This window comes from Methylobacterium sp. WSM2598 (assembly GCF_000379105.1).
Lineage (GTDB): Bacteria > Pseudomonadota > Alphaproteobacteria > Rhizobiales > Beijerinckiaceae > Methylobacterium.
This window is the reverse complement of the sequence record NZ_KB900609.1, coordinates 6,737,586-6,779,604: the sequence shown is the minus strand read 5'-3', so window position 1 is coordinate 6,779,604 and position 42,019 is coordinate 6,737,586. Positions and strand designations below refer to the sequence as shown.

The following is a 42,019-nucleotide window of genomic DNA, read 5'->3' as shown; positions in this document are numbered from 1 at the left end:
GCCGCGCCCTGAGCCCGCCGGCGGGGCGGCCCCGCCTGCGATACGCCTGGCGCATCGATCCATTCAGTCTTTGGCTTGGACGTGCATCGCCGCGCGGGCCTAAATGGCGCCCGGGACGGTCGCAGACGCCGTCGCTTCGGGAGCACGCCATGGAGACCGCCGCCGGCCCCGCGCAGGGCCTCTCGCGCACGCCGACCATCGCCGCCATGCGGGTCGTCCCGGTGGCCGGCCGCGACAGCATGCTGCTCAACCTGTCGGGCGCGCACGGGCCGTTCTTCACCCGCAACCTCGTGGTGCTGACCGACTCGACCGGCGCCACCGGCCTCGGCGAGGTGCCGGGAGGCGAGCGCATCCGGCAGACCCTGGAGGATGCGCGCGGCCTCGTCCTCGGCCAGCCCCTCGGCGCCTGGAACCGCGTGCTCGCCGCCATGCGGGCGCGCTTCGCCGACCGCGACGCGGGGGGGCGGGGTCTCCAGACCTTCGACCTGCGCGTCGCCATCCACGCGGTCACGGCGGTGGAATCCGCCTTCCTCGACCTGCTCGGCCAGTTCCTCGGCGTGCCGGTGGCGGCCCTCCTCGGCGAGGGCCAGCAGCGCGACGCGGTCGAGATGCTGGGCTACCTGTTCTACGTCGGCGACCGCCGCCGCACGAATCTGGCCTACCGGGAGCCCGAGGCGCGCGACGGCTGGCTGCGGCTGCGCGACGAGGAGGCGCTGACGCCCGATGCCGTGGTGCGGCTCGCCGAGGCCGCGCACGAGCGCTACGGCTTCAACGATTTCAAGCTCAAGGGCGGGGTGCTGGCGGGCGAGCGGGAGATCGAGGCGGTGACCGCCCTCGCCAAGCGCTTCCCGCAGGCCCGCGTCACCCTCGACCCGAACGGGGCGTGGTCGCTCGAGGAGGCGATCCGCCTGTGCAGGGGCCGGGGCGACGTGCTCGCCTACGCGGAGGATCCCTGCGGGGCCGAGAACGGCTTCTCCGGCCGCGAGGTCATGGCCGAGTTCCGCCGCGCCACCGGGCTGCCCACCGCCACCAACATGATCGCGACCGACTGGCGCCAGATGGTGCACGCGCTCCAGCTCGGCGCCGTCGACATTCCCCTGGCCGACCCGCATTTCTGGACGCTGGCCGGGGCGGTGCGCGTCGCCCAGACCTGCCGCGACCACGGCCTCACCTGGGGCTCGCACTCGAACAACCACTTCGACGTGTCGCTGGCCATGTTCACCCACGCCGCCGCGGCCGCGCCCGGCAAGGTCACGGCGATCGACACGCATTGGATCTGGCAGGACGGCCAGCGCCTGACCCGGGAGCCGCCGGAGATCCGCGGCGGCCTGGTGCGGGTGCCGGAGCGGCCGGGCCTCGGCGTCGCGCTCGACTGGGAGGCGGTCGAGGCGGCCCACGCCCTCTACGAGCGCCACGGGCTCGGCGCCCGCGACGACGCCGCGGCGATGCAGTTCCTGATTCCCGGCTGGACCTTCGATCCCAAGACACCCTGCCTCGTGCGCTGACCGCAGCGGGAGACGCGACCCATGGACATCCTCACCAACCGCTTCAAGGCCGGGCTGCGCGCGCGCCGCCAGCAGGTCGGCCTCTGGTGCAGCCTCGCGAGCGCGATCTCGACCGAGATCGTGGCGGGCTCGGGCTTCGACTGGCTGCTCCTCGACATGGAGCACTCGCCCAACGACCTGCGCGACATCTACGGCCAGCTCCAGGCCATGGCGGAGGGCGGCGCCGCCCCGGTGGTGCGCGTGCCGAGCGACGACCCGATCGCCATCAAGCGCGTCCTCGACGCGGGCGCGCAGTCGCTGATGATCCCGAACGTCGACGGTGCCGCGCAGGCCCGCGCGGTGGTGGCCGCGACGCGCTACGCCCCAGAGGGCATCCGAGGCTTCTCGCAGGCGCCCCGCGCCGCCCGCTTCGGGCGCATCCCGGACTACCACGCCCGCAGCAACGGCGAGATCGCCGTCCTGGTGCAGGTCGAGTCGCGCCGCGCCCTCGACAACCTGGAGGAGATTGCCGCGGTGGAGGGCGTCGACGGCCTCTTCGTCGGGCCGGGCGACCTCTCCGCCAGCCTCGGCCATCTCGGCCAGCAGAACCACCCCGAGGTGGTGGCCGAGATCGAGCGCACGATCGGGCGCATCGTCGCGACCGGCAAGGCGGCCGGCATCCTCACGGCGAACGAGGAGCTCGCCGCCCGCTACGCCCGCGCCGGCACCACCTTCACCGCCATCGGCTCGGATCTCGGGCTCCTCGCCCGCGGCTCCGAGGCCCTCGCCGCGCGCTTCCGCGCCGGCCTCTGATCGGGAGCATCCTCGCCATGGACGTCGGATTCATCGGGCTCGGCATCATGGGCGCGCCCATGGCCGGGCACCTCATCGCGGGCGGCCACAGCCTCCACCTGAAGAGCCGCCGTCGCGTGCCCGAGGCCCTGGTGGCCGCCGGCGGGCGGCCCTGCGCCAGCGCCGCCGAGGTGGCCGCGCGCGCCGAGGTCGTCATCCTGATGGTGCCGGACACGCCGGACGTGGAGGCGGTGCTGTTCGGGGCGGGCGGGGTCGCCGAGGGGCTGCGCCCCGGCTGCGTCGTCGTCGACATGAGCTCGATCTCACCGATCGCCACCCGCGACTTCGCAGCCCGCATCGAGGCCGCGGGCGGGCACTACGTCGACGCGCCGGTCTCCGGCGGCGAGGTCGGCGCCAAGAACGCGGCGCTCTCGATCATGGTCGGGGGCAGCGAGGAGGCGGTGGCGCGGGTGGGCCCGCTCCTCGACCTGATGGGCAAGAGCGTCACCCACGTGGGCGGCACCGGCGCCGGCCAGGTCGCCAAGGTGGCGAACCAGATCATCGTGGCGCTCACCATCGAGGCGGTGGCGGAGGGCCTGCTCTTCGCCTCGAAGGCCGGGGCGGACCCGGCCAAGGTGCGCCAGGCGATCACCGGCGGGCTCGCGACCTCGCGCATCCTGGAGCTGCACGGCGAGCGCATGATCACGCGCCGCTTCGACCCGGGTTTCCGGATCGCCCTGCACCAGAAGGACCTCAACCTCGCGCTCGAGGGCGCCCGCAGCCTCGGGCTGAGCCTGCCGGGCACGGCGCTCGCCCAGCAGCTCTTCTCGGCCTGCGCGGCGAACGGGGCGGGGGGGCAGGACCACTCGGCCCTGGTGCGCGCGCTGGAGATCCTCGGCAACCACGAGGTCGCCGGCTGAGGACCGGAGGCGGGGCGGCCCCGGCCGCCCCGCTCCGCGGCCGGACGGCTCAGGCGCTGTCCGGACGATCACGTCCGGCCGGACGATCACGTCCGGACAGCGGATGCCAAGCCCGCGCGGCGCCTGAGCGAGGCCGACATCCGCATGGCGAAGCCATCCGTCGGATGTCGGATCACTCCTCGACGAGGAAGCCCGGATAGGCCTGGCCGCGGGGCACCACCGCGAAGGGGGCGCGCTCGCGGGGATAGATCGCGTCGTAGCCGGCGCGATCGCCCTCGGTGAGGCCGTAGCGGCGCTCGATCCCGGCACGCGGGCCGCCCGCCTGGGAGCCGGACGCGTTGTAGGGCGAGCCGCCCTGCGCGAAGGCCGGGGCGGCGGCGACGAGCAGGGCGCCGGCGGCGAGGAAGGGCTTGAGTTTCATCGGTGTCTCCGTGGTTCGGGCCGCTCTCGGGCGGCCTTCACCGGGACGACGTTCGCAGCCGCGAAAGGTTCGGGCCGCCATGTGCGGCAGCGCACGCGCTGCCGCAGGGATGGAGAGCGGCAGCGCGCGCTGCCGCAGGGATCAGGCGAAGCCCGGCAGCAGCCGGGGCAGGGCGCGGGCGAGGGAGGCCGGATCGAACGGCTTCTCCCAGTGCGCACGTCCCGGTAGGCCGCCGGCACCGCGACGCGGTCGTAGCCCGTGGCGAACACGAAGGGCACCGACCGGGAACACCGTCTCACCCCGCAGATTGATGTCGAGCACGGCCGCGTCGATCCGCGCACCCCCGTCGATCAGAGCCATGGCGGCGTCCCGGCTCGGGGCCGGTCCCACGACCACGGCGCCGAGCCGGCCGAGGGCCTGAGCCATGTCGTCCGCGATGAAATACTCGTCCTCCACCACCAGGACCCGACGTTGCGCGAGCGGACCGGCCGGGAACGATGCTGCCATGCGCGGCTCCACTCCGGATCATGCGTCGGAAAACCATTGATGCATGATGCATAACGTGGCTCCCTGACGAATAACATGGAGTGAGCCCGGTCCGCTCCAATCGTTGTAACGGACGAGGGACGGGAGCCTGCGATGCCGACCTATCTGATCCGCAAGCTCGAGCAGTTCACCCGCCTGTCGAGCGACGACAAGCAGGCGCTCGAACGCGCGGCGTCGGGGAAGCTGCGCCGGTTCAGCTCGCGCGAGGACATTATCCGGGAGGGCGAGGCGCCGCGGCGGGTCAACCTCATCCTCGACGGCTGGGCCTGCCGCTACAAGGTGCTGGAGGACGGGCGGCGCCAGATCGCCGCCTTCCTGCTCCCGGGCGACCTCTGCGACATCCGCATGTTCATCCTCAAGCACATGGACCACTCGGTGGGCACCCTCTCGCCCGCGACCGTGGTGGAGATCCCGCGCGAGACGATCCTCGATCTGACCGACAATTTCCCCCGGCTCAGCCGCGCCCTGTGGTGGTACTCCCTGGTCGAGGAAGCGACCCAGCGCGAGTGGACCACCAATCTCGGCCAGCGCGACGCGCTGGAGCGGATGGCGCACCTGCTCTGCGAGGTGTTCATCCGGCTGCGCGGCATCGGGCTCACGGACGGGACGAGCTGCGAATTGCCGGTGACGCAGGCCGAACTCGCCGACGCCACCGGGCTCTCCACAGTCCACGTCAACCGCACGCTGCAGGATCTGCGCGCCCGCGGCCTCGTCATCCTGCGCGGCAAGACCCTGACGGTCCCCGACCTGGAGGCCCTGCAGGACGCCGCCCTGTTCAGCCCCAACTACCTCCACCTCGACTGCGAAGGCCAGGAGCTCGACGCCAACGACAGCTGACCGCGACCCGCAGCCAGGAGCGCCCGTGACCAATCGCGACATCATCGTCATCGGGGGCTCGGCCGGCGCCACCGTCCCGCTCAAGGCCCTGCTGCGGGCGCTGCCGGCCGACCTGCCGGCGGCCGTCCTGGTGGTGCTGCACATCCCGGCGCGCAGCCTCGGCCTCCTGGCCACCGTCACCTCCGCGGCGAGCCGCCTGCCGGTCGAGACGGCGCAGGACGGCATGGCGATCCGCCCCGGCCACATCTATCTCGGCGTCCCGGACCGGCACCTGCTCCTCGTCGACGGGGTGATCCGCCTCGGCCGGGGCCCGCGCGAGAACATGGTGCGGCCGGCCATCGACCCGCTCTTCCGCTCCGCGGCGATCGCCTACGGGCCGCGGGTGATCGGCGTCGTGCTGAGCGGGCTCCTGAACGACGGCGCCGCGGGGCTCGACGCGATCAAGGCCTGCGGCGGCCTCGCCCTGGTCCAGGACCCGGCCGACGCGGTCGCCGACGAGATGCCGCTCGCCGCCCTCGCGGCGGCGGCGGTCGACCTCGCGGTGCCGGGCGCGCGGCTCGGCGACGTGCTGTCGGATCTCGCCCGGGAGACGCCCGGCCCGCGCCTGCCGGTGCCGCCGGAGATCCGCATCGAGGTCGACATCGCGGCGGGCGAGCGGGTGGGCAGCGGCGTGCTGCGCCAGATCGCCGACCCGGCCCCCCTGACCTGCCCGCATTGCTGCGGCGTGCTGTCGGAGGTGCGCGGCAGCAAGCCCGTGCGCTTCCGCTGCCAGGTCGGCCACGCGCTCACCGCCGAGGCCCTCGCCAAGGAGCAGGAGGCGGCGGTCGACGAGGCGATGCGGGTGGCCCTGCGCATCGTCGAGGAGCGGGCCGACCTCGTGGCCCGGATGGCCGAGGACGGACGCCGGTCCGGCCGTCGCGCCGTGGCCGAGATGTACGAGGCGCGCGCCGCGGAGTATCGCGGCTACGGGGAGACGATCCGGCGGGCGATTCTGAGCGCGATGCCGCAGCCCGGCGCCGCCGATCCCGGAGACGGGAACGGCGAGGCGGGCTAATCTCCCGCCCGGCCGGCGGAAGCGCGTTTCGCACCAGGGACGGCAGCGGCGCGCCGGGCCGGCGGCGCGCCACGGGAGGCAGCGGGAGAGATCATGGAGGCTGACACGATCGCTTCCGGGGCCGACGATCCGGTCGGTGTCGTCCTGGCGGTCAGCGCCTCCGCGGCGAGCCCGGCCTCCCTCGAACGGCTCCTCGCCGGCCCGCTGCCGAGCGCGCAGGTGGCGACGATCCTCATCCTGCAGCATCGCGAGATCCTGGACGAGGCGCGGCTGCGCCTCGCCCTCGGCCTGTCCGGGCGCGGCCTGACGGCGGTCGAGGACGGGCTCCCCCTGGCGGGGGGCCGCCTCTACCTCCCGGCCCCGGGCGCGATCGCCACGATCGAGCGCGGTCGCTTCCGGACCCGCCCGGCCGAGCAGGCGCCCGGGGAGCGCGGCGTGATCGACAGCCTGCTCGTGTCCCTCGCCCGCGAGGAGAACCGGCGCGCCGTGGTGGTGGCGCTCGCCGGGACGGACGGCGACGGCACGCTCGGCGTCAAGATGATCAAGGAAGCGGGCGGCCTCGCCCTGGCCGAGGAGACCGCCGAGGCGCGGGCCGACGACCTTGCGGCCAGCAACAGCCCGGCCGCGCTCGCGGACGCGATCCTGCCCCTCGACGACCTCGCCGACCGCCTCAGGGCCTACGCGGCGCAGCTCCTGCGCGAGGACGAGGCGATGCCCGAGGGCGCGCCCCCCGGGGAGGAGATCGCGGGCGCGCTCACCGCGGTCGCCACCATCCTGCGCAACAAGACCGGGCACGACTTCCACGGCTACAAGCCCGGCACCTTCCTGCGCCGGGTGCAGCGGCGCATGCAGGTCATGCAGGCCGACAGCCTCGCCGCCTACGTGGAGATCCTGCGCGCCAAGCCGGACGAGGCGCAGGGCCTGTTCAACGACCTGCTGATCGGGGTGACGCAGTTCTTCCGCGACCCGGGCGAGTTCGACCTGCTGGAGCGCGAGGTCGTCCCGGCCCTGTTCTCGGGCAAGCGCCGCAGCGACCAGCTGCGGGTCTGGGTGATCGGCTGCTCGACCGGCGAGGAGGCCTACTCGATCGCGATCCTGCTGCGCGAGCAGCTGGCCGACCGGGACGAGGTGCCGCAGATCCAGATCTTCGCCACCGACCTCGACGGACGGGCGCTGGCCGCCGCGCGGGCGGGCCGCTACGCCGACGACATCGCCGCCGAGATGTCGCCCGAGCGCCTCGCCCGCTGGTTCGTCAGGGAGGGCGACACCTACTGCGTCGTTAAGGAAGTGCGGGAGATGTGCATCTTCTCCCAGCACAGCATCATCAAGGACGCGCCCTTCTCGCGCCTCGACCTCATCTCCTGCCGCAACCTGCTGATCTACCTCGACGCGGAGCTGCAGAGCCGGGTCGTCCCGCTGTTCCACTTCGCCCTGCGGCCGGGCGGTTTCCTGTTCCTGGGCAATTCCGAGAACGTCTCGCGGCACACGGGGCTGTTCGCCCCGATCGAGGGCCGCTCGCGGATCTTCCGGCGGCTGGAGACCGGCACGCGCACGCTGCCGGACTTCCCCTTCGCGGCGGTCGACCGCCGCGTGACGGCGTCCGCCGTGCCCCCCGAGCGGCCCCGCGCGGCCGAGGCGACGCTGACGCGCCGGGCCGAGCGCTTCGCCGAGCGCTTCGCCCCCGCCTACGTCATCGTGGACGAGAGCTACACGGTCCTGCACTTCTCCGGGCGGACCGGCCGCTACATCGACCCGGCCGGGGGCGCGGCGAGCCTCAACCTGCTGCAGCTCGTGCACCCGGACCTGCGCCTCGACCTGCGCGCCGCCCTGACCCGGGCGGCCGAGCACGGCGCGACCGTGCAGCTCGACGGGCTGCGCATCGGGCTGAACGGGCACCGGCTGGTGGTCGACCTCGTGGTCGAGCCGGTCCAGGAGGCGCCGGGCGCGGGCCTCAGCTTCGTCGTGCTGTTCAAGGACGGGGCGATGCTGGCGAGCGACGAGGACGGCGCCCCCGCTCCCTCCGCCCAGACCGAGCACGCCCAGCGCCTCGAGGCGGAGCTGCGCACCACCAAGGACCGGCTCCAGGCCACGATCGAGGAGCTCGAGAGCACGAACGAGGAGCTGAAATCCTCCAACGAGGAGTACCAATCCCTCAACGAGGAGCTTCAGAGCGCCAACGAGGAGCTCGAGACCTCCAAGGAGGAGCTCCAGTCGGTCAACGAGGAGCTCACCACCGTCAACGGCGAGCTCGGCCATCGCGTCAACGAGCTGACGCGGGCGACCAGCGACCTCAAGAACTTCCTGGAGAGCACGCAGATCGCCACGGTCTTCCTCGACAACGACCTGCGGGTGACGAACTCGACACCGGCCGTGTCGGAGGTGTTCCACCTCGTCGAGTCGGATGTCGGCCGGCCGATCGCCCACATCAAGCCGCGGGTCGCCTACGACGAGCTGCAGGAGGATGCGCGGCGGGTGCTGCGCACGCTCGGCACCGTCGAGCGGGAGATCGTCAACCCGGCCACGGGCGCGCGCTACATGGTGCGGGTGCTGCCCTACCGCAGCGTCGACAACTTCATCGCCGGGGTCGTCGTCACCTTCGTGGACATCACGGCCCGCCTGCGGGCCGAGGAGGCCCTGCGCGCCAGCGAGGGGCAGGCCAAGCTCCTGCTCGCCGAATTGCAGCACCGGGTGCGCAACACGCTGGCGGTGATGCGCTCGGTCGTCCGGCGCACAGCCCTGTCGAGCGACACCGTGGAGGATTACGCCGCCCACCTGGAGGGGCGCATCGACGCCTTCGCGCGCGTCCAGTCCGCGGTCACCCGCGACCCGGCCGCGGGCATCGACCTGGAGCAGCTCGTCAGCCACGAACTCCTGGCCCACGCGGCGCACGAGGGCGAGCAGGTGCGCCGGATCGAGGGCCCGCCGGTGCGCCTGCGCCCCAAGGCCGCCGAGACCCTGGCCCTCGCCATCCACGAACTCGCCACCAACGCGGTCAAGCACGGGGCGCTGACGGCCCCGAGCGGGCGGGTGACGGTGACGTGGCGGATCGAGGACCGGTCCGCGCCCGAGCCCCTGCTGACGCTCGCCTGGATCGAGACCGGGGTGACGCTCTCGGGGGATCCGCCGTCGCGGCGCGGCTTCGGCACCGAGCTGATCGAGCGCACCCTGTCCTACGAGCTCGGCGGCAGCGCCGCCCTGAGCTTCCGGCCCGAGGGGATGCAGTGCCACATCGTGCTCCCCGCCAACGACCGGATCCTGGTCCAGCGCGAGCGGGAGTGATGCGCTGTCCGGACGATCACGTCCGGGTATGACGAGCCCGCGCGGCGCCTGAGCGAGGCCGAGATCCGCATGGCCGAAATGGGAGATGGCGACGCAATCCGCCGGATGTCGGATTGATCCTGCGCGTCCTCGCCGGCCGGCGCCTCGGCATCCTGCGGCGGTCGCACGGTCCGACGAAGCGGATGCCGGTTCGGCCGCAAGATGACGCGGGGACGAGAGTTCAAGACCGACGATCATGTCCGATGATCGGTGGTTCCGTTCGCGATGCCGCGTCACGCCATCGGCGTGTGTCGACATGCCGAGAGGATCCGCGGCCCGACGCGTCGGCAGCCTGGGCCGTCCGCATGAGCGGCCTCGCAGCGGGCGGTTCGGCTCAGGCCACCGGCGGGTCCGGGTGGCGCACGGCGTGGTCGACCTGGGCGAGCACGTCGAGGGCGCGCCAGGGCTTGGGCATGTAGACGGCGCCCTGCGGCAGGCCGGCGATCCGCGCATCCGCGAAGCCCGACGTGACGACGACCCGCACGCCCGGCCAGAGCTGGCTCACCGCACGGGCGAGGGCGATCCCGTCCATCCCGCCCGGCAGCCGCACGTCCGTGAACACCATGGCGACCTCGGTGCCGCGCTGCTTGAGGAGGGCCACCGCCTCCTCGCCGCTGCCGCAGGCGGCGACGTCGAGCACCGTGTCCCGCAGCAGCGTCACCGCGAGGTCGCGCACGGCCGGGTCGTCCTCCACCACCAGGACGAGCTGCGTCGGCTCGCCGGCCGGCCCGCGCCGTCCCTCCTCGCGCCGGCCGACCGCGTCGCGGGCGACCAGCAGCGCCACGAGGTCGCGCAGGCGCTCCGGCAGCGCCTCCTGCATGGGCGCCCCGAACAGGTCCTGCAGGCCGCGCCCGACGCCGTGCGCCACGGCCGCCTCCGAACTGGTTTGGGCAGGTTGGAACACCGTGTCCGCACGACGCATGTCAAACCCTCTTGCGGGGGCCGCACCGGCCTCCCGAACCGCCGCTATCGCAGGTTATGAGCCCCACGAAAGGGCAATGAGGCCGGGCGAGGTTGGTTTCAGCGTGGCGCTACGCGATCGTGAAAGGTGCACAAATCAGTCGAGCGCTCGGGATATGCCTGCGGCGGGGGTCGGACGCGGCCTCCGCCGCCGCCGATGATGGCCGAGACCTTGCCGGCCGGGCGTTCCGCCGCCGCGCCGCCGCACGGCCCGGCGGCACCCGGGAATTCCCAGTCGCTCCGGGAACAACCCGAGAACCGATGTGTTGGCAACAGGCAGTGTGTGGCGTCTTGGCTCCTCTGCGGATCTCCTCCGAATACTGGGCCGTGCCGGTGAGGCGCGGCCCTTTTTTTCGATCCTGATTCATGTAAATGCGGGGAGGTTGCTGCACTAACCTATGTGGAGGTGAGGCCGGCGCGACCACCCTATGATCCCGCGTCGCGCCGCCGGCTCCCCGCCGCGCGGTGCGAAGCCGGCGGCCCGGGGGTGCCCGTCTCCTCCTCGATCCCTGCCCCCGGGCCGCCGGCGCCTCCGCCCCGGTCCCGACTCGCGGTTCCCAGAGGCATCGCTTAGATGTTCTGCTCCGAGAGCAGGATGTGAGGGCCGATGCGCTTTTCCGGAACCGATACCTACGTCGCCTCGCCGGATCTCGCGGTCGCGGTGAACGCCGCCGTGACGCTGGAGCGCCCGCTCCTGATCAAGGGCGAGCCGGGCACCGGCAAGACGGTGCTGGCCGAGGAGGTGGCCCGCGCGCTCTCCGCGCCGCTTCTGACCTGGCACGTCAAGTCGACCACCAAGGCCCAGCAGGGCCTCTACGAGTACGACGCGGTCTCGCGCCTGCGCGACTCGCAGCTCGGCGACCCGCGCGTCTCGGACATCCGCCACTACATCCGCCGCGGCAAGCTCTGGGAGGCCTTCACGGCACCGGAGCGGCCGGTGCTGCTGATCGACGAGATCGACAAGGCCGACATCGAGTTCCCGAACGACCTCCTGCTCGAACTCGACCGCATGGAGTTCCACGTCTACGAGACGGGCGAGACCGTGCGGGCGGCGCGGCGCCCGATCGTCATCATCACCTCGAACAACGAGAAGGAATTGCCCGACGCCTTCCTGCGTCGCTGCTTCTTCCACTACATCAAGTTCCCGGATCCCGAGACGCTGCAGGCGATCGTCGCGGTGCATTATCCGGGCCTCAAGCAGCGCCTGGTGGAGGAGGCCCTGCGCATCTTCTTCGAGGTGCGCGAGGCGCCGGGGCTCAAGAAGAAGCCGTCGACCTCCGAACTGCTCGACTGGCTCAAGCTGTTGATGGCGGAGGATATCGGCCCCGAGAGCCTGCGGGAGCGCGACCCGCGCAAGTTGATCCCGCCGCTGCACGGGGCGCTCCTGAAGAACGAGCAGGATGTCGCCCTGTTCGAGAAGCTCGCGTTCCTGAGCCGCCGCGACGGCCGCTGACGGAGGCAAAGCCATGCGCCGCCTGATCCTGCTGCGCCACGCCAAGTCGGACTGGCCCGACGGCGTCCCCGACAGCGACCGGCCGCTCAGCCGCCGGGGGCGCGAGGCGGCGCCGCGCATGGCCGCCTACCTCGCCGAGGAGGGCCTGCGGCCCGACCACGCCCTGGTCTCGCCCGCGCGGCGCACGCAGGAGACCTGGAGCCTGGTGGCGCCGGCCCTGCCGGGCGCCGCGCAGGAGACCGTGCCGGCCCTCTACGAGGCCTCGGCCAAGCGCCTGCTCGACGTGGTGCGGGGCGCCGACGACGCGGTCGCGACGCTGCTCCTCCTCGGGCACAATCCCGGCCTGCAGGAATTCGGCCAGCTGCTGCTCGCGGACGAGGACCGCGACGGGTTGCGGGCGCTGTCGCGGAAATTCCCGACCGCCGCCGTGGCGGTGATCGACCTCGCGGTCGGGGCCTGGGCGGAGGTGGCGCCGCACAGCGGCACGCTGGAGCGCTTCATCACCCCCAAGGCGCTCGGCGCGGGCGAGGACGACTGAACCGAAGCCCGGCTCGGCCGTTTCCGAGCGGCGGGTTCGGGCGCGCCGGAACGCACGCGCGGGAGGCCGTCTCCCGCGCGAGCGCGGCGCCGCCCGAGCCCCGACCGGTGACCTTAAGCGGAATGGCACGGCGCAATTCTGCTTGGACTGTTGGTTTCGCATCATTTTGCCGCCAAGCCGGTGGCCGCTTCGGCGAATGATGCAGAGGGAAGGGAGGCCCGCCCGATGACGCCAGCCGCCGCGGCGACCGAGCCGTCCTGAGCGCGCCGTGATCCTCCTGCCGCTGCTCGCCCTCGCGACTGCGCTGGGCCCCGGCGCGGACCGGGCCGCCGCGCTCGCCCGCGAGGGGCTGGCGGCGGCGGACGCCGCCGGCCGGCTCGCGCTCGCCCGCACCGCCCTGGCCGTGCCCGAGGCGGGGCCGGCCCTCTACCGGCCCGAGGCCCGCGCGGTGTCGAACTGGCGCGAGGAGGCCCGCTTCTCGCTGCGCCCGCTCTCCCTCGCCCTGGTGGCCTTCGCGGCGCCGGCCGATCCCGCCTTCGTGGCGCGCTGCGTCAAGCTCAACAATTACTGGTGCATCAAGCGCGCCGGCTGGGACGGCGAAATCGGCGCCGACGCGGAGGGCCACACGGGCTTCGCCTCGGCCGAGCAGGGGGCCGACGCCGCGGTCGCGCTGCTGAGGCGCTACTACACGGTGCTCGGCCGCCGCTCGGCCCTGGCGATCGTGCGGCGCTGGGCCCCGGCCGAGTGCGCCGCGCCCGCGGCCGCGCTCGCCCGGCCTCCCGGCCCGGCCGGAGGCGGGGCCGCGCGGCGCCCCGCGGCGGTCCAGGCGGCGGCCATCCCGGCCTCGCCCGCGCTGACGGCCCTGGCGCCGCGGGGGATCGGCCGCACGCTGCGGGCGCGGTTCCTCGCCCGCCACGGCCGCGGCGGCCTCGCGCGCCCGGCGCCGCGCGCGGCGCCCCGCGCCGTCGCGCGCGCCGTCGCGCGGGCCGCGCCGGGTCTGCCGCCCGGCGCCGTCGCGCGGGCCGCGCCGGGCGGCCCGGCCCTGCGGATCCAGCCCTGGTCGGCGCTCGCCCGGCTCGGGGGCCGGACGCGCCCTCCCGTCCGGCCGAACCCGCCCCGGCCGGCCGCCTCGGTGCCGACGATCGCCACCGGCATCGGCGCGGCCCCGGAGCCCGCCGCCCCGGTGACGCCCGCCCGCCTCCTCGACGGGGACCGGCTCCTCGCCGAGGCGGCCGCTCTGCCCTCCCTGACCTCGCTCTCCTCGGTCGCCGCCCTGCCTCCGGCGCTGCGCCCGCCCGCCCCCCTGTGCGGCTCCGACGAGGCGCGCATCCAGGCCTACGCGCGCCGGATCGCCGAGAGCGTCGGGCTCGGGGCCGGCGACGATCTCGGCCTGTTCGACGCGCAGGGGAGCGCGACTGCCCGCCTCGCGCCGGTGCTCCTCGCCATGTCGGCGGTCGAACTCGGCAGTCTGCGGGCGAATCCGGCCCTCGTCGCCGAGGCGATCGCCCGGGCCGAATCCTCCCGGGCGCGGCTCTCCGCGCAGGCGCAATCCGCCGCGCAGGCGCAATCCGCCGCGCAGGCGCAGCCCGCCGCGCCGGTGCGGCCCGCCGCGCGGGCGGAGGCGGAGGGGCTGGCGAGGCCGCATCAGCCGTGAGCGGCCCGGCTTCGTGAGCGCCCCCGCTCGCCGACCGCTCCCGGTCGCGGCGCGCCCTTGCGGAACGGCGAAGCCCGCGCCACCTCCCCGTCACCCATCGAGCGAGAGCGAAGTCCGTCCGTGCCGCCCCTCCTGAGCTTCGTCGAGCGGGCCGGCTCCGCCGCCCGCGCCCTCGCCGAGGCCTCCAGCGACCTCCTCGTCCAGCCGACCCTGCGGCTCGGCGTCACCGGGCTCGCCCGCTCGGGCAAGACCGTGTTCACGGCCGCCCTGGTGCATCAGCTCTCCGGCCTCAACCCGCTGCCGGCCCTCAGGGCCTCGCAGGAGGGCCGCCTGCGCCGCGCACGGCTGGTGCCCCAGCCCGACGACGACGTGCCGCGCTTCCCCTACGAGGAGCACCTCGCGGCGCTGACCGAGGAGCGGCGCTGGCCGCGCTCCACCGACCGGATCAGCCAGCTGCGCCTCGCCATCGCGTACGAGCGGGCGGCCGGCTGGCGGCCCGGCCCCGCGAGCCTGATGGTCGACATCGTCGATTATCCGGGCGAGTGGCTGCTCGACCTCGCCCTGATCGAGCAGACCTACGAGGGCTGGTCGCGGGAGACGATCGCGGCCGCCCAGCGCCCCGGCCGCGCCGCGCTGGCGGCGCCCTGGCTCGACCTCCTGCGCGGCCTCGACCCGAATCAGCCCCTCGACGAGGTCGTGGCCGAGCGGGCGAGCGACGCCTTCAAGGCCTATCTGGCGGCGGTGCGGGCGGGGCCCGAGGCGGTCGCCACCACGCCGCCCGGGCGCTTCCTGATGCCGGGCGACCTCGCGGGCTCGCCGGCCCTGACCTTCGCGCCCCTCCTCCTCACCGGCCCGACCGGCCCGGACAGCCTCGGCGGCCTGATGGAGCGCCGCTTCGAGGCCTACAAGGGCCGGGTGGTGACGCCCTTCTTCCGCGAGCATTTCCAGCGCATCGACCGGCAGATCGTGCTGGTCGACGTGCTCGCCGCGGTGGATGCCGGGGCGGCGGCCCTGGCCGAGTTGGAGGACGCCCTCGACCGGGTGCTGATGAGCCTGCGGATCGGGCGCAACAGCGTGCTGTCGCGGCTGTTCGCGCCGCGGGCCGACCGGATCCTGTTCGCGGCGACGAAGGCCGACCACCTCCACCATTCCAGCCACGACCGGCTCGACGCGCTGCTGCGCCTCCTGGTGGCCCGCTCCCTGCGGCGCACGGAGGCGGCGGGGGCGCGGGTCGGCACGGTGGCGCTCGCCTCGGTGCGGGCGACCCGCGAGACCCTGGTGCACGAGGGCCCCCACACGCTGCAGGCGGTGGCGGGCACGCCGGAGGCCGGCGAGGCGATCGGCGACGACGTCTTCGACGGCGAGACCGAGGCGGCGATCTTCCCCGGCGAGTTGCCCGAGCGGCCCGAGGCGGTGCTGGAGGGGGCGGTGGAGCCCGGCTCCCTGCGCTTCCCGCGCTTCCGCCCGCCGCGCGTGCCGGCGGACGCGCTCGGCCGGCCGGGCCGGCTGCCGCAGATCCGCCTCGACCGCGCCCTGCAATTCCTGATCGGCGACCGCCTCGCATGAGCCTGCCCCCGAAGCCCCGGGCCTTCCGCCTGCCGCCCGAGCCGGGCCCGCCCGGCACCGAGACCCCGCTGGCCGAGGGCGTGCGGGTGGTGGAGCAGCCCTTCGAGATCGTGGACGCCGCCGACGGCGTGCCGGTGCCGGTCGCGCCCCGCGCGGGTCCGCCCTGGGCGACGCTCCTCCTCTCGGCGCTCGGCGGCCTCGCGAGCCTGGGGATCGGGCTCGCGGTCGAGCGGCTGATCGCCGACCTCTTCGCCGCCGCCCCCTGGCTCGGGGCGGTGGCGCTGGCGCTCCTCGCGCTGGCGGCGGTGGCGCTGCTGGCGCTGGTCTGGCGGGAGCTCGCCGGCGTGCTGCGCGAGCGGCGCATCGAGGCGATCCGCGAGGCGGCGCTGGCGGCGCTGGCGAGCCGCGACCACACCGCCGCCAAGGCGGTGGTGCGGGAGGTCGGCACCCTCTACGCCGAACGGCCGGGCCTCGCGGCGGCGCGCGGGCGCCTCGACGCGGTGGCCGACGCGATCCTCGACGTGGAGGACCGCCTGGGCATCGCCGAGCACGAATTGCTCGGCCCCCTCGACCGGCTGGCCAAGGCCGCGGTGGCGGACGCGGCCAAGCAGGTCTCGGCCGTGACGGCGCTCAGCCCGCGGGCGATCGTGGACGTGGCCTTCGTGGTCTTCGCGGCGGTGCGGCTGCTGCGCCGGGTCGCGACGATCTATGGCGGGCGGCCGGGCCTGTTCGGGTTCCTGCGGCTCGCCCGGGCGGCCTTCGCGCATCTCGCGGTGACGGGCGGCGTCGCGGTCGGCGACAGCCTCGTGCAGCAGGTGCTGGGCCTGGGGCTCGCGGCGCGGGTCTCGGCGAAGCTCGGGGAGGGGGTGCTCAACGGCCTGATGACGGCCCGCTTCGGCCTCGCGGCCCTGGCGGTCTGCCGGCCGCTGCCCTTCCTGCGCGAGCCGGCGCCGCGGATCGGGGACGTGGCGGGCGAACTGATCCGCACCGGCGAGGCGGAGGGCTGAGGGGGGATCGTCAGGTGGGAGCCGCCTCGCGCGGGCGGATCGTCTCGTAATCGTGCGTCGCCGCCGCCTTCGAGAGATCGTGCGCGGTCTGGAGGTTGACCCAGAACTGGGCCGTGGTGCCGAAGTAGCGGCCGAGCCGGAGGGCCGTGTCGGCCGTGATGCTCCGGCGCTCGCGCAGGATGTCGCCGATGCGGTTGTGCGGCACCCTGATCGCCTCCGCGAGTTGGCGGGCGCTCAGGCCGAACGGTTTCATGAAGTCCTCAAGGAGGACTTCGCCAGGATGGGTGCGGATGCGCGGCATACGATCTCGGTACCTCAATGATAATCGACGATCGCGACCTCCTCGGGACCGAGGTCTGTCCAGCGAAAGCAGATGCGCCATTGGTCGTTGATGCGAATGCTGTGCTGGCCCGCGCGGTCGCCCTGGAGAGGTTCCAAACGATTGCCTGGCGGGCTGCGCAGGTCGTCGAGGTCGACCGCGGCGTCGAGCGCATCGAGCTTGCGCAGGGCGATACGTTCGAACGCCCGCCACCGCGGATGACAGATGCCACCCTCATGCAGGGCGCGCGCGTGCTTGTCAGCGAAGCTCTGGATCATCTCCGGCCGGCATGCGGTACGATTCCCGTACCACAAACCGTCGGCAGCTTCAACGAAGGTGCCAGAGGCGATCACGCCGTTGCGCACGCCCGAAGCGTCGGGGGAAGGGGACATCGGCGAGATCGGTTCGCTCGCCAGGGATCTCCCCTGGCAGGGACGTCTCCGCCGCGATGGCGGATCGTCCCGTCGGACCGCTTCCTCGCCCGACGGACGCCACGGCCGGGCCGGCTCCCTCAGCCCATCGGCAGCCCGACGTAATTCTCCGCGAGCACCGTCTGGGCGGCGACCGAGCCGCGGATATAGGCGAGTTCCGCGACCTGCATGCGGCGCGCGAAGGGATCCATGTCGGGGAAGCGGTGGGTCAGGCCGGTGAACCACCAGCTGAACCGCTCCGCCTTCCACACCCGCGCCAGCGCCCGCGCCGAGTAGCCGTCGAGCCCGGAGGCATCGCCCTCGCGGTAATGGGCCACCAGCGCCTCGCCCAGCATCGCCACGTCCGAGACGGCGAGGTTCATGCCCTTGGCCCCGGTCGGCGGCACGATGTGCGCGGCGTCGCCCGCCAGGAAGAGCCGCCCGTGGCGCATCGGCTCGGCCACGACGCTGCGCAGGGGCGCGATGCTCTTCTCGAAGGAGGGGCCCCGCACGAGGCCGGAGGCCGCCTCCGGCCCGAGCCGCAGCGCCAGCTCGTCCCAGAACCGCGCGTCCGGCCAATCCTCGATCCGCTCGTCGAGCCCGACCTGCACGTAGTAGCGACTGCGCGTCGGCGAGCGCATGCTGGCCAGCGCGAAGCCGTTGCGGTGGTTGGCGTAGATCAGCTCGTGGTTGACCGGCGGCAGCTCCGCCAGGATGCCGAGCCAGCCGAACGGGTAGACCCGCTCGAAGACCCGCAGCACGTCCGGCGGGATCGCCGCGCGGCCGACCCCGTGGAAGCCGTCGCAGCCGGCGATGAAGTCGCACGAGAGGCTGTGCGCCGCGCCGCCGCAACGGTACTCCACGCAGGGACGCTCGCCCGCGACGTCGCGGAGCGCCACGTCCTCGGCCTCGAACACGATGCGCAGGCCCCGCGCCTCGGCGGCGTCGAAGAGGTCGCGCATCACCTCCTGCTGGCCGTAGACCGTGACGGCGCCGCCGCCGGTCAGCGCGGCCATGTCGATGCGGAAGATCTCGCCGTCATAGGCGAGGTTGGTGCCGGTATGGACGAGGCCCTCGGCCTTCAGCCGCCCGTCGAGGCCGAGTGCCTCCAGCACCGCGACGGTGCCCTGCTCCAGGACGCCGGCCCGCACCCGGCCCTCGACGTAGTCGCGGGTGCGGCGCTCCAGCACCACGGCGTCGATCCCCGCCCGGGCGAGGAGGTGGGCGAGGAACATTCCGGCCGGACCGGCCCCGATGATCGCGACCTGGCAGCGCATCCGCGTCTCCTCCGTGTGGCGTGTTCGCGGCGCCCGGCCGCGTCGAGGCGGGGGCGCATCCGGGGACAGGATGCGCGCGGCGCGCGCCCCTGGCGATGGACGCCGCGGCGAATAAATTGGATTTTCCGCCGCCGAGGCCGCCGCGCCGGAGACGCCGCCCCGATGCCCTCACTGCCAGCACAAGCACCTGCGGTGCCGCACTTCTTCCTGTACGGCGAGGCGCCGCGCGACGCCGACGACCGCTTCCTGCACTTGGAGGCCCTGGACGACCGCAGCCGGCCCAACCGCTGGCGCATCCGGCCGCACGTCCATGCCGGGCTGCACCAGATCCTGCACCTGCCGCGGGGCGGGGGCGTGATGCGGGCGGAGGCCGAGAGGATCGCCTTCGCGGGGCCCTGCTTCCTCCTGGTGCCGGCGGGCACCGCCCACGGCTTCCGCTTCGCGCACGAGACGGTCGGCACGGTGCTGACCCTGTCGGACCGCTACCTGCGCGACCTCGCCCGGCGCGAGCCCGACCTCGCCGGGCTGTTCCGGGCGCCCGCCGCGCTCGCCGAGACGGCGCCGAGCGGGGCCGGCGAGTGCCTCGCGGAGCTCGCCCGCGAACTGACCTGGGCGGCGCCCGGGCGGCGGGCGGCCCTCGAAGGGCACCTGCTCGTCCTCCTGGTCGCGGTGCTGCGCCACGCGCGCGCCGCGCAGGGGCCGCCGGCCCCGCCGGGACCGCAGGCGGTGCTGGTGGCGCGCTTCCGGGAGGCGGTCGAGGCGCGCCACCGGGAGGAGCGGCCCCTCGACGCCTACGCGCGCGACCTCGGCGTGACCCCGGCGCGGCTGCGCGCCGCCTGCCGGGCGGTGACCGGCGAGAGCCCCGGGCGGATCGTCCGCGACCGCCGCCTGCTGGAGGCCAAGCGCACGCTGCTCTACTCGGACCTCAGCGTCGCCGAGGTGGCCTACAGCCTCGGCTTCTCGGACCCGGCCTACTTCTCGCGCTTCTTCGCCCAGGGCACCGGGGAGCCCCCGCGCGCGTTTCGCGCGCGGCGCGGCGCGACGGGGTGAGGGCGATGCGGGGCCAGGACCTGACGAGGCGGGGGATCCTTCGCGGCACGGCCGGCGCCGTCCTGGCCGGGAGCGGGCCGGTTCGGGCGCAGGTGAGCGGCGTGGCGCGGCGGAGCATCCCGTCGAGCGGCGAGGCCCTGCCGGTGATCGGGCTCGGCACCTGGATCGGCTTCGACGTCGGCGAGGAGGAGGCCGGGCGGGCCCGGCTCGGCGCGGTGCTGCGCACCCTCCTCGACGGCGGCGGCCGGGTGATCGATTCCTCGCCGATGTACGGGCGGGCCGAGGCCGTGGTCGGCGACCTCCTCGCCGAGGCGGGGACGCGGCCCCGGGCCTTCCTCGCCACCAAGGTCTGGACCCGCGGGCGGGAGGCCGGGCTCGCGCAGATGCGCCAATCCCTCGCGCGCCTGCGCACCGACCGCGTCGACCTGATGCAGGTGCACAACCTCCTCGACTGGCGCGTGCACCTGCCCGTTCTTCGGGCCTGGAAGGAGGAGGGCCGGATCCGCCATCTCGGCCTCTCGCACTACACCGAGAGCGCCTTCGACGAGGTCGAGGCCGCGCTGCGGGCCGAGCCCGTGGACGTCCTCCAGATCAACTACGCCCTCGACGACCGGGCCGCCGAGGCGCGCCTCCTGCCGCTCGCGGCCGAGCGGGGCGTCGCCGTGCTGGTCAACCGGCCCTTCGGCGGGGGCGGCCTGCTGGCCCGCCTCAAGGACCGCCCGCTGCCCGGCTACGCGGCGGAGCTGGGCTGCGCGAGCTGGGCCGAGATCCTGCTGAAATTCGTGATCGGCCACCCGGCCGTGACCTGCGCCATCCCGGGGACGGGCAGCCCCGCGCACATGGCGGCCAACCTGCGGGCCGGCACCGGGCCGCTCCCGGACGCCGCCCTGCGCCGCCGGATGGCCGAACTCTGAATGCCGGTTCAGGTTGAACGAAGTTCAGACCGGCCCGCGCCGCGGATCAGTCAAGCTCTCGACGGCCTGAGGCGCGGCAAAATGCTCTGTTTTTCGTGTACGGCCAAGATGGAACTGGGCCGCATTGCCCCATTTCTGCCCCCTCCGCCGCTATAACCCAGCTCATCCACGCCATCGCCGCGGCGAGCGCGACGGGACCCGACGGTTCCGGGCGCGCCTGATCGGATCGCGCCCGGCTCTTCGTCTTCGAGGGGGAAGCATGCTCATCAAGTCTGCCGTCATTGCGCTCGCGCTCGGTGCAGGTCTGGTCTCGGCAGGTCTGGTCTCGGCGCTGCCGGCGGTCTCGGGCGAGGCGCGCGGCTACAACGGCACCTGGGCCGTGCAGCTCGTCACCGAATCCGGCATGTGCGACGCGCGCACGAGCGTGTCGCTGGCGGTGCGCGACGGCGACGTCCGGCTCGCCTCGGCGAGCGAGGGCGCCTCGGTGAGCGGCCGCATCGGCGAGGACGGCAGCGTCGGCCTCACGGTCCGCAAGGGCCCGGCGAGCGGCGCGGCCTCGGGCCGGCTCCAGGCCACCTCGGGCTCCGGCACCTGGACCGTGTCCTCGCTCTGCACGGGCCGCTGGACCGCCCGCCGCACGACCCGCGTCGCGCAGGCGGAGTGAGCGGGGCGGCCCGATCGGCTCCGGCGCGCCGCCTCACGGTCCCGTCGCGCCCCCCGGTGCGGCGCTCCCGGGGAAGCCGCCGGTCTGGCGCAGTGCCTCGCCGAGGATCATCGCGGCGGCGACCGCGACGTTGAGGGAGCGCAGGCCCGGCCGCAGCGGGATCACCACCCGGGCCTCCGCGGCGGCGTGGACGGAATCGGGCACGCCGGCCGATTCGCGCCCCACCAGCAGGCAATCGTCCGGGCGGTAGGCGAGCGCCGTGTAGGGCAGGGCGCCCGCGGTGGTGGCGAGCACGAGGCGCAGCGACGCCCGCCGCCGCCACGCCTCGAACTCCGCGAAGGAGCGGTGCCGCGTGATCGCCACGTGGTCGAGATAGTCGAGGCCCGAGCGGCGCAGGTGCCGGTCCGAGACGTCGAAGCCCGCCGGCTCGATGATCTCCACCGCCGCCCCGAGGCAGGCGGCGAGCCGCAGCATCGTGCCGGTATTCTGGGGTATGTCGGGCTGGTAGAGGGCGAGGCGCAGCATCGGGCGACGGGCTCGAAGGGGGGCGTGCGGCATCGCCCCCCGGTTGGCAGGCCGTCAAGGCGGAATACCTGAGGGGGCGCGCAATCCCGCGAAAGGCCCCTCATGTTCCTCGACTGGCTCGAGCGCCGCATCGACCCGTTCGCGCCCTTCGACGAGGGGCGCCAGCCCCCCGGCACGGTCACGGGCTTCGCCGGCACCTACCTGCGCCCGGTGCGCGGCGCCCTGGTGGTGCTGTTCTTCGCCGGCCTCGCGGCCGGGATCGTCGAGGCGTCGCTCTACCTGCTGATGGGCTGGTTCGTCGACATCCTGGCGACGTCGCGCCCCGACACCCTCTGGGCCGAGCACGGCACCGGGCTCATGCTCGCCGGGTTCCTGGTGCTGGTAGTGCGGCCCGCCCTGTCCTGGCTGCACGAGGCGCTCTCGAACCAGCTGGTCGTGCCCCAGACCACCAACATGGTCCGCTGGCGCACGCACCTCTACACGCTCGGCCACTCGCTCTCCTACTTCCAGGCGGATTTCGCCGGGCGCCTCGCCAACCGGGTCACGCAGGTCGGCCCGGCGGTGCGCGAACTCGCGGTCGTGTTCATCGACACGCTGCTCTACGTGGCGATCTTCGCCGCGACGGCGGTCGGATTGTTCTCCTCGATCAGCCCCTGGCTGGTCCTGCCCGTCCTGGTCTGGATCGCCGCCTATGCGGGGCTGACGCGCTTCTTCGTCCCCCGCGCCCGCGCCCGCTCGCTCAAGGTCGCCGACACCCGCTCGGCGCTGATCGGGCGCATCGTCGACAGCTACACCAACATCCTCACCGTCAAGCTCTTCGCCCGCGACCGCGAGGAGCGCTCGGCGGTGCGCGAGGCGACCACCGCCCACACCGACGCCTACCTGCACTCGTTCCGGCTGATCACCGCCACGACCTCGACCCTCTCGCTCCTGAACTCGGTCCTGATCTGCAGCACGGCGGGCGCCGTGCTCCTGCTGTGGTCGCAGGGCCGGATGACCACCGGCGAGGGGGCGGCCGGCCTCGCGCTGGTGCTGCGCCTCATCGCCATGTCGGGCTGGGTGATGCAGACCGTGCGCGGCCTGTTCGAGAATATCGGGGTGATCCAGGAGAGCATGCAGACCATCGCCCGGCCGCACGCCATCGTCGACCGGCCGGGCGCCTCCGACCTCGTCGTCGGCGAGGGGCGGATCGACTTCGAGCGCGTCAGCTTCCATTACGGGCGCGAGGACCGGGGCGTGATCGAGGAGCTGAGCCTGACCATCCGGCCGGGCGAGAAGGTCGGCCTCGTCGGCACCAGCGGGGCCGGCAAGACCACGATCACCTCGCTGCTCCTGCGCCTGCACGACCTCGAGGGCGGGCGCATCCTGATCGACGGACAGGACATCGCGGGGGTGACCCAGGCCTCGCTGCGCCGGCAGATCGCAGTGGTGACCCAGGACACCTCGCTCCTGCACCGCTCGATCCGCGACAACATCGCGTATGGCCGGGTCGAGGCGGGCGAGGCGGAGATCGTGGCGGCGGCCAAGCTCGCCCACGCCCACGACTTCATCCAGGACCTGGAGGACCACAGGGGCCGGCGGGGCTACGACGCGCAGGTGGGCGAGCGGGGCGTGAAGCTCTCCGGCGGCCAGCGCCAGCGCATCGCCATCGCGCGGGTGATCCTGAAAGACGCGCCGATCCTGATCCTCGACGAGGCGACCTCCGCCCTCGATTCCGAGGTCGAGGCGGCCATCCAGGGCTCCCTCGACACGCTGATGCGGGGCAAGACGGTGCTGGCGATCGCGCACCGGCTCTCGACCATCGCGGCCCTCGACCGGCTGATCGTGCTCGATCGCGGCCGGATCGTGGAGGAGGGCCGCCACGCCGAGCTGATCCGCCGCGGCGGGCTCTACGCCCGCCTGTGGCAGCGCCAGTCGGGCGGGTTCCTCGGGCTGGGCGAGGGGGAGGGATTCGATCAGGCGGCGGAGTGATCCGGGATCCGGTCGATCGAAGCGGATCCCGCGCCCGCGCGGCGCCTGAGCGAAGCCCAGATCCGCCATCCCGAAGGGATCAGGCGGATCCCGAGCCCGCGCGGCGCCTGAGCGAAGCCCACATCCGCCATCCCGAAGGGATCAAGCGGATGTGGGATGAGGCGCCCGACCGGGGCGGGGCCGGGGGGCTCCCGGCCGCCCCGTCACTGCGCGTTGCGGAACGGCTCGTACTTGGTCAGGCCGCGCAGGAGCTGGCCCAGGAAGGCCTGCTCGCCGCCGCTCGTCGGCGTCGTGCGGGAGATGAAGTCGAACACCCGCCCGTCCTGCTCGCCGTAGAGCGCCACGCGCTCGACCTTGAAGCCCTGGTTGAAATAGACCGCCAGCACCCGCTGGCTCTCGGCCCGCTCGCCCAGGAACATCACCGTCCGCTTGGTGTTCTGGCTGATATAGTACCAGGACTTGTTGCCCACGGTGGAGACCGTGGTGGGCGTGCCGAGGAGCTGGAGCACCTGTTCGGCGCTGGTGCCCGGCTTCACCTGGGCGACCGCCGCCTCGTCGATCAGGTAGCCGTGGCGGAACTCTTCGCCGATCACGCAGCCGGCCACCGACAGGCCGAGCAGACCCGCCGCGGCAAGGCGGGTGAGTGACGGGATGAAGCGACGCGGCATCGCGACCCTCTGGAACACGCGAAGGGACGGCGCCCTTGCGCCGGAACGGAGCGCTGCCGTACCCCGGGGTTGTGGCGTTGGCAAGGCACGGCCAAGGTTGGACGGGCGCCGCGCGGGGCTGCGGCGGGGCGCTGATCCGCTTGGCCGCGCAAGGGCTTGGGAGACGAATCGGCGATGATCCGCAACCTGTTCCGGCGCGAGGACGGGCGCCGTCGCGCCATCGAGGCGTTGCACATCCGCATCAACGCGGCCGCCCGGGTGCCCGCCCTCTACCTCGCGCTCGGGGTGCCCGACACCGTCGAGGGCCGCTTCGAGACCCTCTGCCTCACCGTCATCCTGGTGCTGCGCCGCCTGCGCCAGCTGCCCGCCCCGGCCGAGGACGTCGCCCAGGACCTGGTCGATTCCGTCTTCGCGCAGCTCGACTCGTCGCTGCGCGAGCTCGGGGTGGGGGATCTCGGCGTGGCCAAGCGCATGAAGAAGCTGGCCCAGGCCTTCTACGGCCGGGCCCGGGCCTACGACGCCGCCCTCGACGCGGGCGACGCGGCGGCGCTCGCCGCGGCGCTGGCCCGCAACGTGCTCGGCCGCGACGCGCCCGAGGCCGCCGCGCCCCTCGCCGCCTACGTGGTGGCCGCCGACGCCGCCCTCGGGCAGCACGACCTCGACCGGCTGATGGCGGAGGGGCCGGTCCTGCCCGACCCGGCGCCCTTCGGCCCCGCGGCCTGAGCCGCGGCCCCGGCGTGCCGGAAACCGGCCCGTCGCGGCCCCTGTTGAGACACCGCGCGCCCGGTGCCCGGACGGTCCCGGGCCGGCGCGTCCCGCCAGAGGAGTTGCCCCATGACCCCCGATCCCGTCGGCCCGCTCTCCCGCCCGGTCCTGGTCGAGCGCGCGCTCAAGGCCGGCGGGGAGATCGTGGTCGAGGCCGACGCCGAGGAGCGCGAGGCGCTCGCCCGCGATTTCGGCCTGCCGGCGATCCACGCCCTGACCGGGCGCTTCCGCCTCCAGGGCTCGCTGCACCGCCTGCGGGTGACCGGGACCGTCGAGGCCGCCATCGCCCAGACCTGCGTGGTGACCCTCGACCCCTTCGAATCCACCGTGCGGGAGGAGGTCGAGGTCGATTTCGCCGCCCCGGACGCCTTCGCGGGCACGCCCGCCGAGGATGCCGACATCCCCGACCCGATCGTCAACGGCCGCGTCGATCTCGGCAGCCTGACCGCCGAGTTCCTGGCGCTGGGCCTCGACCCCTATCCGAGGAAGCCCGGCGTCGCCTTCGAGCCCCCCGAGGCGGGGGCCGAGGAGACGCCCTTCGCCGGCCTGCGCAGCCTCAAGGGCGAGTGAGGCGGGGCAGAATTCGTTTGCGGCCCGGCGCCGGGCCGCTATTTTCCGCCCCGCCGCGGCACACCCTGTCCGCCCGCCGCCGGAACGAGGCTCGTCGATCCCCCCATGTCCCAGAGAGTGCGCATCTCGCTCGACGCGATGGGCGGCGATCACGGTCCCACGACGGTCGTGCCGGGCGCGGCGATCGCCCGGGAGCGCCACCCCGAGACGACCTTCCTGATGTTCGGCGACGAGGCCGTCCTGCGGCCGATGGTCGAGGCGGAGCCGCGCCTCGCCGGCGCCGTCGAGATCCGCCACGCCAGCCTCGCCATCGGCATGGACGAGAAGCCGAGCCAAGCGGTCCGCGCCGGGCGCGGCAAGTCCTCGATGTGGAAGGCGATCCAGGCCGTGCGCGACGGCGAGGCGGAGGCGGCGGTCTCGGCCGGCAACACCGGCGCCCTGATGGCGATGTCGAAGATCTGCCTCAAGACCATGGCGCAGATCGAGCGGCCGGCCATCGCCTGCCTGTGGCCGACCGTGCGGGGCGAGAGCGTCGTGCTCGACGTCGGGGCGACGATCGGCACCGATGCCGAGCACCTCGTCGAGATGGCGCTGATGGGCGCCGCCATGGCCCGCATCGTCTTCGACCTCGACCGGCCGACCGTGGGCCTGCTCAACGTCGGCACCGAGGAGATGAAGGGCAACGAGGCCGTCAAGGAGGCCGCCCGCCTCCTGCGCGAGGCCGACCTGCCGACCCTGCGCTACCACGGCTTCGTCGAGGGGACGGATCTCGGCCGCGGCACCACCGACGTGGTGGTGACCGAGGGCTTCACCGGCAACATCGCGCTCAAGACCGCCGAGGGCACCGCCAAGCAGATCGGGCAGTACCTCAGGAGCGCGATGAGCCGGACGCTGATGGCGAAGATCGGCTACCTGTTCGCCCGCGGCGCCTTCGAGGCCCTGCGCGAGAAGATGAACCCGAGCCGGGCCAATGGCGGCGTCTTCCTCGGCCTCGAAGGCATCGTCGTCAAGAGCCACGGCTCGGAGGACGCGCAGGGCTTCGCGGCCGCCATCGACCTTGCCACCGACATGGCCCGACACGACCTGATGCGGACGATCCGCGAGATGCTCGAGGCGACGCCGGCCGCCGCCTCGGCCTGAGGGAGGAGACCCGGACCCCATGACCCGCCTTCGCTCGGTGGTGCGGGGCTGCGGCTCCTACCTGCCGCGGACCGTCGTCACCAACGACGACCTCGCCGCCCGCGTCGACACCTCGGACGAGTGGATCGTCCAGCGCACCGGGATCCGCCAGCGCCACATCGCCGGCCCGGACGAGACCACCTCGGTGCTCGGCATCAGGGCGGCCCGCGCGGCGCTCGCCGAGGCCGACATCGACCCGGCGAGCATCGACCTCATCATCTGCGCCACGTCGACGCCCGACCACACCTTCCCGTCGACGGCGACCCAGATCCAGGACGGCCTCGGCATCCACGGCGGGGCGGCCTTCGACCTGCAGGCGGTCTGCGCGGGCTTCGTCTACGGCGTCGCCACGGCCGACAAGTTCCTGACCACCGGCGCCGCCCGCCGCGCCCTGGTGATCGGCGCCGAGACCTTCTCGCGCCTCCTCGACTGGGAGGACCGCACCACCTGCGTGCTGTTCGGCGACGGGGCCGGCGCGATCGTGCTGGAGGCGCAGCCGGGCGAGGGCCATTCGGGCGACCGCGGCGTGCTCACCAGCCACCTGCGCTCGGACGGGCGCTACCGCGAGAAGCTCTACGTCGATGGCGGGCCCGGCTCGACCGGCACCACCGGCAAGCTCAGGATGGTCGGCAAGGAGGTCTTCCGCTTCGCGGTCGGGTCGGTGACGGACGTGATCAACGACGCCTTCGCGGCCACCGGCACCCGCGCGGAGGATCTCGACTGGTTCGTGCCCCACCAGGCCAACCGCCGCATCATCGAGGCCTCCGCCGACAAGCTCGGCATCGCCCGCGAGAAGGTCGTCCTCACCGTCGACCGGCACGGCAACACCTCGGCGGCCTCGATCCCGCTCGCCCTCGACGCGGCCTGCCGGGACGGGCGCATCGCGCGCGGCGACCTCGTGATGATCGAGGCCATCGGCGGCGGCTTCGCCTGGGGCAGCGCGCTCATTCGCTGGTGATCGCGCTGGTGATCGCGCTGGTGATCGCGCGGGCGATCGGGCGCGGGTGATCGCGCGAAAAGGAGCCGGGCGCCCCGTTGACCCAGCGGGCGCGCCAGATTAGCGTGCGCGATCATAGACATATGTCGGTTTCTTGAGAACGCGCCGGGGAGCATCAGGATGGCAGGCAAGACGGTCACGCGGGCCGACCTGACCGAGGCCGTCTACCAGCGGGTCGGCCTGTCGCGGACCGAGTCGGCTGCCCTGGTGGAGACGGTGCTGTCGGAGATCTGCACCTGCCTCGCCTCGGGCGAGACCGTGAAGCTGTCCTCCTTCGGCTCCTTCGTGGTGCGCGACAAGGGCAAGCGGGTCGGGCGCAACCCCAAGACCGGGGTCGAGGTGGCAATCGAGCCGCGCCGCGTCATGGTGTTCAAGCCCTCGAACGTGCTCAAGGCGCGCATCAACGGCGGTGCGGCCGAACCGGACGACGAGTGACGCGAGCGGGCGCTTGAGCGGAGCCGGCCTTCCGCGCGCCCGGCGCGGGCGGCGGGGCTTCGCGTGAGCGGGCCCGCGGCAGGAGGTCCCGCGCATGACGATGCTCGTGGCCGCCGGGGAGCCGGGCGGCGAGAAGGCCCCGGAGGCGTTCCGCACCATCAGCGAGGTGGCGGACGACCTCGACCTGCCCCAGCACGTGCTGCGGTTCTGGGAAACCCGCTTCACCCAGATCCGGCCGCTCAAGCGCGGCGGCAACCGGCGCTACTACCGGCCGGAGGACATCGACCTCCTGCGCGGGGTGCGCCAGCTCCTCTACGGGCAGGGCTACACGATCCGCGGGGTGCAGCGCATCCTGCGCGAGCGGGGCATGCGCTTCGTCCAGGCGGTGGGGCGGGGCGAGCAGGTGGCGCCCGCGGCCTATCCGGAGGCCGAACCCCCCCGCGAGGCGCCGGCCGGGCCGCCCCTGGCGCCGGAGGACCGGGCGGCGCTGAGCCGCCTCCTCGACGACCTGCGCGCCTGCCGGGAGCGGCTCGCGGCCTTGCGGGATCGCCGCGCACGCGAAATAGTGTCGTGCGACGAGAACCTTGCGGAATGACCGGCGTTCCCCGCTCATGGCCGACCAGCCCCGCCACGCTTCGCCCGCCACCGCGCTGATCGCCCGGCTGATGCGCATCGTGCGCACCTGCCCGGAGGCGACGGCGGACGTGCTCGAACTCGTGCTGCTGGTGAGCCAGATCGAGGCCCTGACCGCGGTCGACCGGGACTACCGGGACGCCAAGCGGGTGATCGCCCGGCTGCGCCACCCGCTCTGGGACATGGCGCCCGACCAGCGCGCCGTGCTGCGCCGGGCCGCCGACACGATCCGGGAGGTCTGCGGCCTCGCCGAGGCCGACATCCCGCCCGACCCGATCGCCGATGCGGGCGAGCGGGAGCGGGTCGAGGCCCAACTCGCCGCGGCGCTGGCGGCCGAGTTCACGCCGGCCCAGATCGCCAAGGTCACCGGGGCGGTGATGGCGGTGCTGCAGGCCTCCGGCAGCGGGCGCGCCGCCGAGCACGGGAGCGGCTGATGTTCGGGGATTATCCGGTCGAGGGGCGGGGCTACTGGCTCTGGCTCGGCGGCATCGCGCTGCTCGGGCTGTTCAACCTGCTCGTGATGCTCACGCTGCACTGATGCCGACGGGCCGCGAGGCCGACGCACCGGGCCGTCGCCCGTCTCGAAGGGACGACACAGGCCGACGGCGTGACGCGGCATCGAGGACGGAACCGAGGGTCGTGAGACGTGACCGTCGAGACGGGGCGCCCGCGCGGCGCTTTCGGACCCGCGGCCCCTCGACGGCCCCCGGGCGGCTCCCCACATGCGGGCCGCAGAGCTTCCCCGGAGAAAGCCCTCATGATCCGCCCCATCGTCGCGCTCGCCGCCAGCGCCCTCCTGGTCGGTCCGCTCCTGGCCAGTCCGCTCCTGGCCGGCCCGGCCCTGGCCCAGGCGGCCAAGACCATCGAGCGCAGCGTCGCGCCGGGCAAGCAGATCCTCCTGCTCACCGTGCCCAACCTCAAGAAGGATTGCTCCCTCGGTCCCCAGCCCGAGCTGAAAGTGACGGCGCCGCCCAAGAACGGCGCCCTGATCCAGCGCGCCGGCCGCCGCAAGACGCCCGCCACCTATCGCTGCCCGAACGTCGAGGCCAACGTCCAGGCCATGTTCTACGAGAGCAAGGCCGGCTTTACCGGTACCGACGAGCTCACGGTCGAGGTGAAGGGCGCGGACGGCACCATCTCGGTGCGCGTCATCAAGATCAAGGTCGGCGGCGGCGAGACCAAGAGCGACACTACCGACCTGTGAGGAACGCCCGGCCCGGCGCGGCGTTTCCTCCTGACGGCGGCCGCGCGGCCATCCGGGCGGGGGCCGCGCCGCGGCGGCGCGAAGGCCGCGGCGGCGTCGCAAGAACGGCGGCGGGCGTGTCCTTTGCGACACAGGCGGCCGGGCCGGATGGCTTTCGCCTTGGTGGGCCTGCGACTTTCCGAAAGGGCACGGGGCCCGCACCGCGCCCGCACGCTGCTGTCGGGCCCCGACGACGAGGCCTGCGCAGTTTCCCGCCCTCGCCGCACTGCGACAAACATGAGGATATCGATTGCATCGGAGCCGGGACAGGATGAAGCTGGCGATGTCGTGAGGGTTCGGAATGCCAATGCCGTCAGCGAGCGATCTGTTTCAGACCTTTGCCCGCAGCTACGAGGCCCGGCGTGACGCGGAACTGTCGCTCTCGGAGTACCTCGAAGCCTGCCGCGACAACCCCTTGATGTATGCGAGCGCGCCCGAGCGCATCCTGGAGGCGATCGGCCAGCCGGAGCTCGTCGACACCGCGCGGGATTCCCGCCTCGGCCGGATCTTCATGAACCGGACGATCCGGACCTACCCGGCCTTCTCGGAATTCTACGGCATGGAGGAGACGATCGAGCGGATCGTCTCCTTCTTCCGGCACGCCGCCCAGGGCCTGGAGGAGCGCAAGCAGATCCTCTACCTGCTCGGCCCGGTCGGCGGCGGCAAGTCGTCGCTCGCCGAGCGCCTGAAGTCCCTCATGGAGGTGCACCCGATCTACGTGCTGAAGGCCGGCAACGATCTGAGCCCGGTCTTCGAGAGCCCGCTCGTCCTGTTCGACCCCGAGACGATGGGCCCGGCCATCGAGGAGCGCTACGGCATCCCGCGCCGCCGCCTCACCGGTCTGATGAGCCCCTGGTGCCTGAAGCGCCTCGACGAGTTCGGCGGCGACATCACCCAGTTCAAGGTCGTGAAGGTCCGCCCCTCGCGCCTGCGCCAGATCGCCGTCGCCAAGACCGAGCCGGGCGACGAGAACAACCAGGACATCTCCTCGCTGGTCGGCAAGGTCGACATCCGCAAGCTTGAGACTCTGAGCCAGGCCGATCCGGACGCCTATTCCTACTCGGGCGGCCTCAACCGGGCGAACCAGGGCATCCTCGAATTCGTCGAGATGTTCAAGGCGCCGATCAAGATGCTGCACCCGCTGCTGACCGCCACGCAGGAGGGCAACTACGTCGGCACCGAGAACATCGGGGCGATCCCCTTCACCGGCATCATCCTGGCCCACTCGAACGAGGCCGAGTGGCAGAGTTTCAAGACCAACAAGAACAATGAAGCCTTCATCGACCGCATCTACGTCATCAAGGTTCCGTACTGCCTGCGCGTCACCGAGGAGCAGCGGATCTACGAGAAGCTGATCTCCGGCTCGGAACTCGCCGAGGCGCCCTGCGCCCCCGGCACGCTGGAGATGCTGGCGCGCTTCTCGGTGCTCTCGCGCCTGCGCGAGCATCCGAACTCCAACGTGTTCTCGAAGATGCGGGTCTATGACGGCGAGTCCCTGCGCGAGGTCGATCCCCGCGCCCGCTCGCTCCAGGAGTACAAGGACTCGGCCGGCGTCGACGAGGGCATGGACGGGATCTCGACCCGCTTCGCCTTCAAGGTCATGGCCGCGACCTTCAACCACGACACCACCGAGGTCTCGGCCGACCCGGTCCACCTGATGTACGTGCTGGAGCAGGCGCTGCGCCGCGAGCAGCTCCCGCCCGAGACCGAGAAGCGCTACCTGGAATTCATCAAGGGCGAGCTCGCGCCCCGCTACGCCGAGTTCATCGGCCACGAGATCCAGAAGGCCTACCTCGAATCTTACCACGATTACGGTCAGAACCTGTTCGACCGTTACATCGACTACGCGGATGCCTGGATCGAGGATCAGGACTTCAAGGATCCGGAGACCGGGCAGCTGCTCAACCGGGAACTCCTGAACCAGGAACTCACCAAGATCGAGAAGCCGGCGGGGATCGCCAACCCGAAGGACTTCCGCAACGAGGTGGTCAAGTTCGCCCTGCGCTCGCGGGCCCAGCACGGCGGGCGCAACCCGTCCTGGACCTCCTACGAGAAGATCCGCGAGGTGATCGAGCGGCGCATGTTCAGCCAGGTGGAGGAGCTGCTGCCGGTGATCTCCTTCGGCTCGAAGAAGGACAGCGAGACCGAGAAGAAGCACGGCGAGTTCGTCGAGCGGATGCGGGCGCGCGGCTACACCGAGCGGCAGGTGCGGCGCCTCGTCGAGTGGTACATGCGCGTCAAGCAGGCGGGCTGACGGGCCGGCGGGCCCGAAGCCCGCCGCGCCCCGCGCGGTTGCGGATGCCGGAATCCGTCCGGTAGGGTAAGATGGCGTGATCGGAAGTTCGGCCTGATGCACATTATCGATCGGCGCCTCAATCCGGGCGGCAAGTCCCTGGCGAACCGGCAGCGCTTCCTGCGCCGGGTGCGCGACGTCGCGCAGCGCGCGGTGCGCGAGGCCGCGCGCGACCGCGACATCCGCAACATCGACAAGGAGGCGAGCGTCACCGTCCCGGTGGACGGGGTGCGCGAGCCCCGCTTCAGCCGGGCGCCCGGCACCGGCGTGCAGGACCACATCCTGCCCGGCAACAAGACCTACATCGAGGGCGACACGATCGAGCGCCCGCCCCGCGGCCAGGGCGGCGGCGGGGGCGGCCAGGCCGGGGAGGGCGGCCAGGATTCGGAGGATTCCTTCCAGTTCATGCTGACCCGGGAGGAGTTCCTGGAACTCTTCCTGGAGGACCTGGAACTGCCCGACCTCGCCAAGAGGCGCCTCGCCGTGGTCGAGACCCCGGCCCTGCGCCGGGCGGGCTACATGGTCTCGGGCTCGCCCGCGAACCTCGCCCTCACCCGGACCCTGCGCAACTCGCTGTCGCGGCGCATCGCCCTCAAGCGACCCAAGCACGAGGATCTCGCGGCGCTCGAGGCCGACCTCGCCGAGGCCGAGGCCCGCGCCCCCGACGCGCCCGAGACCGTCGCCCTGCGCGAGGAGGTCGCGCGCCTGCGCATCCGCAGCCAGCGCATTCCCTACATCGACCCGATCGACCTGCGCTACCGCCGCTTCGAGCCCTATCCGCGCCCGGTCGCCCAGGCGGTGATGTTCTGCCTGATGGACGTCTCGGGCTCGATGACCGAGCACATGAAGGACCTCGCCAAGCGGTTCTACATCCTGCTGCACATCTTCCTGGTGCGCCGCTACAAGCACGTCGAGATCGTCTTCATCCGCCACACCGACCACGCCAAGGAGGTCGACGAGGAGACCTTCTTCGGCTCGCGGGAGACCGGCGGCACCCTGGTCTCCTCGGCGCTGGTCGAGATGAAGCGCATCGTCGCCGAGCGCTACAACCCCGAGGACTGGAACATCTACGCCGCCCAGGCCTCGGACGGCGACAACGTGTCGAGCGACTCGACTACCTCGCAGGAACTCCTGCGCGGCGCGATCCTCCCGGCCTGCCAGCACTTCGCCTACCTGGAGGTCGGCGACGAGACCGGCCCGCGGGCCGGCTTCGTGGAGCACCGCACCACCCTGTGGCGCACCTACGAGCCCGTCGCCAAGGCCAACCCCGTGCTCGCCATGCGCAAGGTCAACCACCGCCGCGACATCTACCCGGTCTTCCGCGAACTCTTCGCCCGCAAGGCCGGGCAGGAGCAGGCCCCGGCCTGAGCGCCGCGACACTGCCACGATGCGGATGAACCCTGTGCCGCCGACGCCGTGAAGAGAGGTTCGAGGTCCGATGAATGCACCGACCACCGGGGTGATGCCGCGGCCGGCCCTGGTCCGGGCGGGGGAGCCCCTGTTCACCGGGAATGACTGGGACTTCGACACGATCCGGCGCATCCACGACGCCTGCGAGGCCATCGCCGGCCCGGAACTCGGCCTGTCCTGGTACCCGAACCAGATCGAGATCATCACGGCCGAGCAGATGCTCGACGCCTACGCGTCGATCGGCATGCCGCTCTTCTACAAGCACTGGTCCTTCGGCAAGCACTTCGCCCAGCACGAGGCCGGCTACCGCCGCGGCCTGATGGGCCTCGCCTACGAGATCGTGATCAACTCGAACCCGTGCATCTCCTACATCATGGAGGAGAACACGGCGACGATGCAGACGCTGGTGATCGCCCACGCCGCCTTCGGGCACAACCACTTCTTCAAGAACAACTACCTGTTCCGGCAGTGGACCGACGCCGAGGGCATCCTCGACTACCTCGACTTCGCCAAGGGCTTCATCTCGCGCTGCGAGGAGCGCTACGGTCACGCCGCCGTCGAGGCGGTGCTCGACGCCGCCCACGCGCTGATGAACCAGGGCGTGCACCGCTACCCCCGCAAGAAGCGGCCCGACCTGTCCTCCGAGCAGCGCCGCGAGCGCGAGCGCCAGGAGCACCAGGAGCGGATGTACAACGACCTCTGGCGCACGCTGCCGGCGCGGGCCAAGACCGACAAGCCGAACCTCTCGGTCGAGCGCCGCCGCGCCCTGCTCGAATTGCCGCAGGAGAACATCCTCTACTTCCTGGAGAAGGTGGCGCCCCGCCTGCAGCCCTGGCAGCGCGAGATCCTGCGCATCGTCCGCCACGTGGCGCAGTACTTCTACCCGCAGCGCCAGACCAAGGTGATGAACGAAGGCTGCGCCACCTACACGCACTACCAGATCATGACCCGCCTCTCGGAGACGGGCCGGATCACCGAGGCGGCCTACCTGGAGTTCCTGCAGTCGCACACGAACGTCATCCGGCAGCCGACCTTCGACGACCGGCATTACGGCGGGCACAATCCGTACGCCATCGGCTTCGCCATGATGACGGACATCGCCCGGATCGCCAGCGAGCCGACCGAGGAGGACCGGGCGTGGTTCCCGGACATCGCCGGCTGCCGCGACCCGATGGGCGTGCTGCGCGACGTCTGGGAGAATTACCGCGACGAGAGCTTCATCGCGCAGTTCCTGTCGCCCCGCCTGATGCGCCAGCTGCGCCTGTTCCACGTCGTCGACGATCCCGACCGGCCCGAACTGCGGGTCGAGGCGATCCACGACGAGCGCGGCTACCGGCGCCTGCGCCGGGCCTTCGCGCGCCAGTACGACGTGGCGTGGCTCGATCCGGACATCGAGGTGGTGGATGTCGACCTGGAGGGCGACCGCCGCCTGATCCTGCACCACAAGGTGCTGAACCGGGTCCTGCTGCAGAAGGAGGACGCGCACCGGGTGCTCCAGCACCTCGCGGATCTCTGGGGCTACGACGTGGTGCTGAAGGAGGTCGATCCCGCCTCCGGCACCGTGCTCAAGGAGCACAATGCGAGCGCGCGGCCGACCTTCTTCTGAGTGTTTCGAGGGGGGTCCGAACGGATCGTTCGGATGCGGGGTCATCCCGACGGCCACGTCCCGTGACCCTTGGTTCGGGTCTCGGATTCTCGTCGGGCCATCGGCGTGATCTCGGCCATCCGAGACGGTCGACGGCCGGCCGCGTCGGCAGCCCGGGCCGTTGCCGTCACACCGCCCGGTCCTCCTCCCGCACCGCCCGCGCCGCCTCGGCCTGGGCGCGCGCGAACAGGTCCGGCACCTCGGCCGCGGCCGCGTCGAGGCCGCGCTCGCCCAATTCGCCGCGCAGCCGCTCCTTCAGCGCCGCGTCGGTGAGCGGGGAGGCGATGGTCTCCACCAGCCGGCGCGTATAGGCCTCGCCCTCCGCCTCCGACAGGCCGAGCCGCGCGCTCATCCAGGTGCCGATGATGCGGTTGCGCCGCACCAGGGCGCGAAAGCGCATCTCCTCCTCGTGCGCGAACAGGGCCTCGGCGGCGCGCTCGCGCTCCTCGAACGGGGTCGTCATGGGCTCCTCCCTCCTTCTCTCGGCCAGGATGCTACCCTGATCGCGGGCGGATGCCAGGGCCCCCGATCCGGCCGTCCCCTCGATCTGCGGGCCGCTCCCGCCGGTCGCGGCCTGGGCGAGGCGGCCCGCCGCACCGGCCCCGGCCGAGACCGCGGGGGCGGTGCTGATGCTCGGCGGCGTGGTCGCGGCGATCCGCGCCTTCGCGGGGCGGCGGGCGCCCCGCTCACCTGTGCGAAGGCCGCCGCCCGAGCGGGCCCCTATCGCCGCGGCTTCGGGTTCTCCAGGAAGAAGCGCCACATCTCCCGGGAGGCGTCCGGGCCGCTTGGGTCGGTGTAGCTCGCGGCGGCGTCGCCCCCCGACCACGCGTGGCCGCTGCCCTGCACGACCCAGTGCTCGAAGCGCGGGCGGCCGCTCTCGTCCGCCAGGACGCTGCGCCGCCATGCCCGCCCGTTCGGCGCCACGCCGGCCTCCTCGCGCAGCAGGGTGCCGCCCGTCGCCGCGATGATCGCCGCGCCGTTGCGCGGATGCACGGTCGTGTCCTGGTCGCCGTGGAACACGATGGTGGGCAGCACCCGCTCCGGCCGGGACGACGCCTCCGCGCCCTCCCGCATCGCCCGCATGGCCGCCGGCAGGCCGCTCGCCGCCCCGGCGCAGAGCCCCGAATGGATGCCCACCGCCGCGAACAGGTCCGGATAGGCCGCCGCCAGGTTCGCCGCCGCGGCGCCGCCCGCCGACAGGCCCGCCACGTAGACCCGCCGGGGATCGACCGCGTAATCCTCCATCACCGCCCGGGCGATCCCGGCGATCAGCGAGGCCTCGCCGTGGTCGCGGCGCTGGTCGGCGCTGTTGAACCAGTTCCAGCAGCGGGCGTGGTTGGCCGCGGCGGTCTGGGCCGGGTAGGCGACCAGGAAGGTCTCGGCATCGGCGATCCGGTTCATGCCGGTGCCGGCCGCGAAATCGTCGGGCGACTGGGTGCAGCCGTGCAGCATCACCACGAGCGGCACCGCCCCGCCCCTGTAGGCGCCCGGCACGTAGAGCTTGTAGGCGCGCTGGCCCGCCGCGTTGGCGTAGTGGCGCGACAGGAACTCCCCGGGTCCCGCCTCGCCGGCCACCTCCGCGTCCGGGGCCGGCTCGACCAGCCCGTCGAGGAGCGGGGCGACCTTGCGGCCGATCTCCCGGGCGATCTCGCGCAGCCCTGCGGGAGAGGGCGCAGCCCCTCCGCGAGGGGCCGGTGCCCCTCCGGGTGGGGCATGGGGATCATGCGGGGTTCCGGCGCGGCCGGGCGCGGCGCCGCGCCCGCCGTCCAGGCCGGGGCGGCCGGCCGGAGTCCGGCGCGCCCGACCGCCTCGACCGGCGTCACTGCCGGGGACGGCTTTGCCGCCGGGGACGGCTTTGCCGCCAGGGAGGGCTTGACCGCTTGGGAGGGTTGGGCCGACGCGGCGGTCTCGGCCGGGGCGGCGCGCGCCGCGCCGCCCGGCAGGGCGCGCAGGGGCGTCGGGTTGACCTTCGCGGCCGGCGCGGCGGGGGCCGGTTCGGCCGGAGCGGGGCGCTCGCCGCGGACCACCCGCTGGATCACGGACAGCGCTTCGCCGAGGCGCCCGGCCCGCGTGAGGCGCGTCGCCTCGGCCATGCCGGGGAGGATCTTCTTGCGCATGGGAGCCTCGTCCTTGAGGACGCGAGAGGAGCCGGCGCCGGGCGGTCGGGCCCGGCGCGCGGAGGGGCGGCGGACCGCCGTCAGCGGATGCGGTCGGCCAGGGCCGCCTTGACGGCGGGGCTGGCATGGAGGGCGCCGAGCACCTCCACGGAAGCGATGGCCGCGCGGGCGAGGTCGGGCGTCACGTCGGAGGCGATGGTCGCGAGCCCCAGCACCCGGATGGCGAGCGGGGTCCCCGCGTCGCGGGCCGCCTCCAGATCCTCCCGGGCGAAGTGCCGCAGGCCGAGTTCGACGCGCTTGCGCGCCATCGCCTGCCGGGTCGCCTCGCCGTGCCGGTCGATCTGGTTGCGGATCGCCGTGCGGATGAAGTCGGTGCGGTTGGCGTAGAACCCGTCGCGGACCAGCAGGTCCACGTGCCCGAGATCGACGTAGCCGAGATTGATCGTGATCTTCTCGCTGTCGCCGGCCCGGGGCCGCAGCTCCTGCACGCTTCCGCTCATCGGCGCCATCCTGTCGCCATCCGACCGGATGGAACATGCCCCGTCTTCGCGGGTGCAGCAAGTGCGGTGCAGCAAAAATCTCGCCGGGCGCCCCCTCCGAAGGGCGTAAGGCCGCACCGGGCCGGGAGCGTTGAGACGTTTGCAACCCTCTGTTAAGCGCGCGCCAAGGCACAACAGGAGGATGCGCCATGTGGAACCAGGTCTACGACCCGTTCGGGAATGCCTGGCTGTCGACGATCGCGGCGGCGGTTCCGGTCGTGGCCCTGCTCGCGCTGATCGCCAGCGGCAAGGTGAAGGCCCACATCGCCGCCGTCATCTCGCTGGTCATCGCCTTCGTGGTGGCGACGGCCTTGTTCGGCATGCCGGTGGGCCTCGCGACCCGCGCCACCCTCCTGGGCGTCGTGACCGGCATGTTCCCGATCGGCTGGATCATCCTCAACGTGATCTTCCTCTACCGGCTCACGGTGGAGAAGGGCTGGTTCGCCACCCTGCAGCAATCGGTGGCCGGAATCACGGCGGACCGGCGGCTGCAGCTCCTCCTCGTCGCCTTCGCGTTCGGGGCCTTCTTCGAGGGGGCGGGGGGCTTCGGCACCCCGGTCGCCGTGACGGGGGCGATCCTGATCGGGCTCGGCTTCTCGCCGCTCGCCGCCTCGGGCCTCTCGCTCATCGCCAACACGGCGCCGGTGGCCTACGGGGCGCTCGGCGCGCCGATCCAGGGCCTCGCCTCGGTGACCGGCTACGACCCCTACCTCCTCGGGGCGATGATCGGCCGGCAGCTCCCCTTCTTCTCGCTGCTGGTGCCGTTCTGGCTGATCGTGGTCTTCGCCGGCTTCCGCGGCATGACCCAGATCTGGCCGGCGGTCCTGGTCTGCGGCGCCTCCTTCGCGGCGGCCCAATTCGTGATCTCGAACTACGTGAATCCCTGGATCGTCGATATCGGCGCCTCGCTCGTGTCGATGGGGGCGCTCGTCGCCTTCCTGAAGGTCTGGCACCCGTCCGAGATCTGGACCTCGACGGCGCTGCGCACCCACGACGATTCCCTGGCCTACGCGCCCGCCCGCCCCGCCTCCCTGGGGGCCGCCGCGACCCCGCCCGCCGCGAGCCGGCGCGAGATCATGATGGCCTGGGTGCCCTGGATCATCCTCTCGGTGATCGTGGCGATCTGGGGCACGGGCTGGTTCAAGAGCCTCGTCAACCCGCTCTTCACCTGGCGCTACGAGGTCGAGGGCCTGCACAACATGGTGATGAAGGTGCCGCCGGTGGTCGCCAAGGCGCACCCGGAAGCGGCCGTCTTCCTCTTCACCTACATGTCCTTCACGGGCACGGGCGTGCTGTTCGCGGCGATCATCTCGGGCCTGATCATGGGGTTCGGCCCGATCCGGCTGGTCCGCGCCTACCTGGAGACGATCTGGGTGCTGCGCACCTCGCTGATCACCATCGCGGCGATGCTGGCGCTCGGCGTGCTCACCCGCTACGCGGGGGTGGACGCCACGCTGGGCCTCGCCTTCGCGGGCACCGGGATGCTCTACCCGTTCTTCGGCACCCTGCTGGGCTGGCTCGGCGTCGCGCTCACCGGGTCGGACACGGCCTCGAACGTGCTGTTCGGCGGCCTGCAGCGCATCACCTCCGAGCAGCTCGGCCTCTCGGGCATCCTGATGGCGGCGGCGAATTCCTCCGGCGGCGTCATGGGCAAGATGATCGACGCGCAGTCGATCGTCGTGGCCTCCACCGCCACCGGCTATTACGGCCAGGAGAGCCGGATCCTGCGCTTCGTGTTCTGGCACTCGATCGCGCTCGCCTGCCTGGTCGGCGGCCTCGTCATGCTGCAGGCCTACGTGCCGCCCTTCACCGCCCTGGTGCTGCACTGAGGGCGGCGATGGACCCGACGCTCTACGAACTGGCGGGTGCCGATCCGGACCGGCGCTTCTCGCCCTTCTGCTGGCGCATCCGCCTCGCCCTGGAGCACAAGGACCTGTCCTTCGCGGGCCGGCCCTGGCGCTTCACCGAGAAGGAGGCGATCGCCTTCGCGGGCAGCGAGACGGTGCCGGTGCTGGTCGACGGCGGGCGCGCCCTGGCCGGGTCCCAGGCCATCGCCGCCCACCTGGAGGAGGCCCATCCGGACCGCCCGAGCCTGTTCGGCGGCCCGGCCGGGCAGGCGCTCACCCGGGTGATCGTCCACTGGACGGACGGGGTGCTGCACCCGGCGCTGGCGCCGCTCCTCCTCACGGAGATCCTGGCGGTGCTCGACCCGCGCGACCGGGACTACTTCCGCCGCACCCGCGAGGCCCTGTTCCGCAAGCCGCTGGAGGCGGTCTGCCCCGACCCGGAGGCGCAGCTGAAGCTGCTGCGGCGCACGCTCTCGCCCGTGCGGGCGAGCCTGCGCGAGCAGCCCTATCTGGGCGGCGAGGCGCCGCTCTACGCGGATTTCGCCGTGATGGGCGCCTTCCTGTGGGCGCGGGGCGTGAGCGCGCGGCCGCTCCTGGACCCCGACGATCCGGTCGAGGACTGGCGCCGGCGCATGCTGGCGCGGCTCGGGCCCGACTCGCGGGCGCTCACCGCGGCCTGACACCAACGGTCATGTCTCGGGACCGTCGGTTCCGTTCACGGGACAGGACTGCGACTGCCCCGGATCGGTGATGCTCGCCGCCTGATCCAGGCAAAGTGAGCAGGACCCACCGACGCGGGGCATTCCCGGATGCCGCCCGCGATCCGTCGCGGTCTCGCTCACAGGCGCGGCCCTCCGAGCGTGAAGCCGCCATCGACCAGGATATCCTGACCCGTGACGAACCGGGCATCGTCGGAGAGGAGCCACGCGACGGTGCCCGCAACGTCGTCGGGTGTCCCGTTTCGTCCCAGCGGTGCATGGGCGGCCAGCTTGGCTGAGAAGGCCGGATCCAGAACCGCGTCGGCCATCGGCGTCAGGATGATGCCGGGGCTGATGCTGTTGACGCGGACGTCGCGCGGCCCCTGCTCCAGGGCGAGCGTGTGCATCATGGCGATCAACGCGCCCTTGGTTGCCGCGTAGGCGCCAGCGCCGGGCATGACGCTGTTGACGGTCCACGAGGCGTTGATCACAACGGCGCCGCCTCGAAGATGCGGCAGGGAGTGCTTGATCGAGAGGAAGGTTCCCAAGAGGTTCGTGCCGACAAGCTCTTCGAAGTCGGTCGCGTCCGTCTCGGCGAGCGGCTTGAATGCGCCCAGAACGCCGGCATTCGCGAAAAGGCCGTCGATGCGGCCGTTGGCGCGCGTCGCTTGCCGGACCATGGCCTCGACCTCGGCCGGGTTGCCGATGTCGCAGGCGACGGGCAAGGCCGAGCCGCCTTCCGCGGCGATCTCGGCAGCGACCGCTTCGAGGGGTTCCGGACGCCGCCCGACGAGAACGCTGCGCGCGCCCTCCCTGGCGAGGCGGATCGCGGCCGCGCGCCCCATGCCGGTTCCCGCACCCGTGACGACGATCGTTTGTCCCGCAAACCGCGTGAGCATCACATCCAACTCCTTCGAGGACGGCTTTCGAGGAGTCGTAATTGATGCCGGCTTGAACGATAATTAGGCAAATCATCGGGTTATTATGAAGGAATATCATTGAATGGACATCGTGCGCTGCATGCGGGCGTTCGTTGCGACGGTGCGGGCCGGTTCGATGAGCGCCGCTGCGGCGGAGCTGGGGCAATCTCCGGCAATGGTCGGACAGCAGATCGCGGCGCTGGAGGAACGCCTCGGCACGCGTCTTCTGAACCGCACGACGCGGCGTCAAAGCCTGACGGATTTCGGGGCGAGCTATGTCGAGCAGTGCCGCGACATTCTGGAGCGCATCGCGCTTGCCCAAGAGGCCGCGGAGCTTCAGCAGACGCGGGTACAGGGTCGATTGCGGATCACGGCGCCCA

Annotated in this window: 42 protein-coding genes (2 of these 42 only partly in view); 30 read left to right on the top strand and 12 right to left on the bottom strand. The window is 72.8% G+C overall.

What is annotated here, in order from left to right; translation table 11 throughout:
- The 4 genes from MET2598_RS0131515 to MET2598_RS0131500 all read left to right on the top strand — a co-directional run.
- Nucleotides 1–12 carry the 3' portion of a LysR family transcriptional regulator gene (locus MET2598_RS0131515; protein ID WP_012335849.1) on the top strand. It extends 885 nt beyond the left edge of the window, so 12 of the gene's 897 nt are visible here — the last part of the coding sequence; its start codon lies off the left edge, out of view; it ends in the stop codon at nt 10–12.
- A gap of 137 nt (nt 13–149) precedes the next feature.
- Nucleotides 150–1,505, top strand: a complete 1,356-nt coding sequence (gudD, locus tag MET2598_RS0131510; protein ID WP_012335850.1) for a glucarate dehydratase — start codon at nt 150–152, stop codon at nt 1,503–1,505.
- A gap of 21 nt (nt 1,506–1,526) precedes the next feature.
- Entirely contained in the window at nt 1,527–2,297 is a 771-nt protein-coding gene (locus MET2598_RS0131505) for an HpcH/HpaI aldolase family protein (protein WP_012335851.1), read from the top strand.
- 17 nt (nt 2,298–2,314) lie between these two features.
- Nucleotides 2,315–3,196: a 2-hydroxy-3-oxopropionate reductase gene (locus tag MET2598_RS0131500; protein WP_018263554.1), complete on the top strand. Its 882-nt coding sequence runs from the start codon at nt 2,315–2,317 to the stop codon at nt 3,194–3,196.
- A gap of 172 nt (nt 3,197–3,368) precedes the next feature.
- On the opposite strand, the gene MET2598_RS0131495 is transcribed toward MET2598_RS0131500, so the two are convergent.
- Together MET2598_RS0131495 and MET2598_RS37745 are read right to left on the bottom strand one after the other, a co-directional pair.
- Nucleotides 3,369–3,617 carry a hypothetical protein gene (locus MET2598_RS0131495; RefSeq protein WP_012335853.1) on the bottom strand — a complete coding sequence of 83 codons (249 nt, stop codon included), beginning with the start codon at nt 3,615–3,617 and terminating at the stop codon, nt 3,369–3,371.
- A 141-nt stretch (nt 3,618–3,758) separates the two neighbouring features.
- On the bottom strand, nt 3,759–4,124 hold the full coding sequence (locus MET2598_RS37745) for a response regulator (RefSeq protein ID WP_330218360.1): 366 nt from the start codon (nt 4,122–4,124) through the stop codon (nt 3,759–3,761).
- 132 nt (nt 4,125–4,256) lie between these two features.
- Here MET2598_RS37745 and MET2598_RS0131485 point away from each other — a divergent pair, with 132 nt between their 5' ends.
- The 3 genes from MET2598_RS0131485 (at nt 4,257) to MET2598_RS0131475 (ending at nt 9,333) form a co-directional block, all read left to right on the top strand.
- The gene (locus MET2598_RS0131485; RefSeq protein ID WP_012335854.1) at nt 4,257–5,000 is read left to right on the top strand and encodes a Crp/Fnr family transcriptional regulator; all 744 of its coding nucleotides are present in this window, start codon (nt 4,257–4,259) and stop codon (nt 4,998–5,000) included.
- A gap of 25 nt (nt 5,001–5,025) precedes the next feature.
- Nucleotides 5,026–6,054: a chemotaxis protein CheB gene (locus MET2598_RS0131480; protein WP_012335855.1), complete on the top strand. Its 1,029-nt coding sequence runs from the start codon at nt 5,026–5,028 to the stop codon at nt 6,052–6,054.
- A 93-nt stretch (nt 6,055–6,147) separates the two neighbouring features.
- Nucleotides 6,148–9,333 (top strand): CheR family methyltransferase, encoded by a 3,186-nt coding sequence (locus MET2598_RS0131475; RefSeq protein WP_018263553.1) that lies wholly within the window; start codon nt 6,148–6,150, stop codon nt 9,331–9,333.
- 373 nt (nt 9,334–9,706) lie between these two features.
- Here MET2598_RS0131475 and MET2598_RS0131470 read toward each other — a convergent pair whose 3' ends face one another.
- The gene (locus tag MET2598_RS0131470; protein ID WP_236728847.1) at nt 9,707–10,294 is read right to left on the bottom strand and encodes a response regulator; all 588 of its coding nucleotides are present in this window, start codon (nt 10,292–10,294) and stop codon (nt 9,707–9,709) included.
- Between the two features lie 645 nt (nt 10,295–10,939).
- Here MET2598_RS0131470 and MET2598_RS0131465 point away from each other — a divergent pair.
- The 5 genes from MET2598_RS0131465 to MET2598_RS0131445 all read left to right on the top strand — a co-directional run bounded on the left by MET2598_RS0131465 (nt 10,940) and on the right by MET2598_RS0131445 (nt 16,550).
- Nucleotides 10,940–11,785, top strand: a complete 846-nt coding sequence (locus MET2598_RS0131465) for an AAA family ATPase (RefSeq protein ID WP_012335858.1) — start codon at nt 10,940–10,942, stop codon at nt 11,783–11,785.
- A gap of 13 nt (nt 11,786–11,798) precedes the next feature.
- Nucleotides 11,799–12,323, top strand: a complete 525-nt coding sequence (locus MET2598_RS0131460) for a SixA phosphatase family protein (RefSeq protein WP_012335859.1) — start codon at nt 11,799–11,801, stop codon at nt 12,321–12,323.
- A 268-nt stretch (nt 12,324–12,591) separates the two neighbouring features.
- On the top strand, nt 12,592–13,977 hold the full coding sequence (locus tag MET2598_RS0131455; protein WP_018263551.1) for a hypothetical protein: 1,386 nt from the start codon (nt 12,592–12,594) through the stop codon (nt 13,975–13,977).
- Between the two features lie 120 nt (nt 13,978–14,097).
- Entirely contained in the window at nt 14,098–15,543 is a 1,446-nt protein-coding gene (locus tag MET2598_RS0131450; RefSeq protein ID WP_012335861.1) for a YcjX family protein, read from the top strand.
- Entirely contained in the window at nt 15,540–16,550 is a 1,011-nt protein-coding gene (locus MET2598_RS0131445) for a YcjF family protein (protein ID WP_012335862.1), read from the top strand. The genes MET2598_RS0131450 and MET2598_RS0131445 overlap by 4 nt, the downstream gene beginning before the upstream one ends.
- 10 nt (nt 16,551–16,560) lie before the next feature.
- On the opposite strand, the gene MET2598_RS0131440 is transcribed toward MET2598_RS0131445, so the two are convergent.
- The 3 genes from MET2598_RS0131440 to pobA all read right to left on the bottom strand — a co-directional run bounded on the left by MET2598_RS0131440 (nt 16,561) and on the right by pobA (nt 18,556).
- Nucleotides 16,561–16,851 (bottom strand): HigA family addiction module antitoxin, encoded by a 291-nt coding sequence (locus MET2598_RS0131440; RefSeq protein WP_018263550.1) that lies wholly within the window; start codon nt 16,849–16,851, stop codon nt 16,561–16,563.
- A gap of 14 nt (nt 16,852–16,865) precedes the next feature.
- Complete coding sequence (locus tag MET2598_RS0131435) at nt 16,866–17,147, bottom strand: type II toxin-antitoxin system RelE/ParE family toxin (protein ID WP_018263549.1); 282 nt, start codon at nt 17,145–17,147, stop codon at nt 16,866–16,868.
- A 233-nt stretch (nt 17,148–17,380) separates the two neighbouring features.
- A complete protein-coding gene (gene pobA, locus MET2598_RS0131430; RefSeq protein WP_018263548.1) occupies nt 17,381–18,556 on the bottom strand; it encodes a 4-hydroxybenzoate 3-monooxygenase in 1,176 nt (391 codons plus the stop codon).
- Nucleotides 18,557–18,718: 162 nt separating this feature from the next.
- On the opposite strand from pobA, the gene MET2598_RS0131425 reads away from it, so the two are divergent.
- From MET2598_RS0131425 to MET2598_RS0131415, 3 genes are all read left to right on the top strand, one after another.
- A complete protein-coding gene (locus MET2598_RS0131425) occupies nt 18,719–19,606 on the top strand; it encodes a helix-turn-helix domain-containing protein (RefSeq protein WP_012335866.1) in 888 nt (295 codons plus the stop codon).
- A 5-nt stretch (nt 19,607–19,611) separates the two neighbouring features.
- Nucleotides 19,612–20,520, top strand: a complete 909-nt coding sequence (locus MET2598_RS0131420; protein ID WP_018263546.1) for an aldo/keto reductase — start codon at nt 19,612–19,614, stop codon at nt 20,518–20,520.
- A gap of 259 nt (nt 20,521–20,779) precedes the next feature.
- A complete protein-coding gene (locus tag MET2598_RS0131415) occupies nt 20,780–21,184 on the top strand; it encodes a hypothetical protein (RefSeq protein ID WP_012335868.1) in 405 nt (134 codons plus the stop codon).
- 33 nt (nt 21,185–21,217) lie between these two features.
- Here MET2598_RS0131415 and MET2598_RS0131410 read toward each other — a convergent pair whose 3' ends face one another.
- On the bottom strand, nt 21,218–21,709 hold the full coding sequence (locus MET2598_RS0131410; protein WP_018263545.1) for a tRNA (cytidine(34)-2'-O)-methyltransferase: 492 nt from the start codon (nt 21,707–21,709) through the stop codon (nt 21,218–21,220).
- A gap of 102 nt (nt 21,710–21,811) precedes the next feature.
- Between MET2598_RS0131410 and MET2598_RS0131405 the strand changes: the two genes are divergently transcribed.
- Nucleotides 21,812–23,680, top strand: coding sequence for an ABC transporter ATP-binding protein (locus MET2598_RS0131405; protein WP_018263544.1), 1,869 nt, complete (start codon nt 21,812–21,814; stop codon nt 23,678–23,680).
- Nucleotides 23,681–23,883: 203 nt separating this feature from the next.
- Here MET2598_RS0131405 and MET2598_RS0131395 read toward each other — a convergent pair whose 3' ends face one another.
- A complete protein-coding gene (locus tag MET2598_RS0131395; RefSeq protein WP_012335871.1) occupies nt 23,884–24,348 on the bottom strand; it encodes an outer membrane protein assembly factor BamE in 465 nt (154 codons plus the stop codon).
- A 174-nt stretch (nt 24,349–24,522) separates the two neighbouring features.
- Here MET2598_RS0131395 and MET2598_RS0131390 point away from each other — a divergent pair, with 174 nt between their 5' ends.
- The 11 genes from MET2598_RS0131390 to MET2598_RS0131335 all read left to right on the top strand — a co-directional run bounded on the left by MET2598_RS0131390 (nt 24,523) and on the right by MET2598_RS0131335 (nt 35,479).
- The gene (locus tag MET2598_RS0131390; protein ID WP_012335872.1) at nt 24,523–25,071 is read left to right on the top strand and encodes a ubiquinol-cytochrome C chaperone family protein; all 549 of its coding nucleotides are present in this window, start codon (nt 24,523–24,525) and stop codon (nt 25,069–25,071) included.
- A 111-nt stretch (nt 25,072–25,182) separates the two neighbouring features.
- A complete protein-coding gene (locus MET2598_RS0131385) occupies nt 25,183–25,683 on the top strand; it encodes a YceD family protein (protein ID WP_018263542.1) in 501 nt (166 codons plus the stop codon).
- A gap of 105 nt (nt 25,684–25,788) precedes the next feature.
- The gene (gene plsX, locus MET2598_RS0131380; protein ID WP_012335874.1) at nt 25,789–26,823 is read left to right on the top strand and encodes a phosphate acyltransferase PlsX; all 1,035 of its coding nucleotides are present in this window, start codon (nt 25,789–25,791) and stop codon (nt 26,821–26,823) included.
- Nucleotides 26,824–26,842: 19 nt separating this feature from the next.
- Nucleotides 26,843–27,820 carry a beta-ketoacyl-ACP synthase III gene (locus MET2598_RS0131375; RefSeq protein WP_012335875.1) on the top strand — a complete coding sequence of 326 codons (978 nt, stop codon included), beginning with the start codon at nt 26,843–26,845 and terminating at the stop codon, nt 27,818–27,820.
- 159 nt (nt 27,821–27,979) lie between these two features.
- Nucleotides 27,980–28,294 (top strand): integration host factor subunit alpha, encoded by a 315-nt coding sequence (locus tag MET2598_RS0131370; protein ID WP_012335876.1) that lies wholly within the window; start codon nt 27,980–27,982, stop codon nt 28,292–28,294.
- 94 nt (nt 28,295–28,388) lie between these two features.
- A complete protein-coding gene (locus MET2598_RS0131365) occupies nt 28,389–28,889 on the top strand; it encodes a MerR family transcriptional regulator (protein WP_012335877.1) in 501 nt (166 codons plus the stop codon).
- A 16-nt stretch (nt 28,890–28,905) separates the two neighbouring features.
- A complete protein-coding gene (locus MET2598_RS0131360; RefSeq protein ID WP_012335878.1) occupies nt 28,906–29,361 on the top strand; it encodes a hypothetical protein in 456 nt (151 codons plus the stop codon).
- Between the two features lie 323 nt (nt 29,362–29,684).
- Nucleotides 29,685–30,131 carry a hypothetical protein gene (locus MET2598_RS0131350; RefSeq protein WP_012335880.1) on the top strand — a complete coding sequence of 149 codons (447 nt, stop codon included), beginning with the start codon at nt 29,685–29,687 and terminating at the stop codon, nt 30,129–30,131.
- A gap of 340 nt (nt 30,132–30,471) precedes the next feature.
- Nucleotides 30,472–32,424 carry a PrkA family serine protein kinase gene (locus tag MET2598_RS0131345; RefSeq protein ID WP_026191036.1) on the top strand — a complete coding sequence of 651 codons (1,953 nt, stop codon included), beginning with the start codon at nt 30,472–30,474 and terminating at the stop codon, nt 32,422–32,424.
- Between the two features lie 96 nt (nt 32,425–32,520).
- Entirely contained in the window at nt 32,521–33,831 is a 1,311-nt protein-coding gene (locus tag MET2598_RS0131340; RefSeq protein WP_012335882.1) for a YeaH/YhbH family protein, read from the top strand.
- 70 nt (nt 33,832–33,901) lie between these two features.
- A complete protein-coding gene (locus MET2598_RS0131335; RefSeq protein WP_012335883.1) occupies nt 33,902–35,479 on the top strand; it encodes a SpoVR family protein in 1,578 nt (525 codons plus the stop codon).
- A 166-nt stretch (nt 35,480–35,645) separates the two neighbouring features.
- Here MET2598_RS0131335 and MET2598_RS0131330 read toward each other — a convergent pair whose 3' ends face one another.
- From MET2598_RS0131330 to MET2598_RS0131320, 3 genes are all read right to left on the bottom strand, one after another.
- A complete protein-coding gene (locus tag MET2598_RS0131330; protein WP_012335884.1) occupies nt 35,646–35,981 on the bottom strand; it encodes a DUF1476 domain-containing protein in 336 nt (111 codons plus the stop codon).
- A gap of 257 nt (nt 35,982–36,238) precedes the next feature.
- Nucleotides 36,239–37,093: an extracellular catalytic domain type 1 short-chain-length polyhydroxyalkanoate depolymerase gene (locus MET2598_RS37740; protein ID WP_018263540.1), complete on the bottom strand. Its 855-nt coding sequence runs from the start codon at nt 37,091–37,093 to the stop codon at nt 36,239–36,241.
- Between the two features lie 622 nt (nt 37,094–37,715).
- Entirely contained in the window at nt 37,716–38,135 is a 420-nt protein-coding gene (locus tag MET2598_RS0131320; RefSeq protein WP_026191034.1) for a hypothetical protein, read from the bottom strand.
- 188 nt (nt 38,136–38,323) lie between these two features.
- Between MET2598_RS0131320 and MET2598_RS0131315 the strand changes: the two genes are divergently transcribed.
- Together MET2598_RS0131315 and MET2598_RS0131310 are read left to right on the top strand one after the other, a co-directional pair.
- On the top strand, nt 38,324–40,003 hold the full coding sequence (locus MET2598_RS0131315) for an L-lactate permease (protein ID WP_012335887.1): 1,680 nt from the start codon (nt 38,324–38,326) through the stop codon (nt 40,001–40,003).
- An 8-nt stretch (nt 40,004–40,011) separates the two neighbouring features.
- Nucleotides 40,012–40,701, top strand: coding sequence for a glutathione S-transferase N-terminal domain-containing protein (locus MET2598_RS0131310; protein ID WP_018263538.1), 690 nt, complete (start codon nt 40,012–40,014; stop codon nt 40,699–40,701).
- Between the two features lie 158 nt (nt 40,702–40,859).
- Here the strand turns inward: MET2598_RS0131310 and MET2598_RS0131305 are convergent, their stop codons facing one another.
- Nucleotides 40,860–41,618, bottom strand: a complete 759-nt coding sequence (locus MET2598_RS0131305; protein ID WP_026191033.1) for an SDR family NAD(P)-dependent oxidoreductase — start codon at nt 41,616–41,618, stop codon at nt 40,860–40,862.
- A 103-nt stretch (nt 41,619–41,721) separates the two neighbouring features.
- Here MET2598_RS0131305 and MET2598_RS0131300 point away from each other — a divergent pair, with 103 nt between their 5' ends.
- Nucleotides 41,722–42,019, top strand: partial view of a LysR family transcriptional regulator gene (locus MET2598_RS0131300; RefSeq protein WP_018263536.1) — the beginning only. Its footprint extends 587 nt past the window's final position; only the first 298 of its 885 coding nucleotides appear in the window; it begins with the start codon at nt 41,722–41,724; its stop codon lies off the right edge, out of view.

Excerpts from the sequence above, each read along its gene's own strand:
- MET2598_RS0131375 (WP_012335875.1), top strand. The coding sequence starts at position 26,843 with ATGACCCGCCTTCGCTCGGTGGTGCGGGGCTGCGGCTCCTACCTGCCG.
- MET2598_RS0131340 (WP_012335882.1), top strand. The coding sequence starts at position 32,521 with ATGCACATTATCGATCGGCGCCTCAATCCGGGCGGCAAGTCCCTGGCG.
- MET2598_RS0131315 (WP_012335887.1), top strand. The coding sequence starts at position 38,324 with ATGTGGAACCAGGTCTACGACCCGTTCGGGAATGCCTGGCTGTCGACG.
- MET2598_RS0131320 (WP_026191034.1), bottom strand. The coding sequence starts at position 38,135 with ATGAGCGGAAGCGTGCAGGAGCTGCGGCCCCGGGCCGGCGACAGCGAG.
- MET2598_RS0131425 (WP_012335866.1), top strand. The coding sequence starts at position 18,719 with ATGCCCTCACTGCCAGCACAAGCACCTGCGGTGCCGCACTTCTTCCTG.
- MET2598_RS0131440 (WP_018263550.1), bottom strand. The coding sequence starts at position 16,851 with ATGCCGCGCATCCGCACCCATCCTGGCGAAGTCCTCCTTGAGGACTTC.
- MET2598_RS0131495 (WP_012335853.1), bottom strand. The coding sequence starts at position 3,617 with ATGAAACTCAAGCCCTTCCTCGCCGCCGGCGCCCTGCTCGTCGCCGCC.
- MET2598_RS0131310 (WP_018263538.1), top strand. The coding sequence starts at position 40,012 with ATGGACCCGACGCTCTACGAACTGGCGGGTGCCGATCCGGACCGGCGC.
- MET2598_RS0131385 (WP_018263542.1), top strand. The coding sequence starts at position 25,183 with ATGACCCCCGATCCCGTCGGCCCGCTCTCCCGCCCGGTCCTGGTCGAG.
- MET2598_RS0131345 (WP_026191036.1), top strand. The coding sequence starts at position 30,472 with ATGCCAATGCCGTCAGCGAGCGATCTGTTTCAGACCTTTGCCCGCAGC.
- pobA (WP_018263548.1), bottom strand. The coding sequence starts at position 18,556 with ATGCGCTGCCAGGTCGCGATCATCGGGGCCGGTCCGGCCGGAATGTTC.
- MET2598_RS0131410 (WP_018263545.1), bottom strand. The coding sequence starts at position 21,709 with ATGCTGCGCCTCGCCCTCTACCAGCCCGACATACCCCAGAATACCGGC.
- MET2598_RS0131350 (WP_012335880.1), top strand. The coding sequence starts at position 29,685 with ATGATCCGCCCCATCGTCGCGCTCGCCGCCAGCGCCCTCCTGGTCGGT.
- MET2598_RS0131390 (WP_012335872.1), top strand. The coding sequence starts at position 24,523 with ATGATCCGCAACCTGTTCCGGCGCGAGGACGGGCGCCGTCGCGCCATC.
- MET2598_RS0131415 (WP_012335868.1), top strand. The coding sequence starts at position 20,780 with ATGCTCATCAAGTCTGCCGTCATTGCGCTCGCGCTCGGTGCAGGTCTG.
- MET2598_RS0131460 (WP_012335859.1), top strand. The coding sequence starts at position 11,799 with ATGCGCCGCCTGATCCTGCTGCGCCACGCCAAGTCGGACTGGCCCGAC.
- MET2598_RS0131465 (WP_012335858.1), top strand. The coding sequence starts at position 10,940 with ATGCGCTTTTCCGGAACCGATACCTACGTCGCCTCGCCGGATCTCGCG.
- MET2598_RS0131475 (WP_018263553.1), top strand. The coding sequence starts at position 6,148 with ATGGAGGCTGACACGATCGCTTCCGGGGCCGACGATCCGGTCGGTGTC.
- MET2598_RS0131335 (WP_012335883.1), top strand. The coding sequence starts at position 33,902 with ATGAATGCACCGACCACCGGGGTGATGCCGCGGCCGGCCCTGGTCCGG.
- MET2598_RS0131505 (WP_012335851.1), top strand. The coding sequence starts at position 1,527 with ATGGACATCCTCACCAACCGCTTCAAGGCCGGGCTGCGCGCGCGCCGC.
- MET2598_RS37745 (WP_330218360.1), bottom strand. The coding sequence starts at position 4,124 with ATGGCAGCATCGTTCCCGGCCGGTCCGCTCGCGCAACGTCGGGTCCTG.
- MET2598_RS0131370 (WP_012335876.1), top strand. The coding sequence starts at position 27,980 with ATGGCAGGCAAGACGGTCACGCGGGCCGACCTGACCGAGGCCGTCTAC.
- MET2598_RS0131360 (WP_012335878.1), top strand. The coding sequence starts at position 28,906 with ATGGCCGACCAGCCCCGCCACGCTTCGCCCGCCACCGCGCTGATCGCC.
- MET2598_RS0131365 (WP_012335877.1), top strand. The coding sequence starts at position 28,389 with ATGACGATGCTCGTGGCCGCCGGGGAGCCGGGCGGCGAGAAGGCCCCG.
- MET2598_RS0131395 (WP_012335871.1), bottom strand. The coding sequence starts at position 24,348 with ATGCCGCGTCGCTTCATCCCGTCACTCACCCGCCTTGCCGCGGCGGGT.
- MET2598_RS0131305 (WP_026191033.1), bottom strand. The coding sequence starts at position 41,618 with ATGCTCACGCGGTTTGCGGGACAAACGATCGTCGTCACGGGTGCGGGA.
- plsX (WP_012335874.1), top strand. The coding sequence starts at position 25,789 with ATGTCCCAGAGAGTGCGCATCTCGCTCGACGCGATGGGCGGCGATCAC.
- MET2598_RS0131445 (WP_012335862.1), top strand. The coding sequence starts at position 15,540 with ATGAGCCTGCCCCCGAAGCCCCGGGCCTTCCGCCTGCCGCCCGAGCCG.
- MET2598_RS0131485 (WP_012335854.1), top strand. The coding sequence starts at position 4,257 with ATGCCGACCTATCTGATCCGCAAGCTCGAGCAGTTCACCCGCCTGTCG.
- gudD (WP_012335850.1), top strand. The coding sequence starts at position 150 with ATGGAGACCGCCGCCGGCCCCGCGCAGGGCCTCTCGCGCACGCCGACC.
- MET2598_RS0131470 (WP_236728847.1), bottom strand. The coding sequence starts at position 10,294 with ATGCGTCGTGCGGACACGGTGTTCCAACCTGCCCAAACCAGTTCGGAG.
- MET2598_RS0131435 (WP_018263549.1), bottom strand. The coding sequence starts at position 17,147 with ATGATCCAGAGCTTCGCTGACAAGCACGCGCGCGCCCTGCATGAGGGT.
- MET2598_RS0131330 (WP_012335884.1), bottom strand. The coding sequence starts at position 35,981 with ATGACGACCCCGTTCGAGGAGCGCGAGCGCGCCGCCGAGGCCCTGTTC.
- MET2598_RS0131420 (WP_018263546.1), top strand. The coding sequence starts at position 19,612 with ATGCGGGGCCAGGACCTGACGAGGCGGGGGATCCTTCGCGGCACGGCC.
- MET2598_RS0131500 (WP_018263554.1), top strand. The coding sequence starts at position 2,315 with ATGGACGTCGGATTCATCGGGCTCGGCATCATGGGCGCGCCCATGGCC.
- MET2598_RS0131405 (WP_018263544.1), top strand. The coding sequence starts at position 21,812 with ATGTTCCTCGACTGGCTCGAGCGCCGCATCGACCCGTTCGCGCCCTTC.